General features: G+C 63.4%; 48 protein-coding genes (1 of these 48 running past the window's edge). 28 read left to right on the forward strand and 20 right to left on the reverse strand.

Features of this window, described 5'->3' with window-relative positions; all coding sequences use genetic code 11:
• Nucleotides 1-329, reverse strand: the 5' portion of a protein-coding gene (locus AC5Y5O_RS17345; protein ID WP_096286859.1) for a TetR/AcrR family transcriptional regulator. Its footprint begins 256 nt before the window's first position; only the first 329 of its 585 coding nucleotides appear in the window; the start codon lies at nt 327-329; its stop codon lies beyond the left edge, outside the window.
• Between the two features lie 28 nt (nt 330-357).
• The gene (gene acnA, locus AC5Y5O_RS17350) at nt 358-3,198 is read right to left on the reverse strand and encodes an aconitate hydratase AcnA (protein ID WP_500026051.1); all 2,841 of its coding nucleotides are present in this window, start codon (nt 3,196-3,198) and stop codon (nt 358-360) included.
• Nucleotides 3,199-3,460: 262 nt separating this feature from the next.
• Here acnA and AC5Y5O_RS17355 point away from each other — a divergent pair, with 262 nt between their 5' ends.
• The 6 genes from AC5Y5O_RS17355 (at nt 3,461) to AC5Y5O_RS17380 (ending at nt 9,710) form a co-directional block, all read left to right on the forward strand.
• On the forward strand, nt 3,461-3,997 hold the full coding sequence (locus AC5Y5O_RS17355) for an Rv1476 family membrane protein (protein ID WP_341477086.1): 537 nt from the start codon (nt 3,461-3,463) through the stop codon (nt 3,995-3,997).
• A 240-nt stretch (nt 3,998-4,237) separates the two neighbouring features.
• A complete protein-coding gene (ripA, locus tag AC5Y5O_RS17360; RefSeq protein WP_096286861.1) occupies nt 4,238-5,674 on the forward strand; it encodes an NlpC/P60 family peptidoglycan endopeptidase RipA in 1,437 nt (478 codons plus the stop codon).
• A gap of 44 nt (nt 5,675-5,718) precedes the next feature.
• Nucleotides 5,719-6,447 carry an NlpC/P60 family peptidoglycan endopeptidase RipB gene (ripB, locus tag AC5Y5O_RS17365; protein ID WP_096286863.1) on the forward strand — a complete coding sequence of 243 codons (729 nt, stop codon included), beginning with the start codon at nt 5,719-5,721 and terminating at the stop codon, nt 6,445-6,447.
• Between the two features lie 166 nt (nt 6,448-6,613).
• The gene (gene moxR1, locus AC5Y5O_RS17370; protein ID WP_342928754.1) at nt 6,614-7,747 is read left to right on the forward strand and encodes a chaperone MoxR1; all 1,134 of its coding nucleotides are present in this window, start codon (nt 6,614-6,616) and stop codon (nt 7,745-7,747) included.
• Entirely contained in the window at nt 7,744-8,706 is a 963-nt protein-coding gene (locus tag AC5Y5O_RS17375; RefSeq protein ID WP_500026056.1) for a DUF58 domain-containing protein, read from the forward strand. Before moxR1 ends, AC5Y5O_RS17375 begins: the two co-directional genes overlap by 4 nt.
• Nucleotides 8,703-9,710 (forward strand): VWA domain-containing protein, encoded by a 1,008-nt coding sequence (locus tag AC5Y5O_RS17380; protein ID WP_096286869.1) that lies wholly within the window; start codon nt 8,703-8,705, stop codon nt 9,708-9,710. The genes AC5Y5O_RS17375 and AC5Y5O_RS17380 overlap by 4 nt, the downstream gene beginning before the upstream one ends.
• An 81-nt stretch (nt 9,711-9,791) precedes the next feature.
• Here the strand turns inward: AC5Y5O_RS17380 and AC5Y5O_RS17385 are convergent, their stop codons facing one another.
• Nucleotides 9,792-10,631: a type IV toxin-antitoxin system AbiEi family antitoxin gene (locus AC5Y5O_RS17385; RefSeq protein ID WP_500026059.1), complete on the reverse strand. Its 840-nt coding sequence runs from the start codon at nt 10,629-10,631 to the stop codon at nt 9,792-9,794.
• Nucleotides 10,632-10,817: 186 nt separating this feature from the next.
• Here AC5Y5O_RS17385 and fabG1 point away from each other — a divergent pair, with 186 nt between their 5' ends.
• Genes fabG1 through AC5Y5O_RS17400 form a run of 3 tightly spaced genes read left to right on the forward strand, consistent with a single transcriptional unit; the run spans nt 10,818 to nt 13,443 of the window.
• Nucleotides 10,818-11,576, forward strand: coding sequence for a 3-oxoacyl-ACP reductase FabG1 (gene fabG1 / locus AC5Y5O_RS17390; protein WP_165796352.1), 759 nt, complete (start codon nt 10,818-10,820; stop codon nt 11,574-11,576).
• A gap of 13 nt (nt 11,577-11,589) precedes the next feature.
• The gene (gene inhA / locus AC5Y5O_RS17395) at nt 11,590-12,399 is read left to right on the forward strand and encodes an NADH-dependent enoyl-ACP reductase InhA (RefSeq protein ID WP_096286875.1); all 810 of its coding nucleotides are present in this window, start codon (nt 11,590-11,592) and stop codon (nt 12,397-12,399) included.
• A gap of 6 nt (nt 12,400-12,405) precedes the next feature.
• Nucleotides 12,406-13,443, forward strand: coding sequence for a ferrochelatase (locus tag AC5Y5O_RS17400; RefSeq protein ID WP_096286877.1), 1,038 nt, complete (start codon nt 12,406-12,408; stop codon nt 13,441-13,443).
• Here AC5Y5O_RS17400 and AC5Y5O_RS17405 read toward each other — a convergent pair.
• On the reverse strand, nt 13,440-14,393 hold the full coding sequence (locus tag AC5Y5O_RS17405; protein WP_096286879.1) for an Rv1486c family protein: 954 nt from the start codon (nt 14,391-14,393) through the stop codon (nt 13,440-13,442). The genes AC5Y5O_RS17400 and AC5Y5O_RS17405 overlap by 4 nt on opposite strands.
• A 57-nt stretch (nt 14,394-14,450) precedes the next feature.
• On the opposite strand from AC5Y5O_RS17405, the gene AC5Y5O_RS17410 reads away from it, so the two are divergent.
• From AC5Y5O_RS17410 to AC5Y5O_RS17420, 3 genes are read left to right on the forward strand one after another with little or no spacing between them, the layout of a single operon-like run.
• A complete protein-coding gene (locus tag AC5Y5O_RS17410) occupies nt 14,451-14,879 on the forward strand; it encodes an NfeD family protein (protein ID WP_096286881.1) in 429 nt (142 codons plus the stop codon).
• Nucleotides 14,880-14,927: 48 nt separating this feature from the next.
• Entirely contained in the window at nt 14,928-16,064 is a 1,137-nt protein-coding gene (locus AC5Y5O_RS17415; RefSeq protein WP_096286883.1) for an SPFH domain-containing protein, read from the forward strand.
• A gap of 9 nt (nt 16,065-16,073) precedes the next feature.
• Nucleotides 16,074-16,430 carry a DoxX family protein gene (locus AC5Y5O_RS17420; RefSeq protein WP_096286885.1) on the forward strand — a complete coding sequence of 119 codons (357 nt, stop codon included), beginning with the start codon at nt 16,074-16,076 and terminating at the stop codon, nt 16,428-16,430.
• A gap of 23 nt (nt 16,431-16,453) precedes the next feature.
• Here the strand turns inward: AC5Y5O_RS17420 and AC5Y5O_RS17425 are convergent, their stop codons facing one another.
• Genes AC5Y5O_RS17425 through AC5Y5O_RS17435 form a run of 3 tightly spaced genes read right to left on the reverse strand, consistent with a single transcriptional unit; the run spans nt 16,454 to nt 18,620 of the window.
• Nucleotides 16,454-16,774: a hypothetical protein gene (locus AC5Y5O_RS17425; RefSeq protein ID WP_096286887.1), complete on the reverse strand. Its 321-nt coding sequence runs from the start codon at nt 16,772-16,774 to the stop codon at nt 16,454-16,456.
• A gap of 36 nt (nt 16,775-16,810) precedes the next feature.
• Nucleotides 16,811-17,809: a S1 family peptidase gene (locus AC5Y5O_RS17430; protein ID WP_096286889.1), complete on the reverse strand. Its 999-nt coding sequence runs from the start codon at nt 17,807-17,809 to the stop codon at nt 16,811-16,813.
• Between the two features lie 49 nt (nt 17,810-17,858).
• Nucleotides 17,859-18,620: a TVP38/TMEM64 family protein gene (locus AC5Y5O_RS17435; RefSeq protein WP_423790874.1), complete on the reverse strand. Its 762-nt coding sequence runs from the start codon at nt 18,618-18,620 to the stop codon at nt 17,859-17,861.
• Between the two features lie 192 nt (nt 18,621-18,812).
• On the opposite strand from AC5Y5O_RS17435, the gene mutA reads away from it, so the two are divergent.
• From mutA to AC5Y5O_RS17495, 12 genes are all read left to right on the forward strand, one after another.
• Nucleotides 18,813-20,684: a methylmalonyl-CoA mutase small subunit gene (mutA, locus tag AC5Y5O_RS17440; protein WP_500026071.1), complete on the forward strand. Its 1,872-nt coding sequence runs from the start codon at nt 18,813-18,815 to the stop codon at nt 20,682-20,684.
• A gap of 4 nt (nt 20,685-20,688) precedes the next feature.
• Nucleotides 20,689-22,944 carry a methylmalonyl-CoA mutase gene (scpA, locus tag AC5Y5O_RS17445; RefSeq protein WP_500026073.1) on the forward strand — a complete coding sequence of 752 codons (2,256 nt, stop codon included), beginning with the start codon at nt 20,689-20,691 and terminating at the stop codon, nt 22,942-22,944.
• A gap of 82 nt (nt 22,945-23,026) precedes the next feature.
• Nucleotides 23,027-24,010 (forward strand): methylmalonyl Co-A mutase-associated GTPase MeaB, encoded by a 984-nt coding sequence (gene meaB, locus AC5Y5O_RS17450; protein ID WP_096286895.1) that lies wholly within the window; start codon nt 23,027-23,029, stop codon nt 24,008-24,010.
• 63 nt (nt 24,011-24,073) lie between these two features.
• The gene (lipL, locus tag AC5Y5O_RS17455; RefSeq protein ID WP_500026076.1) at nt 24,074-25,360 is read left to right on the forward strand and encodes an esterase/beta-lactamase LipL; all 1,287 of its coding nucleotides are present in this window, start codon (nt 24,074-24,076) and stop codon (nt 25,358-25,360) included.
• A 305-nt stretch (nt 25,361-25,665) separates the two neighbouring features.
• Nucleotides 25,666-26,655 carry a sulfotransferase family protein gene (locus AC5Y5O_RS17460; RefSeq protein ID WP_500026079.1) on the forward strand — a complete coding sequence of 330 codons (990 nt, stop codon included), beginning with the start codon at nt 25,666-25,668 and terminating at the stop codon, nt 26,653-26,655.
• A 220-nt stretch (nt 26,656-26,875) separates the two neighbouring features.
• Entirely contained in the window at nt 26,876-27,997 is a 1,122-nt protein-coding gene (locus AC5Y5O_RS17465) for an NAD-dependent epimerase/dehydratase family protein (protein WP_096286899.1), read from the forward strand.
• Nucleotides 27,998-28,215: 218 nt separating this feature from the next.
• Nucleotides 28,216-29,316, forward strand: a complete 1,101-nt coding sequence (locus AC5Y5O_RS17470) for a class I SAM-dependent methyltransferase (protein WP_500026083.1) — start codon at nt 28,216-28,218, stop codon at nt 29,314-29,316.
• 199 nt (nt 29,317-29,515) lie between these two features.
• Nucleotides 29,516-30,322 (forward strand): TylF/MycF/NovP-related O-methyltransferase, encoded by an 807-nt coding sequence (locus tag AC5Y5O_RS17475; RefSeq protein WP_500026086.1) that lies wholly within the window; start codon nt 29,516-29,518, stop codon nt 30,320-30,322.
• Between the two features lie 31 nt (nt 30,323-30,353).
• Nucleotides 30,354-31,622 carry a glycosyltransferase gene (locus AC5Y5O_RS17480; RefSeq protein ID WP_096286903.1) on the forward strand — a complete coding sequence of 423 codons (1,269 nt, stop codon included), beginning with the start codon at nt 30,354-30,356 and terminating at the stop codon, nt 31,620-31,622.
• 309 nt (nt 31,623-31,931) lie between these two features.
• Nucleotides 31,932-33,209, forward strand: coding sequence for a glycosyltransferase (locus AC5Y5O_RS17485; protein WP_500026089.1), 1,278 nt, complete (start codon nt 31,932-31,934; stop codon nt 33,207-33,209).
• Nucleotides 33,210-33,472: 263 nt separating this feature from the next.
• Nucleotides 33,473-34,279, forward strand: coding sequence for a TylF/MycF/NovP-related O-methyltransferase (locus AC5Y5O_RS17490; protein WP_500026167.1), 807 nt, complete (start codon nt 33,473-33,475; stop codon nt 34,277-34,279).
• 171 nt (nt 34,280-34,450) lie between these two features.
• Entirely contained in the window at nt 34,451-35,251 is an 801-nt protein-coding gene (locus tag AC5Y5O_RS17495; protein ID WP_500026093.1) for a class I SAM-dependent methyltransferase, read from the forward strand.
• Between the two features lie 5 nt (nt 35,252-35,256).
• On the opposite strand, the gene AC5Y5O_RS17500 is transcribed toward AC5Y5O_RS17495, so the two are convergent.
• The 6 genes from AC5Y5O_RS17500 to AC5Y5O_RS17525 form a co-directional block, all read right to left on the reverse strand.
• Entirely contained in the window at nt 35,257-36,531 is a 1,275-nt protein-coding gene (locus AC5Y5O_RS17500) for a glycosyltransferase (protein ID WP_500026095.1), read from the reverse strand.
• A 3-nt stretch (nt 36,532-36,534) separates the two neighbouring features.
• Nucleotides 36,535-37,791 carry a glycosyltransferase gene (locus AC5Y5O_RS17505; protein WP_500026097.1) on the reverse strand — a complete coding sequence of 419 codons (1,257 nt, stop codon included), beginning with the start codon at nt 37,789-37,791 and terminating at the stop codon, nt 36,535-36,537.
• Between the two features lie 137 nt (nt 37,792-37,928).
• Nucleotides 37,929-38,762 (reverse strand): class I SAM-dependent methyltransferase, encoded by an 834-nt coding sequence (locus AC5Y5O_RS17510; RefSeq protein WP_500026099.1) that lies wholly within the window; start codon nt 38,760-38,762, stop codon nt 37,929-37,931.
• A gap of 361 nt (nt 38,763-39,123) precedes the next feature.
• Entirely contained in the window at nt 39,124-41,178 is a 2,055-nt protein-coding gene (locus AC5Y5O_RS17515; protein WP_500026101.1) for an HAD-IIIC family phosphatase, read from the reverse strand.
• A 402-nt stretch (nt 41,179-41,580) separates the two neighbouring features.
• Nucleotides 41,581-42,561, reverse strand: coding sequence for a methyltransferase type 11 (locus AC5Y5O_RS17520; RefSeq protein WP_500026106.1), 981 nt, complete (start codon nt 42,559-42,561; stop codon nt 41,581-41,583).
• Nucleotides 42,562-42,626: 65 nt separating this feature from the next.
• Nucleotides 42,627-43,505 carry a class I SAM-dependent methyltransferase gene (locus AC5Y5O_RS17525; RefSeq protein WP_500026109.1) on the reverse strand — a complete coding sequence of 293 codons (879 nt, stop codon included), beginning with the start codon at nt 43,503-43,505 and terminating at the stop codon, nt 42,627-42,629.
• A gap of 639 nt (nt 43,506-44,144) precedes the next feature.
• Between AC5Y5O_RS17525 and gmd the strand changes: the two genes are divergently transcribed.
• The 4 genes from gmd (at nt 44,145) to AC5Y5O_RS17545 (ending at nt 47,733) form a co-directional block, all read left to right on the forward strand.
• On the forward strand, nt 44,145-45,167 hold the full coding sequence (gmd, locus tag AC5Y5O_RS17530; RefSeq protein ID WP_500026111.1) for a GDP-mannose 4,6-dehydratase: 1,023 nt from the start codon (nt 44,145-44,147) through the stop codon (nt 45,165-45,167).
• Nucleotides 45,164-46,138 (forward strand): GDP-L-fucose synthase family protein, encoded by a 975-nt coding sequence (locus AC5Y5O_RS17535; RefSeq protein ID WP_500026116.1) that lies wholly within the window; start codon nt 45,164-45,166, stop codon nt 46,136-46,138. The genes gmd and AC5Y5O_RS17535 overlap by 4 nt, the downstream gene beginning before the upstream one ends.
• 55 nt (nt 46,139-46,193) lie before the next feature.
• Nucleotides 46,194-46,925: an FkbM family methyltransferase gene (locus tag AC5Y5O_RS17540; RefSeq protein WP_500026119.1), complete on the forward strand. Its 732-nt coding sequence runs from the start codon at nt 46,194-46,196 to the stop codon at nt 46,923-46,925.
• Between the two features lie 64 nt (nt 46,926-46,989).
• A complete protein-coding gene (locus AC5Y5O_RS17545; protein ID WP_500026170.1) occupies nt 46,990-47,733 on the forward strand; it encodes a glycosyltransferase family 2 protein in 744 nt (247 codons plus the stop codon).
• Here AC5Y5O_RS17545 and AC5Y5O_RS17550 read toward each other — a convergent pair.
• The 7 genes from AC5Y5O_RS17550 to AC5Y5O_RS17580 form a co-directional block, all read right to left on the reverse strand.
• Nucleotides 47,730-48,662: a glycosyltransferase family 2 protein gene (locus AC5Y5O_RS17550; RefSeq protein WP_500026121.1), complete on the reverse strand. Its 933-nt coding sequence runs from the start codon at nt 48,660-48,662 to the stop codon at nt 47,730-47,732. The genes AC5Y5O_RS17545 and AC5Y5O_RS17550 overlap by 4 nt on opposite strands.
• On the reverse strand, nt 48,659-49,450 hold the full coding sequence (locus AC5Y5O_RS17555; protein ID WP_500026123.1) for an ABC transporter permease: 792 nt from the start codon (nt 49,448-49,450) through the stop codon (nt 48,659-48,661). Before AC5Y5O_RS17555 ends, AC5Y5O_RS17550 begins: the two co-directional genes overlap by 4 nt.
• The gene (locus tag AC5Y5O_RS17560; protein WP_500026125.1) at nt 49,447-50,190 is read right to left on the reverse strand and encodes an ABC transporter permease; all 744 of its coding nucleotides are present in this window, start codon (nt 50,188-50,190) and stop codon (nt 49,447-49,449) included. The genes AC5Y5O_RS17555 and AC5Y5O_RS17560 overlap by 4 nt, the downstream gene beginning before the upstream one ends.
• Nucleotides 50,187-51,134, reverse strand: coding sequence for an ATP-binding cassette domain-containing protein (locus tag AC5Y5O_RS17565; protein ID WP_500026127.1), 948 nt, complete (start codon nt 51,132-51,134; stop codon nt 50,187-50,189). The genes AC5Y5O_RS17560 and AC5Y5O_RS17565 overlap by 4 nt, the downstream gene beginning before the upstream one ends.
• Nucleotides 51,135-51,313: 179 nt before the next feature.
• Nucleotides 51,314-54,250: an MMPL/RND family transporter gene (locus tag AC5Y5O_RS17570; protein WP_500026129.1), complete on the reverse strand. Its 2,937-nt coding sequence runs from the start codon at nt 54,248-54,250 to the stop codon at nt 51,314-51,316.
• Between the two features lie 7 nt (nt 54,251-54,257).
• Nucleotides 54,258-57,152 (reverse strand): MMPL/RND family transporter, encoded by a 2,895-nt coding sequence (locus AC5Y5O_RS17575; RefSeq protein ID WP_500026132.1) that lies wholly within the window; start codon nt 57,150-57,152, stop codon nt 54,258-54,260.
• Nucleotides 57,149-57,559 (reverse strand): MmpS family transport accessory protein, encoded by a 411-nt coding sequence (locus AC5Y5O_RS17580; RefSeq protein WP_096291064.1) that lies wholly within the window; start codon nt 57,557-57,559, stop codon nt 57,149-57,151. The genes AC5Y5O_RS17575 and AC5Y5O_RS17580 overlap by 4 nt, the downstream gene beginning before the upstream one ends.
• Between the last annotated feature and the right edge of the window lie 112 nt (nt 57,560-57,671).

A 57,671-nucleotide genomic window follows, 5' to 3' on the forward strand; every position in this document is an offset into this window, starting at 1 on the left:
GGGTCGTTGCGCAGCTTGCGCGCGATCTCCAAACGGGTGGCCAGCCAATCGAACTGCTCGGGTGCGGCGAGCATGTCGCGCATCACCTGGATCAGCCCTTCGCGAGACGCGACGTCGGCCATCCGCTCGGCGTCCTCGTGCGCGAGCGCGAAGAACAGTGCGTCCTTATCCCGGAAGTGGTGGAAGATCGCGCCACGCGACATCCCGATCGACTGCTCCAGCCGCCGGACCGTGGCTCTGTCATACCCGTGTTCGGCGAAGCAACGACGAGCACCGTCGAGGATCTGGCGGCGCCGGGCCGCCAGATGGTCCTCGCTGACTTTTGGCATTTGGCCAGGGCTTTGGTCGGCTCGGGGGCTAGCCGGACTTCAGCATATTGCGCAGCACGTACTGCAAGATGCCGCCGTTGCGGTAGTAGTCGGCCTCACCCGGGGTGTCGATGCGCACCACGGCGTCGAACTCGACGTCGTCCCCGCCGGACTCCTTGACGGCCTTGACGTGCACCGTCTTCGGCGTCTTGCCGTCGTTGAGCGCGTCGATCCCGGTGATCTCGAAGATCTCGGTGCCGTCCAACCCGAGCTCCTGAGCCGTCTTGCCCTCGGGGAACTGCAGCGGGATGACGCCCATGCCGATCAGGTTGGAGCGGTGGATGCGCTCGAACGACTCGGCGATCACCGCCCGCACGCCCAGCAGCCGTGTCCCCTTGGCCGCCCAGTCTCGCGACGAGCCCGACCCGTACTCCTTGCCGCCCAGCACCACCAGCGGAATATTTTGTGCCGCATAGTTTTGCGCCGCGTCGTAGATGAAGGCCTGCGGAGCACCGTCCTGGGTGAAGTCGCGGGTATACCCGCCGGACACGTCGTCGAGCAGCAAGTTGCGCAGCCGGATGTTGGCGAACGTGCCGCGGATCATCACCTCATGGTTGCCGCGCCGCGACCCGAAGGAGTTGTAGTCCTTGCGGTCCACGCCGTGCTCGTCGAGGTACTGCGCCGCCGGCGTGCCCGGCTTGATGCTGCTGGCGGGGGAGATGTGGTCGGTGGTCACCGAATCGCCCAGCAGGGCCAGCACCCGGGCGCCGGTGATGTCGCCGACCGGCTCCGGCTCGGCGGGCATGCCCTCGAAGTACGGGGGCTTGCGCACATAGGTCGAATCCGCGTTCCACTCAAAGGTATTGCCGCTCGGGGTGGGCAGGTTGCGCCACCTTTCGTCGCCCTTGAACACGTCGCCGTAGCTCTTGGTGAACATCTCGGAGTTGATCGCCGAGGCGATGGTGTCGGAGACGTCTTTCTGCGACGGCCAGATGTCCTTGAGGAAGACGTCGTTGCCTTCTTTATCTGCCCCGAGCGGCTGACTCTCGAAGTCGAAGTCCATGGTCCCGGCCAGCGCGTAGGCCACCACCAACGGCGGCGACGCCAGGTAGTTCATCTTGACGTCCGGGTTGATGCGGCCTTCGAAGTTCCGGTTGCCCGACAGCACCGCGGTCACCGAAAGATCGTTGTCGTTAATGGCTTTCGAGATCTCCTCGGGCAGCGGGCCCGAGTTACCGATGCACGTGGTGCACCCGTAGCCGACCAGATAGAAGCCGAGCTTCTCCAGGTACGGCCACAGCCCGGCCTTGTCGTAGTAGTCGTTGACGACCTGAGAACCCGGCGCCATCGTGGTCTTCACCCACGGCTTGGAAGTCAGACCCTTCTCGACCGCGTTGCGGGCCAACAGCGCTGCGCCCAGCATCACCTCCGGGTTGGAGGTGTTCGTACACGACGTGACCGCGGCGATCACCACCGCGCCGTGGTCGAGCACGAATTCGCCACGCTCGTCGGAGCGCACCGTCACCGGGTTGCTGGGGCGGCCCTGGGAATGCGATGCGGCCGAATGCACCTGGACAACGTCGTCGGCGTGTCCGTTCGACACCGCGCCGGGATCGCTGGCCGGGAAGGTCTCCTCGACCGCCTCGTCCAGTTTCGAGTAGCCCTGCTGTCCGTCCTCGTCACCGTCGACGTAGCTGAGGATCTGCTCGCGGAAGGTCGGCTTGGCGTGCGACAACGGGATTCGGTCCTGCGGGCGCTTGGGGCCGGCGATCGACGGCACCACCGTGGACAGGTCGAGCTCGAGGTACTCGGAGAACGCCGGCTCATGCGTCGGGTCGTGCCACATGCCCTGCTCTTTGGCGTAGGCCTCGACCAGTGCCAGTTGCTCATCGGTGCGGCCGGTGAACTTCAGGTAGGAGATGGTCTCCTCATCGATCGGGAAAATCGCTGCGGTGGAACCGAATTCGGGACTCATGTTGCCGAGCGTGGCGCGGTTGGCCAACGGCACTTCCGAAACACCCTTGCCGTAGAACTCGACGAACTTGCCGACCACTCCGTGCTTACGCAACATCTCGGTGACGGTGAGCACGACATCGGTGGCGGTGACGCCCGGCTGAATCTCGCCGGTCAGCTTGAAACCGACGACGCGCGGGATCAGCATCGACACGGGCTGGCCCAACATCGCTGCCTCGGCCTCGATGCCGCCCACGCCCCAGCCGAGCACGCCGAGGCCGTTGACCATCGTGGTGTGCGAGTCGGTACCCACGCAGGTGTCGGGGTAGGCGGTTATTTCTCCCGCGTCGTCTGCGCGGGTCATCACAACGCTGGCCAGGTATTCGATGTTGACCTGGTGCACGATGCCGGTGCCGGGCGGGACGACCTTGAAGTCGTCGAAGGCGCCCTGCCCCCAGCGCAGGAACTGGTAACGCTCGCCGTTGCGTTCGTACTCGATCTCGACGTTGCGCTCGAAGGCGTCGGCGGTGCCGAACAGGTCTGCGATCACCGAGTGGTCGATCACCAGGTCGGCCGGCGCCAGCGGGTTGACCTTCTCCGCCTTACCGCCCAGGTCGCCGATGGCCTCGCGCATCGTGGCCAGGTCGACGATGCACGGCACGCCGGTGAAGTCCTGCATGACCACGCGTGCGGGGGTGTATTGGATCTCAATGCTGGGCTCCGCTTTGGGATCCCAATTCGCGATCGCCTCGATGTGGTCCTTGGTGATGTTGGCGCCGTCTTCGTTGCGCAACAGGTTCTCGGCAAGAACCTTCAGGCTGTAGGGGAGTTTCTCGGTATTGGGTACGGCGTCGAGACGGTAGATCTGGTAACTCTTGTCGCCGACCTTCAGGGTGTCGCGGGCTCCGAACGAGTTCACAGATTCTTTGCTGGTCACATCAACTCCCTGGGATTAAGTTCTTCCGTCGACGGGGCTGTGTCGGCGGATCGTCCGAACGATCATGCCAACTTTAACAGTACGCTTGTCCTGCAATACAGCGGCACACCAATTTCCAGTCTTGTCGGCCAGGGGCCGGGTTGAAACCCCTTTTCCCTACTGTTCGCGTACGGTGCCTGTAGCACCTGGGCTGTTCGGCGGGAGGAGGCACACAGTGACCGCGCAAGGTTCGTTCGAGCAACTACCGCAGACCACCTTCTTTTTGCAGCCGGTGCTGCCTGCCTACATTCCGCAAGACGTCAACATGACGGCCATCAAAGCGCAGGTCGCCGCGTCCGGGGTCAGCGCGCCACCGGACGTCATGCCGGCCCTGCTCGTCGTTGTCGATCAAGCGCATGCCGCCGGCATCAACCTGAAAATCGTGTTACTCGATCACAACCCGCCGAACGACACGCCGCTGCGCGATATCTCCACCGTCGTCGGCGCCGACTATCACGACGCCACGGTCTTGACGCTGAGCCCGAACTTCGTCGGCACCTACAGCACGCAGTTCCCGCGCGTCACGCTCGAGGCCGGCGAAGACATCGCCAAGACGGGCAATCCGGTGGTCTCGGCGCAGCACTTTTTGCATGAGCTCGAAACCCCGGAATTCCCGTGGACGGGCCTGACTATTTTCTTGCTTGTCGGCGTGCTCGCCGCGGCCGTCGGCGCCCGCTTCCTGCAGTTGCGCGCTAGGCGGTCAGCAACCTCGGTCGACGCCGCGGCCACTTCGAACGAAGAGTCGGCCGAGGGCGTCTAACCACGCACATCCGAACCGGCCCATTCGGCCGGGCGGAACTCACGACGCTGCGCGGCAAATCGCGTAGGTCACCGTTCGGTCACATTAAACGCACGTAGAGGGTTGCGATTTGTGACGACCATATCTTCGCCGACCACTGTGACGTACGGTGCAAAAGATGCTCGTGTTGTCTTTGGCGCTAATAGAGAAAATTGGGGCTGGCGCCGCCGTCCGCGTTGAGCCCAAGGGGAGCTAAGTCGAATGAGACGCACACGCCGGGGCTCTGCTGCGCGACCGTTCGCCAGGCTGGTCCGTCCGGTCATTCCGTCGGTCCTATGTGTGGCCATGCTGGTCACCACACCCGGTCTGGCGCAGGCTGATCCGAACGCCGACAGCCTCGGCGTGCTGATCGCCAACGTCGCCAAGGCCAACCAGCGGCTGGAGGATCTGAGCGCCGAAATCCAGGGCGAGCAAGAGGCCGTCAACAAGGCCCTGGTCGACGTCGAGACCGCCCGGGACAACGTGACCGCGGCCGAGCACGATCTCGAGGTCAGCCAGCAGTCGGTCAAGGATGCCAATGCGGCAATCGCTGCCGCCCAACGCCGTTTCAACACTTTCGCCGCCGCCACTTACATGAATGGTCCGTCGGGCAGCTACCTGACCGCACGCAGCCCCGAGGACATCATCGCGACCGAAAGCGCCTCGAGGACCCTGGCGGCCAGTGCCCAGACGGTGCTGGACAACCTGCAGCGGGCCCGCACCGAGCAGGTGAACAAGGAGTCCGCGGCGCGCCTGGCCAAGCAGAAGGCCGAAAAGGCCGCTGCCGACGCGAAATCCAGCCAGGACGCCGCGGTGGCCGCGCTGACCAACTCGAAGCACAAGTTCGAAGAACAGCGCGAGCAGATCACCCGGCTGGCCGCTGAGCGTGACGAGGCCCAGGCCAAACTTCAGCAGGCCCAACTCGCGTCCGCGCATTGGTCTACCGGGGCCGGCGGCGGCACGCCGACGACGGGGGACCGCTGGGATCCGGGAGCGCCGGCCGGGCAGGCCCCGTCCGGCGGACGGCACTGGGACGGCTGGGATCCCACGCTTCCGATGGTGCCGAGTGCCAACGTGCCCGGTGACCCGGTCGCGGTGATCAACCAGGTGCTGGGCATCTCGGCCACCTCGACGCAGGTCACCGCCCAGATGGGGAAGGGCTTCCTGCAGTCGATCGGCATTCTCAAGCCCGACGACACCGGGATCACCAACGCCAACCCGGGCGGCGTCGGCGGACGCATCCCGCGCGTCTACGGCCGACAGGCCTCCGAATACGTGATCCGTCGCGGCATGTCGCAGATCGGCGTGCCCTACTCCTGGGGCGGTGGCAACGCGGCCGGCCCGAGTAAAGGCATCGACTCCGGCGCCGGGATCACCGGCTTCGACTGCTCGGGCCTGGTCCTGTACTCGTTCGCCGGGGTGGGCATCAAGCTGCCGCACTACTCGGGTTCGCAGTACAACCTGGGCCGCAAGATCCCGTCCTCCCAGATGCGTCGCGGCGACGTCATCTTCTACGGCCCCGGCGGTAGTCAGCACGTGACCATCTACCTCGGTCAGGGCCAGATGCTCGAGGCCCCCGACATCGGTTTGAAGGTGCGCGTCGCACCCGTGCGCACCAGCGGCATGACCCCCTACGTGATTCGCTACATCGACTATTAAACGAGGATGACTACCAAACGAGGATGACTACCGAACGAGGAGCTATGCGGCACAAGCGATTTCGCCTGTTCAACTTGGCCTGGATCACCACTTTGGTGACCGGGCTGATGTTGTCTGTAGCCGCCCCGGCCAACGCCGATCCCGGAACGTGGGATCCGACCCTGCCGGCGACGATCAGCGCCGGTGCCCCGGGCGATCCGCTCGCCGTCGCAAACGCGTCGCTGCAAGCCACCGCGCAGGCCACCCAGACCACGATGGACTTGGGCAGGCAATTCCTCGGCGGTCTGGGAATCAACATCCTGGGTGATCCCGCCCCCGCCGCATCCGCGACGCCCACCAACCCGGGCGCCAAGATTCCGCGGGCGAACGGCCGCCAGGCCATCGAGTACGTCATCAAAAGGATGGGATCGCAGATGGGCGTGCCCTATTCGTGGGGTGGCGGCTCGCTGCAGGGTCCGAGCAAGGGCATCGACGACGGTGCGAACATCACCGGGTTCGACTGCTCCGGTCTGATGCGGTACGGATTCGCCGGCGTCGGGGTGCTGATCCCGCGGTTCTCCGGTGATCAGTACAACGCCGGCCGGCACATCCCGCCCAGCGAGGCCCGCCGCGGCGACCTGATCTTCTACGGCCCGGGCGGCGGCCAGCACGTCACCATGTACTTGGGCAACGGCCAGATGCTGGAGGCATCCGGAAGCGCGGGGAAAGTGACCGTGAGCCCCGTGCGCAAGCCCGGTATGACGCCGTACCTGACTAGGATCATCGAGTACTGACCCAGGTGTGCCGTCAGATCGCGGCTCGTCAGCGAGCCGTGGCGTCGACGGAATCCCAGGCGCCTGGAATAGTTGGACAAAGGCACGGGGCTGACCCGCGGCATTCGTCGTGATGGCAGATGTGTCTGATTGAGCTGTGTCGGTTGAGCTGAAGAGAGAGATGTAGATGACAGCAGCAGGTGGGCCGCCCCCGGGCGCCAGTGGTTACTCGGGTCCGGGCGGGCAGTCTGGCCCCGGAGCCCATGCGGCGCCGTCAGGTGGTGCCGATGGATTGGCTGCCGAAGTACACACCCTGGAACGGGCCATCTTCGAGGTCAAGCGCATCATCGTGGGCCAGGACCAGCTCGTCGAGCGGATGCTGGTCGGTCTGCTGTCCAAGGGTCACGTGCTGCTCGAAGGTGTGCCCGGCGTCGCCAAGACGCTGGCCGTCGAAACGTTCGCGAAGGTCGTCGGCGGCACGTTCGCGCGTATCCAGTTCACCCCCGACCTGGTGCCCACCGACATCATCGGTACCCGCATCTACCGGCAGGGCAAGGAAGAGTTCGACACCGAGCTCGGCCCGGTCGTGGTCAACTTCCTGCTCGCCGACGAGATCAACCGTGCGCCCGCCAAGGTGCAGTCGGCGCTGCTGGAGGTCATGGCCGAGCGTCAGGTGTCCATCGGTGGTAAGCGATTCCCGCTGCCCAACCCGTTCCTGGTGATGGCGACGCAGAACCCGATCGAGCACGAGGGCGTCTACCAGCTGCCCGAGGCGCAGCGCGACCGCTTCCTGTTCAAGATCAACGTCGGCTACCCCTCGCCCGAGGAAGAGCGCGAGATCATCTACCGGATGGGCGTCAAGCCACCGCAGCCCAAGCAGATCCTGGACACCAACGACCTGTTGCGGTTGCAGGACATCGCGGCCAACAACTTCGTCCACCACGCGCTGGTCGACTACGTGGTGCGCGTGGTCACCGCCACCCGCCACCCCGAGCAGCTCGGCATGAACGACGTCAAGACCTGGATCTCGTTCGGCGCATCTCCGCGCGCGTCGCTGGGCATCATCGCGGCCTCGCGTTCGCTGGCGTTGGTCCGCGGTCGCGACTACGTGATCCCGCAAGACGTCGTCGAGGTCATCCCCGACGTGCTGCGCCACCGGCTGGTGCTGACCTATGACGCGCTGGCCGACGAGATCTCGCCCGAGATCGTCATCAACAGGGTCCTGCAGACTGTTTCCCTTCCGCAAGTGAATGCCGTTCCGCAGCAAGGGCATTCGGTTCCGCCGGTGATGCAGGCTGCGGGCGCGGCCAGTAATCGGTGACCGATCCGAACCCCGCCGCCAAGCCCGCGGCTCTGCACCCGCCGTCGTTTGAGCGCGGGCAGATCGACGACCCGAAATTGTCGGCGGCGCTGCGCACGCTCGAGCTGACGGTACGGCGCAAGCTCGACGGTGTCCTGCACGGCGACCATCTCGGCCTGATCCCCGGACCGGGTTCGGAGCCGGGGGAGTCGCGGGAGTATCAGCCCGGCGACGACGTCCGCCGGATGGACTGGGCGGTCACCGCGCGCACCACCCACCCGCACGTCCGGCAGATGATCGCCGACCGCGAGCTGGAAACCTGGATGGTGGTCGACATGTCGGCCAGCCTCGACTTCGGGACCACCGTCTGCGAGAAGCGGGATCTGGCAGTGGCCGCCGCGGCCGCCATCACGTTCCTCAACAGCGGCGGCGGTAACCGGCTCGGTGCGCTCGTCACCAATGGGGCGACGACGGTCCGGGTGCCGGCCCGGTCCGGGCGCCAGCACGAGCAGACGCTGTTGCGCACGATCGCGACGATGCCCAAGGCGCCGACGGGTGTGCGCGGCGACCTGGCGGTTGCCATCGACGCGTTGCGCCGGCCGGAACGCCGCCGCGGGATGGCCGTGATCATCAGTGACTTCCTCGGGCCGATCAACTGGATGCGCCCGCTGCGCGCGATCGCGGCCCGCCACGAGGTGCTGGCCATCGAGGTGCTCGACCCACGCGATATCGAACTGCCCGACGTCGGCGACGTCGTGCTGCAGGACGCCGAGACCGGTGTGACCCGCGAATTCACCGTCGATGCGCAACTGCGCGACGACTTCGCCAAGGCGGCCGCGGCGCATCGTGCCGACGTGGCCCGAACGATACGTGGTTGCGACGCACCGGTTTTGACGCTGCGCACCGACCGCGACTGGATCGCCGACATCGTCCGCTTCGTGGAGTCCCGCCGGCGCGGGGCTATGGCGGGGCGCCAGTGACGTTGCCGTTGCTGGGCGCGATGTCGCTGTCCGGGTTCGCTCACGCATGGTGGTTCCTCTTCCTGCTCGTCGTTGCCGGGTTGGGCGTGCTGTATGTGCTGATGCAGCTGGCCCGCCAGCGGCGCATGCTGCGGTTCGCCAACATGGAGCTGCTGGAAAGCGTCGCCCCCAAGCGGCCCGCCAAGTGGCGGCACCTGCCGGCGATCCTGCTGGTGGCATCGCTGGTGCTGTTGACCGTCGCGATGGCCGGGCCGACGAACGACGTCCGGATTCCGCGCAACCGGGCGGTGGTGATGCTGGTGATCGACGTATCGCAGTCGATGCGTGCCACCGACGTCGAACCCAACCGGATGGCCGCCGCGCAGGAGGCCGGTAAGCAGTTCGCCGACGAGCTCACCCCGGGCATCAACCTCGGGCTGATCGCCTACGCGGGGACCGCGACGGTGCTGGTGTCGCCGACGACCAACCGCGAGGCGACCAAGGTCGCGCTGGACAAGCTGCAGTTCGCCGACCGCACCGCGACCGGGGAGGGGATCTTCACCGCGCTGCAGGCCATCGCCACCGTCGGCGCGGTCATCGGCGGCGGTGACAAGCCGCCCCCGGCCCGCATCGTGCTGTTCTCCGACGGCAAGGAGACGATGCCAACCAACCCGGACAACCCCAAGGGGGCTTTCACCGCCGCGCGGACCGCCAAGGACCAGGGCGTGCCGATCTCGACGATCTCGTTCGGCACCCCGTACGGCTTCGTCGAGATCAACGACCAGCGCCAGCCGGTCCCGGTCGACGACGAGACCCTGAAGAAGGTCGCCCAGCTCTCCGGCGGCAATTCCTTCAATGCGTCGACGCTGCAGGAGCTCAAGCAGGTCTACGCCTCGCTGCAACAGCAGATCGGCTACGAGACGATCAAAGGCGACGCCAGCGTGGGCTGGCTGCGATTGGGTGCGCTGGTGCTGGCGCTGGCGGCGCTGGCCGCGTTGCTGATCAACCGAAGGCTGCCGACCTAGCTGCTCTGTCTCTTCTGTCGGTCGCCTGTCTTCGCGAGCGTAACGCCACGGTGGTATTGGGGTCGACTTTCCTGCGTGTGATTACGCTCGGCGAGCGCGGGCCGCACTGACGCGTCGGATGATGTCGTCGCGATGGTCTTCGGCGACAACCCTAACGACGAGCCAGCCCATCCGGTCGAGCATCTCCAGACGGCGGATGTCTTTGACGTATTGGGCCCGACTGGACCGGTGTTGATCGCCGTCGTACTCGACAGCGACTTTGATTTCCTCCCAGCCCATATCCAAATACGCTTCGGCCCAACCCCATTCATTGCGCACTGCAATCTGTGTCTGCGGCCGTGGAAATCCCGCGCTCACCAGCAGCAAGCGCAGCCAGGTTTCTTTCGGCGACTGCGCGCCGCCGTCGACCAGTTCGAGAGCCGTTCTGGCGGCCCGCAAGCCCCGCCGGCCGCGATAGCGCTCGACGAGCAGGTCGACATCGGCCGGCTTGACATCGGTCGCTTGCGCGAGTGCGTCGACCGCCGCGACGGCAATCCCCAACGGGTACCGCCTGACCAGATCGAGTGCGGTCCGCGCCGGTGTGGTTACGCGCATCCCGACAATGACGCCGATCTCATCACCGTCGATGCGCTCTTCCCAAACTCGCACTCCGGCGGCGGGACGCCGGTTGGTGTCGATGATCGCGGCGGGCAAAGCCGGATCAATCCACTTCGCTCCATGCAGAGCGGAGGCGGAAAAGCCGGCGAGGACGCCGCGGCGTTGGGAGCGCAGCCAGCAGGCCTTCGCGCGCAGCAGGGGCGTTAGCTCGGTATCCCGCGGCACGTACACGTCTTTGTGTAGCGCGACGTAGCGGCTCGTTAGCTCATGGCGAGACAGCCTGCGCGCAGTCAGGGCTTCGCTGCCGAGGAACGGGTCTGTCATGGCAGAAGTGTGCCTAGGACCGCCGACAGCAATCGACGAGCGTAACGCCACGCTGGCATTTGCTGAGATTTCTCTGCGTGACGTTACGCTCGCGGAGCGACCGGGAGGTGCCGTGACGCCTCGCCGCAAAAAGGGGCAGATTGGAGCTCTGCCACACCGAGACGATAGGTTGGCCGAGTGACTGACATGGCGACTGAGAAAGCCACTGAGTCCGCCACCGCCGGCGGCAAACCCCCATTCGTATCCCGGTCGGTCTTGGTGACCGGCGGAAACCGGGGGATCGGTCTGGCAATCGCCCAGCGGCTGGCCGCCGACGGCCACAAGGTGGCCGTCACACACCGCGGCTCCGGGGCACCCGAGGGGTTGTTCGGCGTCGTGTGCGATGTCACCGACAGCGAAGCTGTCGACCGCGCCTTCAAAGAGGTCGAGGAGCACCAGGGTCCGGTCGAGGTACTGGTGTCCAACGCCGGCATCTCCAAGGATGCATTTCTCATCCGGATGACCGAGGAGCGGTTCGAGGAGGTCATCAACGCCAACCTCACTGGCGCGTTCCGGGTCGCTCAGCGCGCCTCGCGCAGCATGCAGCGCAAGCGATTCGGCCGCATCATCTTCATCGGTTCGGTGTCCGGCAGCTGGGGCATCGGCAACCAGGCCAACTACGCTGCCGCCAAGGCCGGTCTGATCGGCATGGCCCGCTCGATCTCCCGGGAGCTGTCCAAGGCCGGCGTCACCGCGAACGTGGTGGCCCCCGGCTATATCGACACCGAGATGACGCGCGCGCTCGACGAGCGGATCCAAGAGGGCGCCTTGGAATTCATTCCGGCCAAGCGGGTCGGCACCGCCGAGGAGGTCGCCGGGGCGGTCAGCTTCCTGGCGTCTGAGGATGCGAGCTACATCGCCGGTGCGGTGATCCCGGTTGACGGCGGCATGGGCATGGGCCACTAAGCAGAGGATTGACATGACAAAACTACTCGAAGGCAAGCGGATCCTCGTCACGGGGATCATCACCGACTCGTCGATCGCCTTTCACATCGCCAAGGTGGCGCAGGAGGCGGGCGCGCAGCTGGTGCTGACCGGGTTCGACCGATTGCGGCTCATCCAGCGCATTGCCGACCGGCTGCCCGAGAAGGCGCCGCTGATCGAACTCGACGTGCAGAACGAAAAGCATCTGGACACCCTGGCCGAGCGGGTGACCGCCGAGATCGGCGAGGGCAACCAGCTCGACGGTGTGGTGCACTCCATCGGCTTCATGCCGCAGACCGGAATGGGCATCAACCCGTTCTTCGACGCACCATACGAAGACGTGTCCAAAGGCATCCACATCTCGGCGTACTCGTACGCGTCGCTGGCGAAAGCGGTTCTGCCGATTATGAATTCGGGTGGCTCCATCGTCGGTATGGACTTCGACCCAACTCGCGCGATGCCGGCGTACAACTGGATGACGGTCGCCAAGAGTGCACTCGAGTCGGTCAACCGGTTCGTGGCGCGCGAGGCAGGTAAGTCCGGCGTCCGCTCGAATCTGGTTGCTGCCGGGCCGATCCGGACGCTCGCGATGAGCGCGATCGTCGGTGGCGCCCTCGGCGAGGAGGCCGGCGCCCAGATGCAGCTGCTCGAGGAAGGCTGGGACCAGCGCGCTCCAATCGGCTGGAACATGAAGGACCCCACGCCGGTCGCCAAGACGGTGTGCGCGCTGCTTTCGGACTGGCTGCCCGCGACCACCGGCACCATCATTTACGCCGACGGCGGCGCCAGCACCCAATTGCTGTAGACGGCAATGGAATTTGACGCTGTCCTGCTGCTTTCCTTCGGCGGACCAGAGGGCCCGGAGCAGGTCCGGCCGTTCCTGGAGAACGTCACCCGGGGCCGCAACGTGCCGCCGGAACGACTCGACGACGTCGCCGAGCACTATTTGCATTTCGGCGGCGTGTCGCCGATCAACGCCATCAACCGCGCGCTGGTCATGCAGCTGGAATACGAACTGGCCCAGCGCGGTCAGCAGCTGCCGGTGTACTTCGGCAACCGCAACTGGGAGCCGTACGTCGAAGACACAGTTAAGACTATGCGCGACAACGGTGTTCGTCGCGCCGTGGTGTTCACCACGTCGGCGTGGAGCGGGTATTCCAGCTGCTCGCAATACAGCGAAGACATCGCCCGGGCCCGGGCGGCTGCCGGGCCCGATGCGCCCGAGTTGGTCAAGCTGCGGCCCTATTTCGATCACCCGCGGTTCGTGCAGATCTTCGCCGATACCATCGGCGCTGCCTCCGGTGCCCTGACTCCGGAGCAACAGGCCGGCGCGCGTCTGCTGTTCACCGCGCATTCGGTTCCGGTGGCCGCCGACGAGCGCCTCGGCCCGCGACTGTACAGCCGCCAAGTCGCTTACGCCGCAAGTCTTGTCGCGGCGGCTGCCGGATACACCGAGTACGACCTCGCCTGGCAGTCGCGCTCGGGACCACCGCAGGTGCCATGGCTGGAACCCGATGTCGCCGACCACCTCACGGCGCTGGCCGCGGCGGGCACCCAGTCCGTCATCATCTGCCCGATCGGTTTCGTGGCCGACCACATCGAGGTGGTGTGGGATCTCGATTACGAGCTGGCGGCCCAGGCCGAGGCGGCCGGTGTGGCGCTGGTGCGGGCCTCGACGCCGAACGCCCACCCGCGTTTCGCGCAACTCGCCGCCGACCTGATCGACGAACTGCGGTACGGCCGTGGCCCGGAGCGGGTGACCGGCCCCGATCCGGTGGCGGGCTGCCTGGGCAGCGTCAACGGCGCGGCATGCCGCCCGCCGCATTGCGTTGCGCGAGAAGGCGGTTAGTCGGCCCAGGCCGACTGCATGATCGCGTTCACCGCGGCCATCCGGGCCGAACGCACCACCGCGTTGAGCGGTCGCAGCGCGTCGCCCGCGATCCGCGCCTCCGACGACGATTGGGTGCCCACCGGCTCCAGCCCGGACGCCACGCGAGCCGCGAAGCGATCCGGTGCAGCGGCATCCGACGCCTGACTCAGCCCGGAGCTGACCGTGATGATCGCGTCGACGTGTGCGGCGTTCTCCAGCACCCGCAATGCACGCGACGGAGCGTGGTCGGGAATCCGGTGTTGCCGTGTGGATTCCAGTAGCTGCTCGACGAGCCCACGCGGATCGTCGATGTCGCTGGCCGATCCCAAGCCGATCGCTCCGAGCGCGTCGGCGGCCGACCGCACCGCCGACCGCAGCGAGTATTCGGCATCGCCCAGCTCGTGGTGATCGAACACCGGCGCGCCGGGCAGCGAGTACACCGTCCAGGCCAGCGCACACAACTCCGGTGAATCCGGCTCGTCGCCGTCGGCATCGTCGAGATCGGCATAGGAGAACTCGGGGACCAGGCCGACCGCCGCCGTCGGATCGTCGGGGTGCGCGATGATCACCGCCTCACCGGCGGCCAGGGCGTCGCGCTCGAACTGCGTCCCGGGGGCCAGGCCGCGCACGTCGCCGGGAACCGGCAGCACCACGTTGATCCGCCCGTGCAGCGGACCCGGCGCACCGGCGGTCCCCGGCAGCGTCACCCGGCCAACCGCGGCGCGCAGCGTCTGCAACAACGACACGGTCCCGGCGTCGTGGACGTCGGGCCACGGCAGTCCGGTATGACCGGCCGCGACGGCATCATACGCGGTGACGGATTGCTTTGGCGCCCAAAGGGATAACGCGTCCAATACGTCATCGGGCGCAGCCTTGCCGGCGAGCCAGGCGTTAGCCCACACGGACAGTGAAACACTCGGACACCACATGATCTCGCAGTGTAGTTGTTCGGTCCGGCAAAGGCGGATCACGCGTATTCTGACGGCATGGCGATCGCGCTGAGCTGGCTGATCTTCGCGCTGGCTCTTGCCGGTGCCGAGGCGCTGACGGGCGATATGTTCCTGTTGATGCTGGGCGGCGGTGCGCTGGCCGCCGCGGTCACGGCGTGGTTCACGAATTGGCCGATCCTGGCCGACGGCGCGGTGTTCCTGGTCGTCTCAATCCTGCTTGTCGTGCTGGTCCGGCCCGCATTGCGGCAGCGGATGACCCCCAAGTCGCTGCCGACGGGCATCGAGGCGCTCGAGGGCAAAAGCGCGCTGGTGCTCGATCGGGTTGCCCGCGACGAGGGTCAGGTGAAACTTGACGGCCAGGTGTGGACGGCGCGTCCGTTCAACGACGGCGACGTCTACGAGCCCGGCGAATCGGTCACGGTCGTGCACATCGACGGCGCGACGGCGGTGGTGTTCAAGCACTGATCGGTCGGCACAGACGCTGCGAAGACGCTGCGAGAGAAAGGAACTCCGGTGGAAGGTGCGGTTGCGGGTTTGGTGTTGCTGGCCGTTCTGGTGATCTTCGCGATCATCGTGGTGGCCAAGTCCGTGGCGCTGATACCGCAGGCCGAAGCCGCGGTGATCGAGCGTCTGGGTCGGTACAGCCGCACGGTCAGCGGGCAGCTGACGCTGCTGGTGCCGTTCATCGATCGCGTCCGGGCCCGGGTTGATCTGCGCGAGCGGGTGGTGTCGTTCCCGCCGCAGCCCGTGATCACCGAGGACAACCTGACGCTCAACATCGACACCGTGGTCTATTTCCAGGTCACCGTTCCGCAGGCGGCCGTCTACGAGATCAGCAACTACATCGTCGGCGTCGAGCAGCTCACCACGACCACGCTGCGCAACGTCGTCGGCGGTATGACGCTGGAGCAGACTCTGACCTCGCGCGACCAGATCAACGGACAGCTGCGCGGTGTGCTCGACGAGGCGACCGGTCGCTGGGGCCTGCGCGTCGCCCGGGTCGAGCTGCGCAGCATCGACCCGCCGCCGTCGATCCAGGCATCGATGGAGAAGCAGATGAAGGCGGACCGGGAGAAGCGGGCGATGATCTTGACCGCGGAAGGCACCCGGGAGGCGGCGATCAAACAGGCCGAGGGTGCCAAGCAGGCGCAGATCCTGGCCGCCGAGGGCGCCAAGCAGGCCGCGATCCTGGCCGCCGAGGCGGACCGGCAATCCCGGATGCTGCGCGCTCAGGGTGAGCGGGCCGCGGCCTACCTGCAGGCGCAAGGCCAGGCCAAGGCCATCGAGAAGACGTTCGCTGCGATCAAGGCCGGCCGGCCCACTCCGGAGATGCTGGCCTATCAGTACCTGCAGACCCTGCCGAAAATGGCGCAGGGCAGTGCCAACAAGGTGTGGGTGGTGCCCAGCGACTTCAGCGCGGCGCTACAGGGTTTCACCAAACTGCTGGGCACGCCCGGCGAGGACGGGGTGTTCCGGTTCGAGCCGTCGCCGGTCGAGGACGTGCCCCAGCACGCCCCCGCCGCGGACGATGCCGACGTGGCCGATTGGTTCTCCACCGAGACCGACCCCAAGATCGCCCAGGCGGTCGCCAAGGCCGAGGCGATAGCCCGCCAGCCGATCGACGGCCAGCCACCCGAATTGACGCAATAGGATTGTCAGATGAGTGTTGTGACTTCCCCGAAGACGTATACGGCGCTGGGTGCGTTTCACGCCGTCGACGCGGTGTTGTGCGGTGTCCAGATCGCCCCGATCAGGAAAATTCTGGATGACGTCGGACTCCCGGAGAACGTCAGGCCCGTGCTTCCGGTGGTGAAGTCCGCCGCTGCGGTCGGCTTGCTGTCGGTCACCCGTTTCCCCGCGCTGGCGAGGCTGACGACGGCGATGCTGACGCTGTACTTCGCCCTGGCGGTGGCCGCGCACGTGCGAGTGCGCGACAAGGTCGTCAACGGTCTGCCGGCTGCAGTGTTTCTGGCCCTGGTCGCCGCGATGACGGTTCGGGGACCGGATCAGAGTTAGTTAGCTCAGGGGGCCGCTGAAGGTCACGGTTGCGGCAAGGCCGGTTCGAGCGGAGTCGACGACGGCTGCGCGTGCGGCCCCGGCGGCAATGGCGGCATCGGCACCACGCTGGGCGCCGGCGCCACTCCGGTGGGCGCAGGCGGCGCGGGATACCCCGGCGTCTGGGAGGAAAACGGCGGTGGATACGGCGGCGGGGGCAGCTGGACGCGGATCGTAAACACCAGGCCGGTAATGGCGAAAGCGGCGATAGCGCCGACGATCAGCCCTGCCAGCCCGGCGGCGACCAGCGCGGCCGTGGAAAAGCGCCGCGCGGGTGCGCCGGCGTGGCTGTCGTCGGACGTCATGTCGCACCCCAGTGCTCGTCGTGTCGAGAATGGTCGTCAGCGCGGTCCGGATGGTGGTGCGGTCATGGCGGTCAGATGCCATTGGTCGAGCCACGGCTGCACAAGTTCGGCAACGGAGAATTCCGCCGGGGCCAGGCACCCGGCGGCGGGATTGGCGGGATTGCTGCCCCGAATGGCGATGCCGACCGCGGTGGCGGTGCCGTCGTTTCGAATGAGGTAGACCGGGCCGCCGGAATCACCGCATTGGCCGCCCGCCGCGAACGAGACCTTGCTCTCGGTGACGTCGAGGATCGCGCCGCATTCGGCCTCGCCACTGCTCATGCCGTACTTGCACAGCTGCTGTCCGACCGACAGCTCGGTGGTGACCCCCGTGATCGGCAACGCGGCGGCGATGGCCGGACTCTGCGGGACATGGTCGCCGTCGAGCACGATCAGGCCGATGTCGTGCTGCTCGTCGTGGACGCCCTCGTTGACGGTCTGGACGAACGTGCCCAACTTCGCGTACGGGAGGATCCCGGCGAGGTTCATCACGACCTTGCTCTGTTGCCGGGACCGATTGCAGTGACCCGCGGTGAGAACACCCGCCTGGCCACTGCTGGTGCGCACCAAAAACCCAGCGGTGCAACCCATTCCACCAGAACCGTCGGTGTATTCGACGTAGATGCCCGCCCCCGGGCCCGCGGCAGCGGACGCGGGCAACGCGATGGGTGTCAGCTCGGGCTGCGACGGTTCCATGGTGTGCTCGAAATTCTTGGGCGCCAGCCAGATGGCCGTAATACACACAACGGCGGCGAGCGCTGCACCGATCGTCACCCACGAGGCGTGCGGCCGCGCCCGTGCCACCGGCGGGTAGCGCATCACCGGTGAGGCGAGGACGCTGCCGGCCGGCACGCGATACAGCTTGATCCGGTCGAGCACGAAGGACAACACCGCGACGGCCACCGACGCCAGCGCGCCGAGCAGGAGCACGAGCAGACCGGCCCGCGACGGCTGCAAGCTGAAACTTGCCAGCTGCTGCGCGTAGACCCGCTCCATTGAATAGATCTTTCAGGCAAGCGGCGGCGCGCTCAAGAAAACGGCGCAGTTAGCTGAAAATAGCCGGTTCCGACGCGGGTTCGTCAGGATGCGGCGCGCGGTGGTGGTGCCGGCGGTAATGACGTATCTCGAGGAACAACCCGGTGAGCCCCAGCGCACTGGTGACCAACGACACCGCGAACAGCAGCGGGCTCGGGTGACCGGCCAGCGCGTCGCCGAGAAACACGACCGCGGCGGTGCCGGGTAGCAGGCCGGCCAGCGTGGCCAGCGTGTACGGCAGGATGCCGACGGCGGATGCGGCGGCTGCGTAGTTCACGACGGAAAATGGCAGCACCGGAATCAACCGCAGCGACACGACCGACACCCAGCCCCGCTCGCGCAGGCGCTCGTCGGCCCGGTGGATCGCCCGGTAACGAACCAGCCGCGACAGCCGCCATCCCGCGGCGCGCACCAACACCAGCGCCAGCACCGCGCTCGCCGTGCTGGCGACCACCGCGATCAGCACGCCCAGGGCCGGCCCGAACAGCAGACCCGCGGCCAGGGTGAACGCCGTGCGGGGCACCGGCACCACCGTGACGACGATGTGTGCGAGCAGAAACGCCAGCGGAAACCACGGGCCCAGCGATTGTGCCCAATCGCGCAACTGCACCGCGCCGGGCAGCGGAACCCAGAGCGCCACGGCCACCGCGATTGTGATACCGACCACTGCCGCGATGGCGCGCGGCCGGGACAGCTGGCGCACGCTCATCGCCAGCGCGCGCCTGAGACTGCGCAGCGTACTGGTGGTTTTGGCGGTGGCCGGGCCCGTCACGCCACTCAACGTTACGGGCCGGATATGAATAACTTGTATCCCCGGCTTGGTGTTTCGCCGACAACCTGGACCGACCGATTCCACCGCACGGTTTTTTGACGGCGGGGGCAATCAATTAGCCTGATTAGCGAGTCGCGTGTCCTCCGCAACCTCAAGCAACGTTGCCAATAGCTGCGAAAACAGGAGCAGTCGGTGTCCATTGATGTACCCGAGCTCGCCGACCTGGAACAGGTTCGCGAGCGCTGGCGCACCGCGGTTGCCGGTGTGCTTGCCAAGAGCACCCGCAAGGAACCCGCCGAGTTGGGGCAAGAACCCGAACAGCTGCTGGACACCCCGACCTACGACGGCTTCGCCGTTCGTCCGCTCTACACCGCGTTCGACGAGCTGCCCGAGCCGTCGCTGCCCGGCCAGTGGCCCTACCTGCGCGGGGCGGACCCCTTCCGCGACGTCAAGTCCGGCTGGAAGGTCGTCGAGGCATTCCCGTCCGCCGGTGCCAGCGCCGCGGAAACGAACGCGGCCGTGCTGGGTTCGCTCGGTGACGGGGTCAGCGCGCTACTGCTGCGAGTCGGGGCGGGCGGCGTGGCTCCCCAGGAGCTCGAAGGGCTGCTCGCGGGTGTCTACCTGAGCATGGCGCCGATCATCCTCGAGGCCGGCGCGGACTACGCGGCGGCGGCCGACGCGATGCTGGCCCTGGTGGCCGAGGTCGAATCCGGCCAACGCGCCACCCTCTCGATAGATTTGGGCGCCGACCCGCTGACCGCGGCGCACAGCGGACGCCCCGCGCCGACGATCGACGACGTCGTCGCGGTCGCGTCGCGGGTGACCGGCGATCACGGCGTGCGGGCGATCACGGTCGACGGGCCCGCGTTCCACAATCTGGGCGCCAACACGACTTGGGAGCTGGCCGCCAGTGTCGGGGCCGCGGTCGCCTATCTGCGGGTGCTCACCGAGTCGGGGATGCCGGTCCGCCGGGCGCTGGGCCAGATCAGCTTCCGGTTGGCCGCCGACGACGACCAGTTCATGACGATCGCGAAAATGCGTGCGGTGCGTCAACTGTGGGCGCGGGTCGCCGAGGTCGTCGGGGAGCCTGACGCGGGTGGGGCGATCGTGCACGCGGAGACGTCGCTGCCGATGATGACCCAGCGCGATCCCTGGGTGAACATGCTGCGCTGCACGCTGGCCGCGTTCGGCGCCGGTGTCGGCGGCGTCGACACCGTGCTCGTCTTCCCGTTCGACATCGCGATCCCGGGTGGCTTTCCCGGTACGGCACGAAGCTTCGCCCGGCGCATCGCGCGCAACACCCAGCTGCTGCTGCTGGAGGAGTCGCACGTCGGCCGGGTGCTGGACCCCGCCGGTGGCTCGTGGTTCGTCGAAGACCTCACGCAACGCATTGCCGAGGGCGCCTGGGAACACTTCCAGGCCATCGAGGGTCGCGGCGGATTCGTCGACGCTCATGACTACATCGCCGATCAGATCGCCGACATCGCCGCCCGCCGTGCCGACGACATCGCGCATCGACGCACCGCGATCACCGGCGTCAATGAATTCCCAAACCTGTCCGAACCTGCACTGCCGCAAAGTGATTCGATCGGCCAACCCGACGTCGGAAACTTGCAGCGCTACGCCGCGGGATTCGAGACCTTGCGCGACCGCTCGGACGCCTTCCTGGCCCGCACCGATGCCCGGCCCAAGGCGCTGCTGCTTCCGCTGGGCCCGCTGGCCGAGCACAACATCCGCACCACATTCGCGGCGAACCTGCTGGCGTCGGGCGGCATCGAGGCGGTCAACCCGGGAACCCTCGACGCGGATGGGGTCGCCGCGGCGGTGTCCGATGCGGGATCGCCAGCCGCAGCGGTGATCTGCGGCACCGACAAGCGCTACGCGACCGAGGCGGCCGCTATCGTCGACGCGGCACGCAACGCCGGAGTATCGCGGGTCTACTTGGCCGGACCGGAAAAGGCGGTCGCCGATACCGATCCCGGGCACCGGCCCGACGAATACCTGACAGCCAAAATCAATGCGATCGAAGCGCTTTCGGATCTGCTCACTCGGTTGGGGGCGTAACACGATGACGACGTCGACTCCTGTGATCGGCAGCTTCGCCGACATCCCGCTGCACGGCGACCGCGAGGGGCAGCAGCCCACCGAAGCCGCCGTGGACAAGCATGTCGCCGCGGCCGCCGAGGCGCACTTGTACACCCCCGATCAATTGGTGTGGCATACGCCGGAAGACATTGCGGTCAAACCGGTTTACATCGCGGCCGACCGTGCGGCCGTCGAAGCCGACGGCTACCCGCTGAACAGCTTCCCCGGTGAACCGCCGTTCGTGCGCGGCCCGTACCCGACGATGTATGTCAACCAGCCGTGGACAATTCGCCAATACGCCGGCTTCTCCACCGCCGCGGAGTCCAACGCGTTCTACCGCCGCAACCTGGCCGCCGGCCAGAAGGGCCTGTCGGTGGCCTTCGACCTGGCCACTCACCGCGGATACGACTCCGACCATCCCCGCGTTCAGGGTGACGTCGGAATGGCCGGTGTAGCAATCGATTCCATCCTGGATATGCGACAGCTGTTCGACGGTATCGACCTGTCGTCGGTGTCGGTGTCGATGACCATGAACGGGGCCGTGCTGCCGATCCTGGCGCTGTACGTGGTGGCCGCCGAGGAGCAGGGGGTGCCGCCGGAGAAGCTGGCCGGCACCATCCAGAACGACATCCTCAAAGAGTTCATGGTGCGCAACACCTACATCTATCCGCCCAAGCCGTCGATGCGAATCATCTCCGACATCTTCGGATACACCAGCGCCAAGATGCCGAAGTTCAACTCAATCTCCATCTCCGGCTATCACATCCAAGAGGCCGGTGCCACAGCGGATTTGGAGCTGGCCTACACGTTGGCCGATGGTGTGGACTACATCAAGGCCGGCCTGGACGCCGACCTCGACATCGACAAGTTCGCGCCGCGGCTGTCCTTCTTCTGGGGCATCGGGATGAACTTCTTCATGGAGGTCGCCAAACTCCGTGCGGGCCGGTTGCTGTGGAGCGAGCTGGTCAGCCAGTTCAACCCCAAGAACGCGAAATCGCTTTCGCTGCGCACACACTCGCAGACCTCGGGCTGGTCGCTGACCGCGCAGGACGCTTTCAACAATGTCGCCCGGACCTGTATCGAGGCGATGGCGGCGACTCAGGGCCACACCCAGTCGCTGCACACCAACGCGCTCGACGAGGCGCTGGCGCTGCCCACCGACTTCTCCGCGCGGATCGCCCGTAACACCCAACTCCTGCTGCAGCAGGAGTCTGGCACCACGCGGCCGATCGACCCGTGGGGCGGCTCCTATTACGTCGAGTGGCTGACCCATCAGCTCGCGCAGCGCGCGCGGGCCCACATCGCCGAGGTCGCCGAGCACGGCGGTATGGCCCAGGCCATCGACGACGGCATTCCCAAGCTGCGCATCGAGGAGGCCGCCGCACGCACCCAGGCCCGGATCGACTCGGGCGTCCAGCCCGTGGTGGGGATCAACAAGTATCAGATCGAGGAGGACCAGGAGGTCGAGGTCCTCAAAGTCGAAAACAGCCGGGTGCGCGCCGAACAGCTGGCGAAGTTGAAAGACCTACGGGCGAACCGGGATTCGCAGGCCATCGAGGCCGCACTGGCCGATCTGTCCCGGGCCGCCGCCGCGCACGGCCGGGCCGGGGAAGACGGCCTGGGCAACAACCTGCTGGCGCTGGCGATCAACGCCGCGCGGGCCAAGGCCACGGTCGGGGAGATCTCGGACGCACTGGAGAAGGTTTACGGCCGCCACCAGGCGGAGATCCGCACGATCGCCGGTGTCTACCGCGACGAAGCCGGAAAGGCTCCCAACATGGCAACCGCCACCGAACTAGTCGAGAAGTTCGCCGAGGCCGACGGCCGCCGGCCGCGGATCCTGGTGGCCAAGATGGGCCAGGACGGCCACGATCGCGGGCAGAAGGTGATCGCGACGGCATTCGCCGACATCGGATTCGACGTGGACGTCGGATCGCTGTTCTCGACACCGGAGGAAGTCGCCCGCCAGGCCGCCGACAACGATGTGCACGTGGTCGGCGTGTCCTCGCTGGCCGCCGGACACCTGACCCTGGTTCCCGCGCTGCGCGACGCGCTCGCCGAAGCGGGCCGGCCCGACATCATGATCGTGGTCGGTGGCGTGATCCCGCCCGGGGACTTCGACGAGCTTTACCAGGCGGGTGCGGCGGCCATCTTCCCGCCCGGCACGGTGATCGCCGACGCCGCAATCGGCTTGCTGCACAAGCTCGCCGAGCGGCTCGGGTACTCGCTGGATCAGTGAAGACCGCTGCGAAAGTGCAACCAGGGACGCCGTTACTCGCGAAATGCGTTCCCAGTTGCACTTTCGCGGGTTTGGGGTGTCCATGACCTCCCAGGACGCGGCTCACAAACTGGCCCAGGCTATTCGCAGCGGCGATCGTGCGGCGCTGCCACGAGCCATCACGATGCTGGAGTCCACCCGGGCCGACCATCGTGAGCGGGCCCAGCAGTTGCTGCTGGAATTGCTGCCCGACTCCGGAAATGCCCATCGAGTGGGTATCACCGGGGTGCCGGGGGTCGGAAAGTCCACCACCATCGAAGCGCTGGGCATGCACCTGATCGACCGCGGCCACCAGGTGGCGGTCCTGGCGGTCGATCCCTCCTCGACGCGGACCGGCGGCTCGATCCTCGGCGACAAGACCCGGATGTCACGCCTGGCGGCGCACCCGGACGCCTACATCCGGCCATCGCCGACATCGGGAACTTTGGGTGGTGTAGCAAAGGCCACCCGGGAGACTGTCGTTCTGCTGGAGGCGGCGGGTTTCGACGTGATCCTGATCGAAACCGTCGGCGTGGGCCAGTCCGAGGTGGCCGTGGCCAACATGGTCGACACCTTCGTGTTGCTGACTCTGGCCCGCACCGGCGACCAGCTACAAGGCATCAAAAAGGGCGTGCTGGAACTGGCCGACATTGTCGTGGTCAACAAGGCCGACGGCGAGCACCTGCCCGAGGCGCGCAAAGCCGCCCGGGAGCTGTCGTCGGCGATCAGACTGATCTATCCACGCGAAACTCTATGGCGGCCACCGGTTCTCACGATGAGCGCGGTTGAGGGGAGTGGACTGGCCGAGATGTGGGACACCGTCGAGCGTCACCGCCGGGTGCTCACCGAGGCTGGAGAGTTCGAAGCCCGTCGGCGTGATCAGCAAGTCGACTGGACCTGGCAGATGGTCCGCGACACGGTCCTGGATCGGGTGCTGTCCAATCCGGCGGTGCGCAACATGCGCGCCGAGCTGGAGCGGCAGGTCAAAGCCGGCGAGCTGACCCCCGCGCTGGCGGCCCAGCAAATACTAGACGCGGCGTCGCGCTAACGGAAAGGTAAATTAATCCGTGTTTGCGCCTCAGCCGGGCTGATCCGAAGTAAATTCAAAATCGTGACGGTAGACAACGGGGTCGATCGCCGCACGAACGCCTCCCGCGATGTCCCTGACGCAGGTCATCGTGTGTTCGGTGCGGTGGACCCAAACTTCTCTTGCGTTGTGCGCGGCTTTTCGAGCCTGTTCCCCGGTCGCCGCTTCGGTGGTGGAGCGCTGGCGGTATACCTCGATGGCCAACCAGTCGTTGACGTGTGGACGGGCTGGTCGGACCGGGCGGGCAAGGTGCCCTGGACCGCCGACCGGGCTCCGATGGTTTTCTCCGCGACCAAGGGGATGGCCGCGACGGTCATCCACCGGCTCGCGGACCGGGGGCTGATCGACTACGAAGCGCCCGTGGCCCAGTACTGGCGTGAGTTCGGGGCCAACGGGAAGTCGACGCTCACCGTCCGCGAGGTGATGAGACACCGCGGCGGTCTGTCGGGCTTGCGCGGCGCCACGCAGGACGACCTGCTGGATCACCTGATCATGGAAGAGCGGCTGGCCGCGGCGTCGCCCGGACGGTTTCTGGGCAAACCGGCCTACCACGCCCTGACCTTTGGCTGGCTGATGTCTGGCCTGGCCCGCGCCGTGACCGGCAAGGGGATGCGCACGCTGATCCGCGAGGAACTGGCCGAGCCGCTGGGCACCGATGGCATGCACCTGGGCCGGCCACCCGCCGGCGCGCCGACCAAGGTTGCCGAGATCATCATGCCGCAGAACGTCATCGGAAACCCCGTCATCGGCTACGCGGCACGCAAGGTTGCCACCGAGCTCTCGGGTGGATTCCGCTCGCTGTACTTCCGCGGCGTCATGGCCGCTGTGCAGGGCGATATCCCATTGCTGGACGCCGAGATGCCGGCGGCCAACGGGGTGGCGACGGCTCGCGGGCTGGCGCGGATGTACGGCGCCATCGCTAACAACGGTGAGATCGACGGCATCCGCTTCCTGTCGCCGGAGATCGTCGCCGGGCTGACGGGGCGACGCAGCCTGAAGCGGGACCGAAACATCATGGTGCCCTTGTCATTCCACCTCGGCTATCACACCGTGCCGTTCGGCAATGTGATGCCGGGCTTCGGACATGTCGGAATGGGCGGATCGTTCGGATGGGCCGACCCCGCGTCGGGGCTGGCGTTCGCGTTCGTGCACAACCGGCTACTGTCGCCATTCCTGATGCTGGATCACTCCGGCGTGGCCACGTTGGGCAACTTGCTCCGGGTGGGTGTCGGGAAGGCCCGCAAGCGCGGTTTCCGGCCGGTCACCGAGTTCGGGGCGCCGTTCAGTGAGCCGGGAGCAGTTGCTGGCTGAATCGCGTTTCCGCGCGAAACTTCGGCTGCGGCGGTAAAATCGGGCAACCCTCGATGGTGAACACCCGGTTACCAGCCAACGAACCACGAGGTAGGGGGCCGAATGAAAGGCTTTCCCGTGCGTACCCACCACGACGCAACCGCCGCTAAAGTGGCGATTCCCCTGCAGTCGCGTAAATTAGTTTCGGTAATGATCGAAAGTCGATGTTGCGGCTCGATATACGGGGTGGGGGCGCCGCGCCGCCACCCCGCGGGCCAGATCGACCACGGTGGGACGGCCTCCGCAGCCGGCTTGGAGTCGTGTTCGTGACGGCGACGGACGGCCGGGCCAAGAGGGCGCGCAAGGCCACGAGCGCGCATCGCGGGGTCGTCCTTTTCGTATTGGGGCCGCAACGGTCCGGAACGTCGGCACTTACCCGTGTTCTTTCCCTCTCCGGTGGTGCGTTGCCCGCCGGGATGTTGGGCGCCGACGCCGGCAACCCGCGCGGCTACTGGGAGCCGCGCAAGGCCATCGCCATCAACGAAACCATTCTGCATCGCCAGCGCACCGCCTGGTTCGATCCGTCACTGTGCTCGATGCACGTCGACGCGCTCGACGCCAAGGAGAGGGCCGCCTGTATCGGCCAGATCGAGGCCTACCTGACCAAGCTGCCCGCCGCGCCAGTCCTGGTGATCAAGGAACCCCGGATAACCACGCTGTCCCCGCTGTGGTTCGACGCCGCGCGACGGGCCGGTTTCGAGGTGGGGGTAGTCGTCGCGGTCCGCCACCCGATGGAGGTCATCTCGTCCGTCGCGGCGACCTGGCAAGTCTCGCGGGAGCTCTCGGGTGCCCTGTGGCTGAAATACAGCCTTCTGGCGGAGCGCTACACGCGCGGCCTGCCGCGTGTCTTCGTCGACTACGCCGACTTCCTGGACAACTGGCGCCGGGAGGTCAAGCGGATAGCCACCACGCTCAACATCGACCTGAACACGCAGCAAGAGGACGCAATCGAGGAGTTCCTCACCGATGATCTGCGGCGCCAGCGACACTCCGGATGCGTGAAAGGGCTCGGCGCGGACTGGATTTCCACCGTCCACCACACGCTCTGCGAGGCCGCGCACGACGAGCCGCTGCACACCGCCGTACTGGATCGCATTTTCGAGTCGTATCGCACGAGCGACGAGTTGTGCGCGGCCTTCGAGGATTTCCGGGCTCTTTCCAGGAAGCCCCTCTACCGCTTCCTGCGCCCGTCGATCGCGATTCCGATGATGGAGCTTGTCGCGATGGCACACGGGCGGCGGGGGACGTGGGCCTAGCGGTTTGCCAGGCCACTGAAAAAGCTTGTCCTGCAGGCATTACGAAGCTGTTCACAATCCGGGACGAGCAGTGCGATCCCGGCGAACCGGCACCACGCCCGCTGTCGGTCACGTGGTAGCTGCGGACCTAAATCGCGAATGCCACTAGCCGCAGGGCACTCCTCGATATGATCGACCAGACCCATTGACGAACGGGAGACCTCGGCTCTTGTCACAATCCGTGCTTATCACCGGTGGAGCTGGATTTATCGGGTCTGCGTTGTCGCGCCGTCTCGTCAAGGCCGGTTACGAGGTAGCGGTGATGGACGTGCTGCACCCGCAGGTGCATGCCCCGGGTCAGGCGATCGACTTGCCGGCATCGGTGCGGTTGTTCACCGGCGACGTCACCCATGCGCCCGACTGGGATGCCGTGCTCCGGTTGTTCCGTCCTTCGCAGATCGTCCATTTGGCCGCCGAGACGGGAACAGCGCAATCGCTCTCCGAGGCGACGCGGCATGGCTCGGTCAACGTCGTGGGCACCACCCAGTTGCTCGACGGCTTGAGCCGGGCGGGATTCGTGCCCGATCAGCTTGTGCTGGCGTCATCGAGGGCCGTCTACGGCGAAGGCGCTTGGCAGAGCAGCGGGCACATCTTCTATCCGCGGCCACGCAGCCACGCGCAACTGGTGGCGGGCAACTGGGATCCGCAAGGACCGACGGGTGAGCCCGCGGTGCCGCTGCCCAGCTGCGCTGGACGAACCGAGCCTCGACCCACCAATGTCTACGCGGCGACCAAACTCGCCCAGGAGCACACCTTGGCGGCCTGGGCCGCCGCGCACGACACGAATGTCAGTGTGCTGCGCTTGCAGAACGTTTACGGGCCGGGCCAGTCGTTGACCAATTCGTATACCGGAATAGTCGCGCTCTTCGCGCGATTGGCTCGCGCGCAGCATTCGCTGGAGGTCTACGAAGACGGCCGGATTGTGCGCGATTTCGTGTTCATCGACGACGTTATCGACGCGCTGTTCGCGGCGGTACAGCAACCCGCGCCCGAGCAACGCTGCCTGGACATCGGATCAGGTACCCCGACAACGATTCATGAGCTGGCACAAACGATTAGCGCCGTTTGCGGTGCGCCCGAACCGGTCGTCGTATCGAAATTCCGCGACGGCGATGTGCGTGCCGCGAGCTGTGACGTTCAGCCCGCGAAAGAAGCGCTGGATTGGCGGCCGAAATGGACGCTCGACGACGGTTTGCAGAAACTGCTGGAATGGATTGGCAAGCAACGCGAATCTGGTTCTGCGACAACCGATCACACACTCGATTCGAACCGCTCGGTAGCCGAACATGCCGGGCGGAATTAGCAGCACCCGCACGTCATGCAGCGTGGTTGGTAACGGCTGGTGCGCGCACCGCACTCTGTCGTTGCCGCCTTGGGTCAAAGGTCAGGCCAGCCGGTTGGCTTGGACGCGGCGGCGTCGGGTTAGCTACGCGGCTCGTGGTGACTTACAGGCAATCGTGTGGTTCATTCAATAACTTGGAGTGATTCGCCTTAGTCTAGCCAGAACAGGGAGGTGAACCGGTGGGCGTTGTGGTCGGCAGGGCAGACGTGGAGCGGACGGCTGTTCATCGTCTGTGGAAAGCTTTGCTCCTTGGCACGGCGCTCGTCGTAGCTGCGGCATGCTATTTCGTGCCGGCTCTCCTCATCCCTCTCGGTGTGCTTCTGGTGTTGCTGGTAGGTGCGCGCATTCTTCGTCCGGGACGGGATCGCTACATTCCGAATTTATACGCCCGGGACACCAGGATTTATGACGACGCCTACGGTGATTTCGTTCGCCAGACCATGGCAGATTTGCGGCCGCGCCGAATTCGAACTCACACGTTGCTGTATGAGGCGTCCGGCTTGGCCGGGCCGGCCCTGGGCGACTCCGACGAACTGATCCTCGACCTCGGCGTCTGGATCGGCTGGTCGACGAGGCTGATATCCGATGCCAGCGACCGAATGGTTTACGGCTTCGACAGCTTCGAGGGTCTGGTTGAGGACTGGAAACTCGAGGACCATGTCGTCAAGCGCGGAACGTTCTCCTTGTCGGATCCGTTTGCGCAACGGTTCATGCAAGACACCGGAGTCACTTTCCACGACGGCGTGCCCGACGCCCTCGGCCGTAAAGTCCAGTTCATCAAGGGCAGTACCTACGACACGCTCGCGCCGTTTCTGGCCGATCGGCCAAATGCGCCGATCAGGCTCTTTCATATGGATCTGGACACCTATGAGAGTTGCCTGCACGCGCTGGAGACGTGCAAGGAACACTTCGTTCCTGGGTCGATCCTCGTCTTCGACGAGTACCTCGTCACCAACGGCGAAATGCGGGCGTTCTTCGAGTTTCAGTCTCGCTACGAGCTGGAATGGCAATACCGGGCCTGGGGTCTCGAGATGATGGAGATGAATCTCGAGATGGTCACTGCCCGTTGGAAACGCATCTTCTACCGCATGGTCGCAATACCGGTGTATTGGCTGATCGGCGAGGGCAGCTTCGCCGTGAAGTTCTTGCGAAAGCCGTTTTGGCGATTTTGGTTCGGTGCTCCGATCAGCGACGTGATTTTCCTGCTCGGCGCGGCCGGGTCGCGGAAGTCGGTCAGTCTCGAGATCACCGGTCTGGGCAAGCTCGAGCGGACGCGCTAGTTTGGCCGGCGATTGACGGTAGACTCCGACACGCTGCGGGGCCCGTTAGCTGAGGCGTGGACGCGGAAGTCGCCTGATGGCGGTTTGCCCCGGCGGCTTGCGGGAAAACCCCGAAACGCGTTGGCGCCGTCGGTGGGCGTCTAGGCTGAACAACCGGTTGACACATGGGAGTTAGAGGTATGGGAAATTGGGGGCAGATTTGACCGCGACTGAATGCGATTCGCGATCGGCGTATCTCGACCTGCTCCGTCGCGACCTCACCCGGTACGGCCAGGATCAGCTCGTGCCGGTCGGGTGGTACCGCTTGGGCCGGCCGGTATTCAGTAGCCGCAATTTCATGCTGGTGCGCAGATACCCGTTCAACCAGCATGCGCGGGACCTCGGCCTGGATTGGCCGACGGACGCCTTGACGATGATCGGCATGCAGCGGCTGACCAGCCTGCAGCAGTGCGTCGAGACGGTGCTCGCCGATGGGGTTCCCGGTGACCTGGTCGAGTGCGGCGTGTGGCGCGGTGGCGCTTCGATCTTGATGCGTGCGGTTCTTTCGGCGTACGGCGATCGGAGCCGCAGGGTGTGGCTGTGTGATTCGTTCGCCGGTGTACCGCCCCCGGACACCGTGAACTATAAGGCCGACAAAGGGATAAAGCTGCACCGCCACGCGAAGATCCTGGGCGTTCCGGAGGCGGAGGTCAGGGCGAATTTCGAGCGTTATGGTTTGCTCGATGATCAGGTCCGGTTTATCCCCGGCTGGTTCAAGGACACGTTGGCCGACGCTCCGATCGAGCAGATTTCGGTGTTGCGGCTGGATGGCGATCTGTATGAATCGACGATTCAGGCCCTCGACGCCCTTTACCCGCGCTTGTCGTCCGGCGGCTATTGCATCATCGACGACTACCACGCTCTCAAAGCGTGCGAGCAGGCGGTGGCCGACTACCGCGAGAAGCATGGGATATCCGCCAAGATCGAAGAAATCGACGGCACCGGCGTGCTTTGGCGCAAGCCATAACGCCACACAAACCCAAAGGCCTGATTTCGCAATGAAATTCGTGCTGGCGAATTACGGAACGCGAGGCGATGTCGAGCCCTCCCTCGTTGTCGCTCGCGAACTGCAGCGCCGAGGACACGATGTGCAAATGGCCGTCGCGCCTGACCTGATGGAATTCGTCGAGACGGCCGGTCTTCCCGCGGTCTCCTACGGGCTGGACACGCGGACTTGGCTGGACGTGTACCGCAATCTGTGGACGTCCTTTTTCAGCAGGTTCTGGCGGGTCCGACAGCTGAGACGACTGTGGCACGAGATGTGGGAGCTCAGCGACGAGTGCTGGACCCAGATGAACACCACGCTGGTGTCGCTGGCCGAGGGCGCTGACCTGTTGTTCGCTGGGTTGAGTTACCAGGAAACCGCCGCCAACGTCGCGGAGTACCACGACCTTCCGTTGGTGACGCTGCACCACGTCCCGATGCGGCCCAACGGCCAGGTCGTATCGTTCCTGCCGCCGCCGCTGGCCCGCTACTCGATGACGGCGTTCGACTGGTTCTGCTGGCGGCTGAACAAGAAGGTCGAGGACGCGCAGCGCCGTGAACTCGGACTGCCCAAGGCAACCGGACCTTCACCGGGTCGCATCGCCCGGCGCCAATCCCTGGAAATCCAGGCCTACGACGAGGCTTGCTTTCCCGGGCTGGCGGACGAATGGGCTAAGTGGAACGGCCAGCGCCCGTTTGTCGGCACGCTGACGATGGAGCTGACGACCGAGGTCGACGACGAGGTGGTGTCCTGGATCGCCGCGGGCACACCGCCTGTCTGCTTTGGTTTCGGCAGCATGGCAGTGGAATCCCCGGCCGACACGATCGAGATGATCAGTTCGGCTTGCGCGGAGTTGGGCGAGCGGGCACTGGTGTGCGCCGGCTGGAGTGACTTCAGCGGCGTTGCCCTTCCCGACCACGTCAAGGTGGTGGGCGCGGTGAACTACGCGAAGGTTTTTCCCGCCTGCCGCGCCGTCGTGCACCACGGCGGCTCCGGCACCACGGCGGCAAGCATGCGGGCGGGCGTTCCCACGTTGATTCTTTCGATGGACCCCAACCAAACAATCTGGGGGTCCCAGCTCAAAAAACTGAAAGTGGGGACCACCCGGCGTTTTTCGAGCACGAACCGCGAATCGCTGGTCGCGGATCTGCGCCGCATCCTCGACCCGGAATACGCGACGAGAGCCCGCGAGCTTGCCACCCGAATGACCAAACCCGCCGACAGCGTCAGCGCTGCCGCAGATCTGGTGGAAAACTTTGCCCGCGCGAAGCACCTTGCGTAATCCGGAATGGAGCCGCGAATTGCGCGGGATCAATCGCCTGCGTCCCGCTTCATTCGCCAGAATTTCTTTTCTGCGCTCACATCCGCCGTCGCGTAACGTCGTTGAATATCAAGTTTGCCGACAACGATTAGCCTTCCGATCACAGTGTCTGATGGTCGACCAGAACTCATTACCGGCGAACGCTGATGCGTTCGCGGTGACTGCGAATTTGCGGCTGATCGGGACAGCCAAAAGCCGACGTGAACCGGGAGTAAACGCGCTCGCCTGGGCTTGCCTAGGTCGACGGGAAGTGATAGGTCTAGCCTCGCGATGAAATTTGCTCTGGCATGTTACGGAACTCGGGGGGATGTCGAGCCCTCGCTGGCGGCTGGGCGCGAACTGTTGCGCAGAGGCCACGAAGTCCGCATGGCCATCCCGCCCAATCTCCTCGGCCTGGCCGAGACGGCCGGACTCGACGCGGTCGCCTACGGTCCGGATATGCAGGCGTTCTGGGACGACGAGTTCCTGCGCAGCTTCTGGTCGAGGTTCCGCCGCACGTTCTGGACCATCAAGGGTCCGATCGAATTGGTGCGCGAAGCCTGGGAGCCCGTGCTGCGGTCCTGGACGGATATGAGCGAAACCCTGACGGCGCTGACGGCCGGGGCCGACGTGCTGTTCACCGGCCAGCTGTACCAGGACCTCGCGACCAACGTCGCGGAGTACTACGACATCCCGTTGGCGGTGCTGCATTACATCCCGATGCGACCCAACGGTCAGCTCATCCCAAACCTTCCGGCGCCACTGGTACGCACCGGTATGGCCGCCTACGACTGGATGGTCTGGCGGATGAACAAGAAGGCGGAGGACGCCCAGCGGCGTAAGCTCGGCCTGCCGAAAACCACCTGCGCCTCGCCGAAGCGGATCGCCCAACGCGGCTCATTGGAACTGCAGGCCTACGACCAGGTGTGCTTTCCCGGGCTGGCCGCCGAATGGGCGAAATGGGGCGACCGCCGCCCGTTTGTCGGAGCCCTGACGATGGGGCTCACCACGGATATCGACGACGATGTCGTGGCGTGGGCGAACGCCGGAACACCGCCGATCTGCTTTGGCTTCGGCAGCATGCCGGTCAGCGAAACGCCGGCCGACACCGTCGAGATGATCGCCGCGGCCTGCGAGCAGTTGGGCGAGCGGGCGCTGATCTGCGCCGGTTGGGCCGACTTCAGCGAGGTGCCGCATTTCGATCACGTCAAGGTGGTCGGCGCGGTGAATTACGCGAAAGTCTTCCCCAGCTGCCGTGCGGTGGTGCATCACGGTGGCTCCGGCACAACGGCCGCGGGCCTGCGCGCCGGGATTCCCACGCTGATCCTGTGGACGGCTGGGGATCAGCCGTTCTGGGGCGGCCACCTCAGACGCCTGAAAGTGGGCGCCGCCCGGAAGTTTTCGCTGACCACGAAGGACACGCTGATCGAGGACCTGCGGCAGATCCTCACGGCGGAATGCGCTGCCAAGGCGCGGGCACTGGCAACCCAGATGACGTCGGCCGAGGACAGTGTCACGCGGGCCGCGGATCTGCTGGAGAGCTTCGCCCATTCGGGCCGTTTTGCGTGATCGGCGGGCGCCTCGGCGCCGCTCCCGCGATGCCGGGTACGTTCGGGTAGGCGGCCGAAGTCGCACTTCACACCTCGATTCGGCGGTCAGGTGCCCGGTACTCAGTTAACATGCTTTGGGGGTTATTACGGTCTCGGGCCCTTGTGAGGGGAGCGGGACTAGTTGAGCGGGGGAGTTGACGCAGGACCGTGGAACACGTTGGTGACGTCGGAGGGCGTCTAGGCTCCATGACTGGGAGTAGTGGTATGCGAGAAGAGGGCCGTTTGACCGTGACTGATACCGACGCGCGGTCTGCGTACCTTGACCTGCTCCGTCGTGACCTCACTCGATATGGTCAGGATGAATTGGTGCCGGTCGGCTTGTACCGGCTGGGGCGGCCCCTGTTCAATGCTCGCAATTTCATGCTGGTACGTAAGCGTCCATTCAATGCCTACGCGCGGGATCGGGGCCTGGATTGGCCGGCGGACGCGCTGACGATGATCGGCATGCAGCGACTCACCAGCTTGCAGCAGTGTGTGGAGACGGTGCTCACCGACGGCATTGCCGGCGATCTGGTCGAGTGCGGCGTCTGGCGCGGCGGCGCGTCGATTTTGATGCGCGCTGTATTGTCCGCGTACGGCGACGTGACGCGACAGGTGTGGCTGTGCGATTCTTTTGCGGGTGTGCCACCTCCGGATACGGCGAATTACAAGGCAGACAAGGGAATTCGGCTGCATCGGCACGCGAACGTGCTGGGGATTCCTGAGGCCGAAGTCAGGGCGAATTTCGAGCGCTACGGATTGCTTGATGAGCAGGTCCGCTTTCTGCCGGGGTGGTTCAAGGACACGTTGGCCGACGCCCCGATCGAGCAGATCGCCGTCTTGCGGCTTGATGGTGATCTCTACGAATCGACGATCCAGGCCCTCGATGCGCTCTATCCGCGGTTGACGTCCGGCGGGTTTTGCATCATTGACGACTACTATGCCCTGAAAGCGTGTGAGCAAGCGGTGACTGACTACCGCGAGAAGCACGGAATAAGCGCGGAAATCGAGGAAATCGACGGCACCGGTGTGCTGTGGCGCAAGCCATAACCACCACACGGCCTTAAGTCTGAATCCGGCTTCGCAATCAGCGGCGGCATCGCCGTTCGCTGTAAGCCCATGCCTAAGAACGTGTTTGCGTTATCCTGTGCAACGCAATCGGCCAACTAAGTTGCCGGTGAACCCATCCCATTCGCCGGAGACGGGGTCGGCGCCAATGTTATGGTTGCCGCCGTGGCAAACGGTCTAGACGTCAAGACTCGCCTGCTGATGTGGTGGGTGCGCGGTGAGTATTGGCTGGCGCGCAAGGTACTGCCCGATGTCTACGCGAGCGACGGCCTGCTCAGCTTCCACAACGATGCATTCCTGGACGACCCCGCATTCCAGCGTGCTTACAAACGTGGCGCTCGCGCCCTGCCCGACCAGGACTGGTATCAGTGGCAGTGGCGAGTGCACGTCGGGCTCTGGGCGGCCAAGAGCGCGAGTCTGCTGGACGGCGATTTCGTCGAGTGTGGCGTCAGCTATGGGTTCTTGAGCAGTGCCATCATGGAGTACCTCGACTGGGACAGCCTGGGCAAGACGTTCTATCTGCTCGACACCTTCGCCGGAATCGATTCGCGGTTCGTCACAGAGGCGGAACGCGAATCGGGCGAGTATGAGCGAAGCCAGTTGAAGCTGCGCAATGGGATGTACGTCAGCGGAGTCGAGGGTGTCCGCGCCAATTTCGCCCAGTGGAAAAACCAGCGCATCATCGTCGGTGCGGTTCCGGAAACTCTCGACCAAGTCGAAGCCCAGGCGATTGCGTACCTACATGTCGACATGAACTGTGCGCCACCAGAAGTCGCGGCGCTGCGCCATTTCTGGCCGCGGCTCACGCCGGGTGCCTTCGTGCTCCTCGACGACTACGCGAATCGGGGGCGCGACGAGCAGCGTGCCGCGATGGATGCCTTGGCGGCAGAATTCGGTGTGGTGATCTGTGCGCTGCCCACCGGGCAGGGCCTGCTGATCAAGCCGGCACGGTGACGCGCTCAGGCAGACGCATTTCTGCGCGCGGCATCTTCTAGAAGATCGGCAGCGCGGCCGACGCTTTCGGCGGGTTTGGACATTCGGGTCGCGAGTTCGCGGGCGCGGGTGGCGTATTGCGGCGCCAGAATCTCGCGCAGATCCGCGATCAGCGTTTCCTGCGTGGCCGACGAAAAGCGCCGCGCAGCACCGACCTTCAGCCGTTTCACCTGGGCTCCCCAGTACGGCTGATCGGCCGAGCTCCACAGGATCAGCGTGGGAATCCCTGCGCGCATGCTCGCGGCAGTGGTGCCCGAGCCGCCGTGGTGAACCACTGCGCGGCAGGCCGGGAAGATCGTGGCGTAGTTGACTGGGCCCACCAGCTTGACGTGGTCGGGGCGCGGCACGTCGGTGAAGTCGGTGCCACCGAAACACACCAATGCTCGCTCACCCAACTCCGCGCACGTCGTGCCGATCATCTCCACCAGTTCGGTCGGAGATTCGACCGGGATGCTGCCCGAGCTGAAGCAGATCGGGGGCGTTCCCGCCGCGATCCACGACGTGACCCCTTCGTCGGCATCGGTGGCCAATTCCATTGTCAGCGCCCCGACAAAGGGTCTACGGCCGTCCCATTTCGCCCACTCGGCGGCCAGCCCTGGATAGCACACCGCGTCGTAGCCCTGGATTTCCAGGGATCCCCGGTCGGCGATGCGTCGCTGTGAGCGAGCCGTCGCGTTCGGCAGCCCCAGTGCGCGGCGCTGCTCGTCCTCGACCTTCTTCGTCGCACGCCAAAACAGCCATTCGATCGCCGTCATCGAGGAGCGCACCAGCGGCGCCGGCATGGTCGGTACCAGTTGGCCGTTGGCCCGCATCGGAAAGTGATGCAGGGTGGCCAACGGAATGTCGTAGTGCTCGGCCACATTGGCGGCAGCCTGCTCGAAATTGATGCCGGTGGACAGCAAGTCGGCCCCGCCGGCCAGCGACATCAGCGTCGAACTCACCTGGGCCCAGTGCACCATGATGGGCTCCCAGACCTTGCGCACTACGTTGATCGGCCCGGTGATCGTCCACGCGCTGCGGAAGAAATCCGTCCACATACTGCGCAGGAAATCCTCGTCCAGGAATTCCTCGATCGGCGGCCCATACGCCACGGCCGCCAGCCCCACGTCCTCGGTGAAGTCCAGCAATCCCGGCGGGACCGCCAGGGCCACCTCGTGTCCTCGGCGCTGCAGTTCGCGGCCAACGGCAGCGGACGGCTCGACATCGCCGCGCGTTCCGTAGCTCGCCAGGACAAATTTCATCAGCTAGTTCTTCGCGGCCGGTACGCGGGCGAAATTCTCGAGGAGATCGGCTGCCTTGGCGGCGCTTTCGGCGGGTTTGGTCATCCTGGTGGCGATGTCGCGGGCTCGGCTGACGAAGTCGGGGGCGAGGATCTCGCGCAGGTCGCTGACCAGTGTTTGTTGCGTAGTGGCCGAAAAGGGCCGTGCGGTGCCCACCTTCAGTCGTTTGACCTGGCCGGCCCAGATCCTTTGATCACCCAGGCTCCACAGGCTGAGCGTCGGGACCCCGGCGCGCAACCCGGCGGCGGTGGTTCCGGCACCGCTGTGGTGCACGACGGCGCGGCAGGCCGGAAAGACCGTCCCGTAATTCACCGGGCCAACCACTTTGACGTGGTCAGGCTGTGGCACGTCGCTGAAGTCACTCCAGCCGGAGCACACCAGTGCGCGCTCGCCTAGCTGCGCGCAGGCCGCGCCGATCATCTCAACTGTCTCGGCAGGGGATTTGACGGTGGTGCTTCCGAAGCCGAAGAAAATCGGCGGGGTGCCGGCGGCGATCCACGATGCGACGTCCTCGTCGGCGTCCGTCGCCATCTCGATCGTCAGCGTGCCGACGAAGGGCCGTTGATCCCCCCATTTGGCCCATTCGGATGCCAGCCCCGGGAAGCACACCTGGTCATAGGCCTGGATTTCTAGCGATCCGCGTGCGGTGATCCGTCGCGGTGCGGGACCGGTCGCCTTCGGTAGTCCCAGCGCCCGGCGCTGTGCGTCCTCGGCCTTTTTCGTCACGAGCCGTTGCGGCCAGTCCAGCAGTCTCATCGCGGTACGCACCAGCGGCGCCGGCACGCCCGGAGAGAGCTGGCCGTTAGGCAACATCGGAAAGTAATGCATGGTTGCCAGCGGAATACCGAGATACTCCGCGACATTGGCGGGCACCTGGGGAAAACCAGGGCCGGTGAACATCAGATCGGCCCCGTCGGCAAGCGTCACCAGCGTCGTGCTCATCTCGCCCAGCGAAATTTGCAGTAGCTCCTGCGTTTGTCGCCACGAGTCGATCACCTCCCGGACCTTCCAGAACTTGCCGAGGAAATCCACGTCCCAGAAGCCCTGCTGCTGATCCGGTCCGTACGGGACCACATCCAGCCCGGCCGACTCGACGAGGCCTACCAGGTTGGGCGGGACGGCCAACCGGACCTCATGCCCTCGACGCTGCAGTTCGCGCCCCACGGCGGTGCTGGGTTCGATATCGCCGCGCGTGCCGTAGCTCGCCAAAGCAAACTTCACGACGGATCCTCCCTTTCCGGTTCGTGCGGTCAGCGACGCCCGTGGCCATTATGTCCGGTCCTCCCGCCCACCAGCCTCCGGGCACAGTCGGTCCGGCGGCGGCCCGTGGTCGATTAAGCGTTGAGCCGCCAGGTGGCTCAGCGCTTGCGTATAATCACTGCGTCCTGGTGACCGCCAATTCCGCGTTCGACGTAATCTATTACGTCGAAATGCCTAGTCCACTCGGTGCGAACATAGTCTTCGGTGTGAAATGCAGTCTGGTAGAAATCGGGAAATCCGTCGGCTTTCAGACGCCCCCTGGACAAACGGAGGAAAGCAAATCCTCGCTCTCGAATCCCGTCTTGATAGGAATCGTCCAACAAACGAAGGCCACTCATCACTTGTTTGCCATGGACCGTCAAGATGAGTGTTGCACCCGGCCGTGCGACCCGCGCCAGTTCGCCCAGCCACGCGTGTTGCAAATCTTCGTCCAAGTGGGTAAACACCGATATGCCATAGATCAGATCGAAAGCGTCGTCGTCAAAAGGCAAGGGCGGCAGGTGGTCGTTTATGCTCCACTGGATCCCGCTCAAGTTGTTTTTTCCCCAATCCACAAGGTCGGGGTCTATGTCGGTTGCGTACAGATTATGGGATTCGGATGGGTCTCGGAAATTTTGTACGACGCGGCCGCAGCCACTGCCAAAATCCAAAATATCATTGAATGAAGAGAAATCGCGGCCAGCTCCGCTACACAGGTCCCGAATGTTTTGCGCCAGCGCTTTGCCGGTTTGAAGATAATCGTTCCTGTCCAGGCCCCCGTGGACTCGCCATCGCAGTCGGGCGGGCGGGGTGGGTCCTTGGGCCGGATCCAGTGCGCCTCCCCGGTCGCGGCGCTCCGCCAGCGCGACCTGCGCCTGCAGCAGAAGATAAGTACAGGCAGAGTATGCGATAATCACGGGTTTGAACTGCGATAACCGTCTGCGAAAACTCATTTTGCCTCTCTAATTTCGTCCAGCCCGAGTGGACTTATCAATAGTGATCTCGAGAAGGATAGCCATCTCCGGCCGCGGCGGGCGCGAATAATTGATATTCCTCAGTTCTCGTGACGCCTCGCTTTCGGTCTGCGCACTATCTAGAGGTGAAACGCATGGTGAACACGTCACCAACAGTGCGCACGGATCGGCAATGCTGCAATAGTCCTCACTGCGGCGGAGTGGTAACCGACTCCGCACTCCCGCCGATTGCTGCGCATCCACACTGACACTCAAACGCTGGCCGCGCCCGCGAACTGCGCGTCGCACAGCACCTTACGCGCAGCAGACGTGGACGCAGATGAATCGGCCCGGCGGCTTCCTAGAGCGTGTCCTTCGGGATCGCGAAGGTGTCAGCTTTGTCCGTCGGTTGAAAACCCGAGCGCAGGAAAATATCTTGGCATGGCCCATTGACCTCCGTTGGCAGCACCATGCCGAAGATAAAAGCTCCTTCGTCCTGGTAGCGCACAAGTTGCAGGATCTGCTTCAACGCATTTACTTCGACATCCTTGCCGAGCACACGACAGCTCATCACGAACTGCCGTATGATGCCACCGCTAACGAAAATCGCGCCGACCAAGCCGTAATCGGCAAACTTGTCCTGCACGCTCAAGGCGAACACGTCGCCCTTGTTCTCGATGAACGTGACCAGTTCCGGCAAGGTCCACTTCAAGCCGGTTGTATTGAATTGCGTGGTCTTGTTCGCCAGTTCCAAGACACGCGGCAACAACGGTGAGTCGATTTCGGTGATGTGATCGAGTTGGCTGCGAACTTGCAGATTTTTCAGGAAGGACTCGCGATCCATCGATGCCATCTCCGCATTACTTGCAAGGATGCCCCGATAGGAGGACTCGCGTTTCATCGATTCGTCGGTCATGACGCTGCGCTGCGTTTCGGCCGCCCACAACAGAATTCGGCGGGTCACGAACGGGTTGCTGCCAATCGCGCGGATGCCCGGCACACCACCCAACACTTCGCTGCGCTCGACCGGATTGTCGTCGACGAACAGCGCGCTCTTGGCAGTCAGATGCAACTCCGACAGGATGGCCCGCACGTTTTCCGACTTGGGGGCCCAGTTGATCTTGGGTGCTATGAAGTCGTCCAACGAGAGCCACGGCAGGCCGACTGCGCGCGACCACCTATCCTGCACCACGCTCTCGTCGTTTTTCGAACACAGCGACACCATGATGCCGCGCCGCCGCAGGTAATGCACGGTCTCCCACATGCCCACCGGCCAGTTGTGTAAGTCCGGCCACTGGCGCCCAGTCTCGTAGTGCTCGGCGATCTGCCCGCGCCACAAGGTGTTATCGAGGTCAAAGATGACAATTTTGACCTGGTCGACTTGCTGCGCGACCCGATATAGATAGCGGATCTGGTCGAGCACCAATCTCAAGAACGGCTTCGTTTGCAGCTGATAGAACTCGGCCAGGTCTGGCACCGGCTCGACACGCGCGCAGTCCGGTGCCGACCACACCGGCCAGTTATCGTGCTGCGCCCACTCCTCGTTGAGCACCGCATGACTGCCGAGTACGGAGCCGTGGCTGTAGAAATAGACGATGTCGTCGAGGAAGTTGCGTTTGCCGTACGAGTTCGCCAGGCTGTTTACGTCCGCCACGTAGGTGTTTTTGTAGTTGCGAACCAGCTGTGCGAGTGTCTTGTTCAATTCCGTGATCAATGCAGTTAGGTCGGCCTCGCCCCCGATGCCGGCTAGGCTGGGCGCCGCGTGACCTTGGGGCACAAAGAAATTGGCGACCAGCGTTAGTAGCCCGTGCTGCACGTTGTAGGCCATCGCAGCGTCGAGCATCGCGGCCAATATTGCGCGCGAGTCCTCCAGGATCGCGCCAAAGCCTTGTGCGCGATCGATATCGAAAATGCGAACGATTCGGTCAGTCAGCACCTCCCGCAGCGAGATTTGGATGTACTGCAGCTGGTAGCCATCGACTTGGGCCGCGTCCAGTGCCGGCAGTTGCTGAAGATTGTTCATCGGGATGTAATCGACCTTGAGCTCCGGGTCGAGTTCGCGGAAGCGGTTTCGGTATTCCTCGCTGAGGCACGCGCCGATCAGTAGCATTCTTTTCAGCGGGACATCGGTTACCTGCAAGTCGTTGGGGAACAAGTAGGTCGAAATATCTATCGGCTCGACTGCCTCCCTCGCCACCGCCATGTCTGCGGCCTGAACCACGCTGGCTTGACGGGCTAGGAACTCGTGGATCCGATGCCCGCGGGGCGTATCCGGAAGGCGGTGTCTTTGGTTGAAGGCGTGCATGATCCAACGTCTGCGTATTGCACCCAGGACAGGTGGCGTCCGGTCTCCGGGAAACCGGGAGAAACGACTACCCGCGCGACGCGGATCGGCGGCTTGATGGTCTTCCTGCATGCTATCTCCGGTGTCGTTTGGCTCGCAGCATAGCCTCACTCAGGGGGTGCATTCGGCACATTGGCAAAGGGAAGGACCGCTGAGCCGATCAGTGTGCCGAAGGCCTCGAGAAGTATTACACCGAGATGCAGGTCTCGCTGTACCGCGAATACGAAGATTTTGTCGGGAGTTCGGCTATGCGGCGGAAACCGGGGGGCACATCTATCTGGCCAATGGATGAAGTTGGTACGCAGGAGTCCCGGCGCTGAGATTACTTCGAGCCGCATCTTGGTGATGCGGGGGTCTGCGATGTCAGCGGCTTGCCTGATTCGCAAAACTGACCCAAGTTACCCATCCGACTCGACGGCGGCGCAACCGTATGCGCAGGCGTGAGCCCCCGAGGCGCCGTTCGGACCCTCCGCGTCAGCCTTCGCGCGTAGCAGGCCTGGCAGCTCTGGCGCGCTTTCTTACCCTTCTAATTAACACTTTGACTGCAAGCAATCTGAAAAAGAAGCCCAGCATTCCTTTGGTGTGGTAGGCAAAGCGAAGTTTTGCTTCGAGCTCGTCATGGTCAGAGTTCGCCAGAACGTTCGCGGGGTGCGCAAGGGGTGTGTCTATCTGCCCTGCCTGCAGAGTGGAATAGATTCGATCATATTTTGTGTTAGTGTGAGTCGCTTCGGCGTCGATGCCGATATTTAGGACCAAATTTCGGGCTGGAGTTATGCAGAGACCTGAATTCTCCCACATGCTATAGAACCACTGATAGTCCCAGGTATCAATCCGACCGCCTTCATACATCATCTCGAAGATGGATTCCCAATAATAGCGTTCCCTAGTCTTATTGAAGTATTGATCGAACAGCTTCCGGTCTCTGATGTCCGGCCAGCGTGTCATGTTGAGATCATATTTTTCCCAGGCGCGTCGCCAGGTTGCCCATCCCCACATCACGTGGGCATATCTTGAGAAATAGTAACTATCTGATATTTCAGCCTGTCCAAACAGATGATTCTGCCCGGAGATCATCATGACTCGCTCATCATTCTCGTAGCGGTCAAGAAGATCGGCGCAGTAGCGAAAGAATGATAGTGACGGCAGGCAGTCGTGTTCGAGCACGACGGCTCTGTCGACAAGTTCGAAGGCCCAAGCTAATCCGGAGGAAATGCGGAGACGGATGGTCATGTTGGTCTCAGAGAAGTTCTTGTGAACTTCACATTCCCAATCGACGTCGTCGATGATAGCGCGTGTGGCGGCGCACCTCTCAGCCTCGCCAGGCACGTCTTCACGAGGTCCGTCGGCGATCACCAACAGTTTGCTCGGCTGCGCAGTCCTGATCATCTCAAAGACCTTCCGAGTGGTGTCCGTCCGGTTAAAGATGATGAAGATGACCGGTGGAGTTGATGTCACGGTTGTGTCCTTGCGAGGGGGAGCCGGAGGGACAGTGAAATATGGACAGCTCCATCAGGTTGATATTATTTGTGTCGTGAATGAATCGACACGTCTTGGTTGTCAGGTGTGACGACGGGCCGGCTTCCCAAATGATGACGTATCCAGGCATATGCGAGCACGTCCCTCAGCCTTGGAGCTGCGAAGTGCCGACGCCAGAAAGCCGGAATCGCCAAGACAATCGTTATGGGTGTCCATGGATTCGGAATCTTAATGACGATTTGTGATTTTCCGCCAAGGGGAGGAGGGTTTTGAATGACGAGAATGCTCGTCCCCGCGACGTCTTGGACCCCATAATTGATGGCTTCGCTCTGGGAAGCGACCCAGCGCGTCAGATGCTCTCTGGTCGATCGCGCCGTCTCTGGATTCCAAGCACCATAAAATTTTTGTTCGGAAATACATATGGGTATTAGCCCGTGCTTGGATACGGCCCCCCATACGGCCGCGGCCACACCCGGTGTGTGTATAGCCCTGAAGTCGTCCATCACCACCACGCCATTTTCGGCCATGAGGCCGCGAGTGTCAGCAATATCTTGACGTACGACGTTGTACAGATGGCTGCCGTCTATGTGCACAAAACGAAGCGTTTGAGCCTCAATCCTGTCAATCAGATGCTCAGATAGTTCCGCGAGCACGACCGGCGGACGAGCCACCCATCGGGAATAGTTCTCTTCGAACTTTCCGCGAGTGAGGCCGCCGTAAGTTTGTGCGTTCTCCGCGATATTCTCGGCGGCGCCCTCCGTGTCGTTAAAGATATCGCAAATAATTACTTTTTCTTCCAACCGCGCGTGGCAGCCCAAAACGATAGCACTCTTGCCATACAAGGCTCCGATTTCAAGCAAATCACCCCGAATATCGTGTTGGAGCTGCATAGTGAAGATCTGATCGAACAACAGAAAGTCCATGTCCCAAAACGCCCCGGGGACCGTATTTCGTTTCCCCCAATACTTCTGAACGCATTGAGATATGCCTTTAGTCATCATTGCCTACGCCCGTAGCCGTACCGCCTGCGCGCTGGTGCGAGGCGCGTTTTAAGGAGATGGGGAGGCGCCCACCGTGTAGCAGCTGCTTTATCGAGCCCAAGCTTCGTGCGCCCCACATCAGGTCGCGGTGCGGTAATCGCATGTCGCGGTCGGTCAAAACCGCTCCCATCCGTGCGTCGGTTAATCGGTCGGCATCCAGGGCCTCGATCTGGGTGCGCCGTGGTGTCGTTCAAGGTACTCGACCCTACTCAATTTAGGGCCCGGTTTGAATCAACAGATGCCAATCCGAGTGTTGCGGAAGCAGCGAAGGCATCGAACTATCTAGCTGATTGCGATGATCGCTTCCTAACGCGTCTAGGGAGATCTCGTTGCGGCGCGAGGGTCCTGCGCCGAGTCTCTGGAGACTGACCGCGGTCGATCCACGCAACTGGCGGTTGCTGCTCCGTCTACCATTAACCGGTACAACGCCCTGCTGCTGCGTACGACGAGGAGTGTGACACCTGCGATGATGCTGAGCCCAGGGTGTCTTTGCGAGCATCCATTTGCAAAGGTGGGGATTTGGTGAAGCGAGCGCTGATCACGGGCATCACCGGTCAGGATGGCTCATATCTCGCAGAGCTGCTGCTGCGCAAGGGATACGAAGTCCACGGGTTGATCCGCCGGGCCTCGACGTTCAACACCTCTCGAATCGATCACCTCTACATCGATCCACACCAACCGGCTGCACGACTGTTTTTGCACTACGGAGACCTCAGTGACGGCACCCGTCTGGTCACCCTGCTGAGCACCATCGATCCTGACGAGGTGTACAACCTGGCGGCGCAGTCCCACGTGCGCGTGAGCTTCGATGAACCCGTCCACACCGGCGACACCACCGGCATGGGGTCGATCCGACTACTTGAGGCTGTTCGCCTTTCCAGGGTGGATTGCCGCTACTATCAGGCATCCTCGTCAGAGATGTTCGGCGCATCACCGCCGCCGCAGGATGAGCAGACGCCGTTTTATCCTCGGTCACCCTACGGCGCGGCGAAGGTCTACTCCTACTGGGCGACGCGCAACTACCGCGAAGCGTACGGTTTATTCGCGGTGAACGGTATTTTGTTCAATCACGAATCACCAAGGCGTGGAGAAACTTTCGTGACCCGAAAGATCACTCGAGCGGTGGCTCGTATTAAAGCCGGCGTCCAGTCAGATCTCTACATGGGCAATCTCGATGCGGTCCGGGACTGGGGATACGCACCCGAGTACGTGGAGGGGATGTGGCGTATGCTACAGGCCCCAGAACCGGACGACTTCGTTTTGGCAACGGGTCGCGGATACGCGGTGCGGGAGTTTGCCCAGGCCGCATTCGAACACGCTGGACTCGACTGGCAGAAGCATGTGAAATTCGACGACCGCTACCTGCGCCCCACCGAAGTGGATTCGCTGATAGGCGATGCGACGAAGGCGGCCGAATCGCTCGGTTGGAAGGCGACGGTGCATACCGGCGAACTCGCACAGATCATGGTCGACGCCGATATAACGGCGCTGGAATGCGATGGCCAGCCGTGGATCGACAGACCGACCGTCATGGGTTGGACGTGAGCGAGAATGCGCAGGCGTCGGTCGGCGTGCTTGACCGCACACTGCCCGTGTACATCGCTGGGCATCGCGGCCTGGTCGGTTCCGCGTTGCTGCGCAAGTTTGAATCAGAGGGCTTTACCAACCTCGTTGTACGGTCACACAGCGAACTCGACCTGACGGATCGTTCCTCGACGTTCGACTTCCTGCTTGAGACTAAGCCGCACGTCGTTATTGACGCTGCGGCCCGGGTCGGGGGCATCATGGCCAACAACTCGTATCCGGCCGACTTCTTATCTGAAAACCTGCAGATCCAGGTCAATTTGCTCGATGCGGCCTTGGCCGCACGCGTACCTCGGTTGCTGTTCCTCGGATCTTCGTGCATATACCCAAAATTCGCGCCGCAACCCATCCACGAGAGCTCGCTGCTGACGGGCCCGCTTGAGCCGACAAACGATGCCTATGCGATCGCGAAGATCGCCGGCATCCTTCAGGTCCGGGCGGTCAGGCGTCAATACGGCCTGGCGTGGATCTCGGCGATGCCGACCAATCTGTATGGACCGGGAGACAATTTTTCCCCTTCGAATTCGCACTTGCTGCCAGCGCTCATCCGCAGGTATGAGGAGGCCAAATCTAGCGCTCTCCCGTACGTGACGAACTGGGGCACCGGAACACCGCGGCGTGAGCTGCTGCATGCCGATGACCTGGCAAGCGCATGCCTGCATCTATTGGAGCACTTCGACGGTCCGGTCCACGTGAATGTCGGAACCGGGATCGACCACACCATCGGCGAGATCGCCGATATGGTCGCTGCAGCGGTGGGCTACACCGGCGAAACACGCTGGGATGCAACGAAACCAGACGGGACACCCCGCAAACTTCTGGATGTGTCGAGCTTGCGCCAGGCAGGATGGCTGCCCCGAATAGAGCTGCGGGACGGCATCGAGGCAACGGTGGCGTGGTATCGGGCCAACGCTGCGGCGGTGCGCCAGTGAACGGCTGCGACACTGACAGCGGCGGACGAGGATTGTCGCGTGTTAGCGTGACGCGATGAGTTTGTTCCGCCCTGGTGGATCGATCGCGCGCAATACTACATTTGAAGTGTCGTTTCCCTATTCCGAAAGCGGGTGGAAGCGGCAGTTCGTCAAGCAACTCGAATCGCGTCGGATTGATACGGTTTTCGATGTTGGTGCAAACTCCGGACAGTATGCGGCCGACCTCCGCAAGGCTGCGTACAAGGGCCGTATCGTCTCCTTCGAGCCACTATCCGGACCTTTTTCGCTGCTGGAGCGCAACGCATCACGGGATCCGGCGTGGGATTGCCGACAGTGTGCGTTAGGGGACGCCGACGGGACAATTTCGATAAATGTCGCAGGCAACGCCGGTGCAAGCAGCTCGGTACTGCCGATGCTGAAACGCCATCAAGACGCGTTTCCGCCCGCGAATTATGTTGACGTTGAAGAAGTGTCGATCCGACGACTTGACTCCGTTGCGCCGGAACTTCTGGGGCCGGCCGAATCGATTTTTCTCAAGATTGACGTTCAGGGTTTCGAACGGCAAGTGCTTGCCGGTGCTACATCGTTGGTGAGTGAACGCGTGGCCGGTATCCAGCTCGAATTATCTTTCGTCCCTTTATATGACGGCGGTATGCTCATCCGCGAGGCGCTCGAGCTGACGCATTCTCTGGGTTTCACGCTGACCGAATTGCAGCCGGGTTTTCGGGACCCGCGTGACGGTCGACTCTTACAGGCCGATGGGATTTTCTTCCGGGAAGACGAGTGACCAAGGACCGCCTATACGGCGCGGCATCGAAGTCGGACAGGACGCTGCTAACGTGACTGACGCCATGACTGCGCCGACGTTTTCCATCATCATTCCAACGTTCAACGTGGCGGTGACGCTGAATGCCTGCGTGGAGAGCGTCGTCAGCCAGTCGTACAGCAACTTCGAGGTGGTGCTCGTCGACGGTGGCTCGACGGACGGAACTCTCGACATCGCCAAAAGCTTTACCCCGCGACTGGACCCCCGCTTGGTCATCCATTCCGGCCCCGACCAGGGTGTCTACGACGCCATGAACCGTGGAGTCGGTATGGCGACGGGGGAGTGGTTGCTGTTTCTGGGAGCTGACGACGCCCTGTACGACGCGGATACCCTGGCCACGGTGAACGCCTTCATCACCGAACACGAGCACAGTGATCTGGTATACGGCGACGTGATCATGCGCTCTAACTCTTCGCGTCAAGCGGGAGCATTCGACCTCGACCGCCTGGTATTCGAAGAGAACATATGCCAGCAGGCGATTTTCTACCGGCGCGAGCTGTTCGCCGGGATCGGCCCGTTCAATCTGCGCTATCCCGTCTGGGCCGACTGGGATTTCAATATTCGCTGCTTCTCAAACCCGGCGCTCGTCACACGTTACATGGATATCGTTATCGCGCGGTACAACGACATCTCGGGAGTCAGTGCAAAGGAAGACAAAGAGTTCAAGAAGCGGCTACCGAATTCTTCGCTATATGTTTTCAGGGCTCGCCTAATCCCTGGGCGGACATTGGAATTGCGGTGGGGCAGTACCGCGGTCCGCGAGCCCTAGACCCAGGTTAGCCGGTCGCGGAACCGGCGCGCTCGGGCGAACTCGTCGACGGGAGCACGCATCAGGGTCCACAACCGCGACTGCCGTTCTGGTCCCAACGCTGTGACGCTCACGAGCAGCGTCAACCATCTTGCCAACCACCATGGTATCGCGATGATCCGAATCGCATTGCTAGCAGCGGGATCGACGATCATCCACGTTAGGATGCGTAGCTGGTCGAGCCAGTGGCGATGAGCGCCCTTGATATTCGCCGTCTCCGTGCCCGCCGTGTGGTATCGCACCGAGAGTTCTTGTGGCACAAAGCACACCGTTGATCGAAGCATTAAGCGCAGCCAGAAATCTAAGTCGACCGTCTGATGAATGTCGTTGCGGAAACCACCTGCCTCGATCGCCGTATGGCGGCGAAACATCACACAGGTCGGTTCACCGATCAAATTGGCACTTGCGCCATAGATGCCCACTATCTGCATAACCAACGACGATCCGGTGTTGCGCTCCCGTAGCTTGGCAAAATGGTTGTGCAGAGTGTTCGGTACGCCCTGCCGAAATCCCGACGGAACATTGTCGCTAACCACCCGCCGCGGCGCGAACGCGAGTCCGACAGTGGGATCGTCGAAGCGCCGGGCGAGTATCTGCAGGCCTCCCGGAAGCAACCAGTCGTCTCCGTGGACGAACTGGATTAACTCGCCGCGCGCGAGACTTAAGCAGGCGTTGTGGTTTTCGTTGAGGCCGAGACGAGTCTCGTTGCGTACCAGCCGGTCTCCCGGCCGCAGCAGCGATGCGACACGTTCCGCTCCGCCGTCGGTCGACTGGTCATCAACCACCACGATCTCGAACTCGACCCCATCCTGGTCGAGGATGCTGCGCAGACAGCGCTCGATGGTCGCGCCGTTGTTGTACATCGGCACACACACCGAGACGAGTGTCACGCGCTGGACTCTGCCGCGCGCCGATAACCGCGTATGGCGAGAGGAGCGAACACTGCGACCAACACGATGGCCCAGAGGAAGGTCATGGCCAGGGGCAATAAAATTGGCCCGCCGTAAGCCAGCGACCGCATCGTCTCAATGGGCGGCGAGAGCGGTTGAATGTGGATCAACGGCTGAAGCGACTTCGGGAAAGACTGTATCGGAGTGGTTGCGGGGTTGACGAAGGCCAGCGTGACGGTGCCGCCCACCAGCCAGGTCATGATGGTGCGGCCATTCGTCCGGATGACGAGCGCCATCAGCAGCGTCGTGTATCCGACGACCATGATCGAAGGGATCAGAACGTATAGCAGCACCGTGGCCCAGCCGTGCGTGAAGCGCAGGCCCAGGAACACCCCGAGCAACGTTATTAGCAGTGTACCGAGGAGCGCCCGCGTGGCCTCCGCGACGAGCCGGCCGGTGAGCGCGCTTGCCCGGTGGACCGGAAGCACCCACATCCGGGTGAGCAGCCCCGCCTGGCGGTCCATCGTGATGCCGACCGCGTTGCCGAGGGATCCGAACAGCGCGGACAACACCGCGCAGAACGGAACCAGACCGTAAATGCTCTCCACCCCGGTAGCTCGGTGCAGCTGCTCGCCCAACACGATTTGGTAGAGGAGCAACAGGAAAATGGGGAACAGAAGTGAACCCATCAGCACGGCTCGGTCACGCCGCCACCGGATCAGGTGCCGCCCGGCCTCCAACCAGCTCTCGACGAGCAACGAGCCATGTTGCGTGGATTGCGAGGTCATAAGCTGCGCCTCTGCATGCGGAGCGTTATCGCGCCGAACACCAGCACCATTCCCACACACCAGGCCAAGCTGGTCAGCAGGTTGCTCATCAGCAAGTACCCGCTGCCTAGCCCGCGCAGCGTTTCGGCGACCTGGGACACGGGTTGGTTGCGCACCAACGGGCGCAACCAACCCGGAAACGTTTTCTCGGGGGCGATTCCGGTGGACAACATGAACAGCAGCAGCTGCGGTACGAACAGGGCATAACTAGCTCCCTGCAGACTTTTGGAACTGGATCCTAACGCGTCGGCGCCGAGACCGACTGCCAAGCACAAAAGTAATGAGATGAGGACGAACACTATCGCGTAGAGCAATCCACCGGTCATTCGGAATCCGAACGCGAAGCCGGCGCCCATCGAAACCGCAAGTGCCAGCGAGGCCCGGACCATCGTGGCCGCCATGCGAGCGGTTACCGGGGCCGCCGCTGTGATCGGCAACGTCCGCAACCGTTCGCCGAGTCCGGTCAAGCGGTCACGCACCGCGCGGTCGGCGGTGAGCAGTCCCACAAAGATCATCGCCTGGGCGACCACGGCGGGAACCAGATACTGCGAATAGCTCACGCGGCCGGTGTCGATGAGGCCGTGCAGCGCCACGCTGAAGCCCGCCAAATAGCCGACCGGTGAAACGATCTCGAAGATCATCTCGCCGTCGCGCGCCGACGACATCAGCGAACGTTCTGTGAGGGCGGCCAGCGCGCTCATGACGGGGCGACGGCACGCTCGGTGATATGCAGGAATGCCTCATCCAGTGAGGGTTTGCGAAGCGAGATGTCGGCAAGTTCGATGCCCAGCGCGTCGACGCGGCGAAACACATCGGCCAACGTGGCAACCCCACCAGGGGCGACCACGGACACCGAGTTTGTGTCGCCGTCAACATCGACCCCATCGAGCCCCGTCAGCGCAGCGGCGACTTGCGGCAAGTCGGCCGGATTGGCCGGACTCACTTGGCAATAGCTCGCCCCAACCCGGCTCTTAAGGTCTTCCGCGGTGCCGCTTGCGATCACCTGACCGTGGTCGATGACTACGATCGAGTCGCTCAGCAGATCCGCCTCCTCCAGGTACTGCGTGGTCAGCAAGATCGTAATGCCTTGCGCCGCTAACGAACTCACGAGTCCCCAAACGTCGCGGCGACTGCGCGGGTCAAGACCGGCGGTCGGCTCGTCGAGAAATAGCACTTCTGGCAGCACCATCAGCGCGGAGGCCAAATCGACGCGCCGCTGCATGCCTCCGGAATAGGTTGCCACACCCCGGTCCGCGGCGGCGACCATATTGAACCGTTCGATCAGCTCGTCCGCGCGAGCCTTGGCTTGGCGGCGACCCAAGCCTCGTAACCTCCCGAATAACACCAGGTTCTCCCGGCCGGTGAGTAGCGGGTCGAGACTGATGAATTGCCCAGTCGTCGCGATGCTTGCACGCACTTCGGCAGGCTGACGAGCGATGTCGTATCCCGCGACAACGGCGCGGCCCGAAGTCGGTGGAATCAGCGTGGACAAAATGTTGATCGTTGTTGTCTTGCCCGCGCCATTGTGTCCGAGCAAACCGCATACCGTGCCGGCCGCAACCGAGAAGCTGACGCCGCTTAGAGCGGACGTCTTCCGCCCGAATGTCTTGGTGAGACCGTCAACTTCGATCGCCAGTGAACTCACCTTAGGAAGTATTCCATGGTGGATGCCGGCGTGTTGGCAGTATCGACGGTAGCCGACGAGGTTCTGATTACTTTTCTGTCAACGCTATTGGCAAGCATGTGAGCGATCGTCGGCACACTCGACGGGACGAGCGCTGGCGCGCCGGTACTCGTTGCTCGCCTGATCGCCGCCGGGCGCATCTAGACCGATTGCCTCGGGATCTCGGCAGTAGACGCATCGTCGGGGTGCTCTTGGCCCAGCAAAGCGCGCACCAGTGGGCGGGGCCCTTCGGGCCGCAGCATGGAACTGGATGGGCGCGGGCGGACCACTTGTGGCCACCAGAACCAACGTCCAAGTAGCGCGGCGATGGTGGGAGTCATGAACGACCGCACGATCAGGGTGTCGAACATCAGGCCCAGACCGATCGTCGTACCGACCTGGCCGATGATCCGCAAATCGCTGGACGCCATCGAGGCCATCGTGAATGCGAACACCAGACCGGCGTTCGTCACGACCTTGCCGGTACCGCCCATTGCCCGAATGATGCCGGTGTTGATACCGGCGCCAATTTCTTCTTTCATGCGGGATACCAGCAGCAAGTTGTAGTCAGATCCGACCGCCAGCAGCACGATCACCGACATGGGCAGGACCATCCAGTACAGCTTGATGCCAAGGATGTACTGCCAGATCAGCACCGAAAGCCCAAACGACGAGCCCAGCGAAAGAGCCACGGTACCCACGATGACCATCGCGGCCACAAAACTGCGGGTGATGATCAGCATGATCGTGAAAATCAGACATAGCGCGCCAATTCCCGCGATCAAAAGATCGAATTTCGAACCGTCTTTGAAGTCCTTGAAGGTCGACGCGGTACCGGCGAGATAGATCTTGGCGTCTTCCAGCGGCGTCGTCTTGAGGGCCTCCTCGGCCGCCGTCTTGATCTTGTCGACCCGGTCCACGCTTTCCGGCGTCGCCGGGTCACCTTTGTGGGAAATGATGAACCGCGCCGCTTTCCCGTCGGGTGACAGGAATTGATTCATCGCCTTCTGGAAGTCCGCATTCTTAAAGATTTCCGGAGGCAGATAGAAGGAATCGTCGTTCCTGGAGTTGTCGAACGCCTGACCCATGGTGGTTGCGTCCTTGTTGTCGACATCCACCTGGCCGATGATTCCGGACATCGTGCTGTGCATCGTTAGCGTGGTCGTCTTGAAGAACTGCAAGGATGCAATCAGCTGCGGGTACTGCTCAAGCAGCTGCGGCAGCAGCACATCCATTTTGTGTAGGTCGATCAGCAGATCGCCGAGTTTATCGCTCAGCTCATCGATCCCATCCAGAGTGTCGAAAATAGACCGCAACGCAAAGCAAATCGGGATGTCATAGCAATGCTTTTCCCAGTAAAAATAGCTTTTGATCGGTCTGAGAAAATCTTCAAAATCGGCAAATTTATCTCTCAAATCATGCAAGAGATCGGTCATCTCGTAGGTCTTCGTGATCGACTCGTGGGTAAGCCTAGTCAGTTCCTTCTGAAATTCATAAATCCGCTTTATCGAGGCCATCTGTATGTCCATCATGTGGACCTGCTCGAGCAAGTCGTCCATGCGGGCCTTCATGTACTTGATGTTTTGCGTCTGAGCCGAGTTTTGCATGGCCAGCATGAAGGGTATCGAGGTGTGCTCGATCGGCGTGCCCTCGGGCCGCGTTATGCCCTGAACCCGGGCGATGCCGGGCACTTTGAATATGGCCCTGGCCAGCCGATGTAGCACGATGAAGTCGGCCGGGTTGCGCATATCGTGATCGGATTCGATCATCAGAATTTCGGGCAGCATCCGCGCTTGCGAGAAGTGCCGGTCGGCCGCAGCATAGCCGATATTCGCGGGGATGTCGTCGGGCATGTAGAGCCGGTTGTTGTAGCTGGTCTGATAGCCCGGCAGCGTGACCAATCCGACCAGCGCGACCGCGATGGTCGCGACCAGGATGGGTACTGGCCAGCGGACAATTGCCGTGCCGATCCGGCGCCACCGACCGAACCGGATCGCTCGGGTGGGATCGAGCAACCCGAACCGACCGCCGAGGGTCAGGACCGCCGGAACCAATGTCAGCGCGATCACGACGGAGACGACCAGGCCGATCGCACACGGCACGCCCATGGTCTGGAAAATCGGCATCCGGGTAAAGCTGAGGCACAACATGGCGCCGGCGATCGTCAAACCGGAGCCCAAGACGACGGGGACGACCCCGCGGAAGGTGTTGTAGTAGGCGGTTTCTCGATCTTCGCCGGCCTGACGCGCCTCTTGATAGCGGCCGAAGAAGAAGATCCCGTAGTCGGTTCCGGCCGCCATCGCAAGGGCCACCAGCAGGTTGACGGCAAATGTCGACAGCTGCACGAGGCTGTGATCGCCGAGAAACGCGACGATTCCGCGGGCGGCGAGTACCTCGACCCCGACCGTGATCAACAACAGAATCACCGTGATGATTGACCGATAGACAAACAGCAGCACCACGAAAATGATCGCCGCGCCGACCGCGGTCATCTTCAGAATCGATCTGTCACCGGCCTCTTGCATGTCCGAGAACAGCGCAGACGGGCCGGTGACATAGGCCTTGATCCCCTGAGGGGGCGGATTCTTCGCAATGATGTCCCGGACAGCGGCGATCGAGTCCTGGCCCTGCGTCGTGCCCTGATTGCCGGCCAGATTCATCTGGACGTATACGGCCTTACTGTCGGCACTCTGCGCACCTGCCGCGGTGAGCCGGTCGCCCCACAGATCCTGAACGTGCTCAACATGTTTCGTATCGGCCTTCAACAGCCGCATCAACTTGTCGTAGTACTTGTGCGCGCTGTCCCCGAGCTCGTTCTGCCCTTCGATCACGAGCATCACGAAGCTATCCGAGTCGGACTCCTTGAAGACCTTGCCCATCCGCATCATGGCCTGAACCGCCGGCGCGTCTTGCGGCGCCAGGGGCACCGAGTGCTCCCGGCCCACCCGCTCCAGCGAGGGAACCGCGAAGGTCACCAGCAGCGTCAGCGCCACCCAGCCCAGCAGGATAAACAGCGACAAACTGCGTAGCGCCCGAGCTGCGAACGGCTTTTGGACGGGAGCCTCGGCGCGTTGGGTAGCGATCGGTTCTGTGGTCATGCGCGCCTCACCGCGTTTCTTTCAGCAATAACGAGCGCACTAATGGCCGCGGTCCCAACGGGCGCAGCATTTGACTTGCCGGGCGGGTGCGTACTTGTTGCGGCCACCAGAACCAGCGTCCCAGCATCGCCGCGACCGCGGGTGTCATGAAGGCGCGCACCACCAAGGTGTCGAAAAGCAGGCCCATCCCGATCGTGGTGCCCAGCTGGGCGATGCTGCGCAAGTCGCTGACCGCCATGGAAGCCATCGTGAATGCGAACACCAGGCCCGCGTTGGTGACCACCTTGCCGGTACCGGCCATGGCTCGGATTATGCCGGTGTGGATGCCGGCCGCCAATTCCTCTTTCATCCGGGAAACCAGCAGCAAGTTGTAGTCAGACCCCACCGCCAACAGCACGATCACCGACATAGAAAGAACGGTCCAGTGAATTTGCAGCCCAAGCAAATACTGCCAAACCAGAATGGACATCCCGAAAGACGCGCCAAGCGATATCAACACGGTGCCGACGATGACCAGCGCGGCGAGAAAACTCCGCGTCATGATCAGCATGATGATGAAAATAAGGCAGAGCGCGGCGACCCCGGCGATCAAGAGATCGTATTGGGCTCCCTCGACCAAGTCCTTGACCACCGCTGCGGTTCCGGTGAGATAAACCTTCGAGTCTTCCAGGGGGGTGCCCTTCAGCGCTTCCTCGGCGGCAGTCCTGATCGGTTCGACGCGGGAAAGCCCCTCGGGGGTTGCCGGGTCGCCCTTTTGCGCAATCAGCATGCGGGCGTTCTTTCCGTCCGGTGACAGAAAGATCTTCATGACCCGTTTGAAAGTATCGGACCCGTCGATAATGCTCGGCGGAATGTAAAAACTGTCGTCATTTTTCGAGGTGTCGAATGCCTGCCCCATTGCGTTCGGGTTTTGGCCGCCGTTCACTTCCATCTGGCCGAGAGTTCCCTCCATGGTGCTGTGCATTGTCAGCATCATGGTCCGCATGCTCTGCATGGTTTCGATCATCTGCGGAATCTGAATCAGGATCTGCGGTAAGAGCACGTCTAGCTTGTCGAGGTCCGCCACCAATTGGGTGAATTTATCATTGACTTCGTCGACGCCATCGACCGCGTCGAAAACAGACCTAATCGCATAGCAGACGGGAATATCATAGCAATGCTTTTCCCAGTAGAAATAACTACGGAGTGGCCTGAAGAAGTCCTCGAAATTCGAAACCCGGTCCCGCAACTCTGCGGTCGTTATCTGAATATCATGCGTCCGTGCAACCATGTCGTGGGTCGTGGCGGTGAGCTCTTTCATCAGCCCAAGCATGTGCTGCATCAGCTTGATCATTTCGCCCATTACTTCGGCCTGCTTCATCATGTCGTTCATGCGGTCCTTTTGGAACGCCATATTCGTCAGCTGGTTCGACTGCGACATGCTCATGATGTACGGAATGCTGGTGTGCGCGAGCGGAGTTCCCTCGGGTCGAGTGACACTCTGCACCGTGGAAACCCCGGGGACCGCGAGGATGCCCTTGGCCAATTGGTTCAACACCAGCATGTCCGTAGGATTGCGCAGGTCATGGTCGGCTTCGACCAGAAGAATCTCCGGCATCATCATGCGCGATTCGGGGAAATGTCGCCCCGCAGCCGCATTTCCGACGCTGGCGGGGATATCCTCGGGGATAAATTTCTGGTCGTCGTAGCTCGGGTTATATCCCGGAAGAGTGAGCAGCCCGACCAGGGCAACGGCCAATGTGGCGATAAAAATCGGCACGGGCCAGCGCACGATCGCCGTACCAATTCGTCGCCACCCGCGGACCTGGAGCTTTCGTTTCGGCTCGAACAGTCCGAAACGCGCTCCTGCCGCGATAAGTGCCGGCCCGAGCGTTAGCGCAACCAGGACGGCGATGGCAATACCGGTCGCGTTGGGCAGGCCCAGTGGCTGGAAATAGGGCAGCCGGGTAAAGCTCAGACAGAGAACGGCACCCGCGATTGTCAAGCCGGAAGCCAAGACGACCTTGGCGACACTGCTGAAAGTCGTATAGAAGGCGGTTTCCTTGTCTTCGCCGGCCTGACGTGCCTCCTGATATCGCCCGACGAAGAAAATTCCATAATCGGTACCAGTCGCGATAACCGCGGCGACCAGCAGGTTGACGGCGAAAGTGGTGAGACCGATAAATCCGTGATACGCGAGAAATGCCACCATCCCGCGGGCCACCGTCAGCTGCAACCCGACCATCAGCAACAAAAGGATGACGGTGAAGATCGACCGGTAGACCAGCAGCAACATTATGAAGATGACGGAAAGGCTGGCCAGGGTGACGGTTGTGACCGTCTCCTGACCCGCCTTGTTCATATCGGCGACGGTTGCGGCCGGGCCAGTGACGTAGACCTTGAGGCCCGGCGGCGCCTTCAATTCCGCGACAATATTGCGCACTGCCGCGACGGATTCGTCTCCCGCCGATGCTCCCTGAAGGCCGCCGAGGTTCAGCTGCACATACGCGGCCTTACCGTCGATACTCTGCGCGGCGGCCGCCGTGACCGGATCTCCCCAGAAGTTCTGGACATGCTGGACATGCTTCTTGTCGGCCTCGAGCCGACGGACCAATTCGTCGTAGTACTGGTGGGCATCGTGGCCTAGAGGTTGGTCTCCCTCGAGAACGATCATCGCCAGGGCCCCGGAATTGGATTCCTTGAAATCCTGTCCAAGGCGCGCCATCGCCTTGAACGACGGTGCGTCGACGGGGTTCAGCGATACCGAGTGTCCTTGCTCGACAACCTCTAGCGGGGGGACGCCGATAGTGAAGAAGACGGCCAGACCCAGCCAACCGAGGATGATGAGTATTGAAAACCGGTGGATTGACCGTGCGATGAAGCTTCGCGCGGGCTGCTCCGTGCCAATGCTTTCGTCGCTCATGCCGCCGTCAGCACGCAGTACGTGAAGGCGTTCACCTCATGGGAGACCTTCTCGGACTTGACGGTGCCATCAACGATGATGCGGCAGCCGATGGTGTCGGTATCGCCTTGTGCCACCACGTTTCCCACGATGGACGGCAGTGTGGTCGACAGATCCATCGACCACGGGAGGGTGACGCCGTTGATGTGTTGCGGGTCGGCGTTGACGTCGAAATAGCTGATATCGGCGACGGTACCCGGCGCACCGAACACCTCGTACTTCAGATGCTTGGGGTTGAACGGCTTGCTGTCTTTGACTCGGGAGTCGGCGTAGGACTGGCGCTTCTCGGAACCGAATATCCCGTGCAACCGCGACACCGTGAACCCGCCGGCGGTGAGTACCGCGACGATCAACAATGGGATCCACAGCCGCCCAAGAAGCTTGAGCGCCCCGGACCCCGCGCCCCGCTTTTCTTTCCGAGCACCGTTGGGCGCTTGGGATCCGGACTGACGACCGAACCGCCCGAAGCGGCCGGGGGGC

It is taken from the genome of Mycobacterium sp. NGS40, assembly GCF_059812735.1.

Coding starts and splice junctions, on each gene's coding strand:
- ripA (WP_096286861.1), top strand. CDS start 4,238: ATGAGACGCACACGCCGGGGCTCTGCTGCGCGACCGTTCGCCAGGCTG.
- ripB (WP_096286863.1), top strand. CDS start 5,719: ATGCGGCACAAGCGATTTCGCCTGTTCAACTTGGCCTGGATCACCACT.
- moxR1 (WP_342928754.1), top strand. CDS start 6,614: ATGACAGCAGCAGGTGGGCCGCCCCCGGGCGCCAGTGGTTACTCGGGT.
- AC5Y5O_RS17385 (WP_500026059.1), bottom strand. CDS start 10,631: ATGACAGACCCGTTCCTCGGCAGCGAAGCCCTGACTGCGCGCAGGCTG.
- fabG1 (WP_165796352.1), top strand. CDS start 10,818: ATGGCGACTGAGAAAGCCACTGAGTCCGCCACCGCCGGCGGCAAACCC.
- inhA (WP_096286875.1), top strand. CDS start 11,590: ATGACAAAACTACTCGAAGGCAAGCGGATCCTCGTCACGGGGATCATC.
- AC5Y5O_RS17400 (WP_096286877.1), top strand. CDS start 12,406: ATGGAATTTGACGCTGTCCTGCTGCTTTCCTTCGGCGGACCAGAGGGC.
- AC5Y5O_RS17405 (WP_096286879.1), bottom strand. CDS start 14,393: ATGTGGTGTCCGAGTGTTTCACTGTCCGTGTGGGCTAACGCCTGGCTC.
- AC5Y5O_RS17410 (WP_096286881.1), top strand. CDS start 14,451: ATGGCGATCGCGCTGAGCTGGCTGATCTTCGCGCTGGCTCTTGCCGGT.
- AC5Y5O_RS17420 (WP_096286885.1), top strand. CDS start 16,074: ATGAGTGTTGTGACTTCCCCGAAGACGTATACGGCGCTGGGTGCGTTT.
- AC5Y5O_RS17425 (WP_096286887.1), bottom strand. CDS start 16,774: ATGACGTCCGACGACAGCCACGCCGGCGCACCCGCGCGGCGCTTTTCC.
- AC5Y5O_RS17430 (WP_096286889.1), bottom strand. CDS start 17,809: ATGGAGCGGGTCTACGCGCAGCAGCTGGCAAGTTTCAGCTTGCAGCCG.
- scpA (WP_500026073.1), top strand. CDS start 20,689: ATGACGACGTCGACTCCTGTGATCGGCAGCTTCGCCGACATCCCGCTG.
- meaB (WP_096286895.1), top strand. CDS start 23,027: ATGACCTCCCAGGACGCGGCTCACAAACTGGCCCAGGCTATTCGCAGC.
- AC5Y5O_RS17480 (WP_096286903.1), top strand. CDS start 30,354: ATGAAATTCGTGCTGGCGAATTACGGAACGCGAGGCGATGTCGAGCCC.
- AC5Y5O_RS17485 (WP_500026089.1), top strand. CDS start 31,932: ATGAAATTTGCTCTGGCATGTTACGGAACTCGGGGGGATGTCGAGCCC.
- AC5Y5O_RS17495 (WP_500026093.1), top strand. CDS start 34,451: ATGGTTGCCGCCGTGGCAAACGGTCTAGACGTCAAGACTCGCCTGCTG.
- AC5Y5O_RS17500 (WP_500026095.1), bottom strand. CDS start 36,531: ATGAAATTTGTCCTGGCGAGCTACGGAACGCGCGGCGATGTCGAGCCG.
- AC5Y5O_RS17510 (WP_500026099.1), bottom strand. CDS start 38,762: ATGAGTTTTCGCAGACGGTTATCGCAGTTCAAACCCGTGATTATCGCA.
- AC5Y5O_RS17515 (WP_500026101.1), bottom strand. CDS start 41,178: ATGCAGGAAGACCATCAAGCCGCCGATCCGCGTCGCGCGGGTAGTCGT.
- AC5Y5O_RS17525 (WP_500026109.1), bottom strand. CDS start 43,505: ATGGACTTTCTGTTGTTCGATCAGATCTTCACTATGCAGCTCCAACAC.
- AC5Y5O_RS17540 (WP_500026119.1), top strand. CDS start 46,194: ATGAGTTTGTTCCGCCCTGGTGGATCGATCGCGCGCAATACTACATTT.
- AC5Y5O_RS17545 (WP_500026170.1), top strand. CDS start 46,990: ATGACTGCGCCGACGTTTTCCATCATCATTCCAACGTTCAACGTGGCG.
- AC5Y5O_RS17555 (WP_500026123.1), bottom strand. CDS start 49,450: ATGACCTCGCAATCCACGCAACATGGCTCGTTGCTCGTCGAGAGCTGG.
- AC5Y5O_RS17560 (WP_500026125.1), bottom strand. CDS start 50,190: ATGAGCGCGCTGGCCGCCCTCACAGAACGTTCGCTGATGTCGTCGGCG.
- AC5Y5O_RS17570 (WP_500026129.1), bottom strand. CDS start 54,250: ATGACCACAGAACCGATCGCTACCCAACGCGCCGAGGCTCCCGTCCAA.
- AC5Y5O_RS17575 (WP_500026132.1), bottom strand. CDS start 57,152: ATGAGCGACGAAAGCATTGGCACGGAGCAGCCCGCGCGAAGCTTCATC.